Annotated in this window: 54 protein-coding genes, 1 tRNA gene and 1 pseudogene (1 of these 56 only partly in view); 21 read left to right on the forward strand and 35 right to left on the reverse strand. The window is 45.6% G+C overall.

Annotation, left to right across the window (positions count from 1 at the left end; genetic code table 11):
* The 6 genes from OS145_RS13365 to OS145_RS01475 all read right to left on the reverse strand — a co-directional run.
* Positions 1 to 1,369 (reverse strand): hypothetical protein (locus tag OS145_RS13365; RefSeq protein ID WP_006954198.1); only part of this gene is annotated, 1,369 nt, incomplete at its 3' end.
* 361 nt (positions 1,370 to 1,730) lie between these two features.
* On the reverse strand, positions 1,731 to 2,582 hold the full coding sequence (locus OS145_RS01460) for a tellurite resistance TerB family protein (RefSeq protein ID WP_006954200.1): 852 nt from the start codon (positions 2,580 to 2,582) through the stop codon (positions 1,731 to 1,733).
* 118 nt (positions 2,583 to 2,700) lie between these two features.
* Entirely contained in the window at positions 2,701 to 3,366 is a 666-nt protein-coding gene (locus OS145_RS01465) for a hypothetical protein (RefSeq protein ID WP_006954202.1), read from the reverse strand.
* Between the two features lie 38 nt (positions 3,367 to 3,404).
* Complete coding sequence (locus OS145_RS01470; RefSeq protein WP_006954204.1) at positions 3,405 to 3,797, reverse strand: hypothetical protein; 393 nt, start codon at positions 3,795 to 3,797, stop codon at positions 3,405 to 3,407.
* Between the two features lie 3 nt (positions 3,798 to 3,800).
* Positions 3,801 to 3,926, reverse strand: coding sequence for a hypothetical protein (locus OS145_RS13630; RefSeq protein ID WP_006954206.1), 126 nt, complete (start codon positions 3,924 to 3,926; stop codon positions 3,801 to 3,803).
* Positions 3,927 to 3,941: 15 nt separating this feature from the next.
* Positions 3,942 to 5,144, reverse strand: coding sequence for an AAA family ATPase (locus tag OS145_RS01475; protein ID WP_006954208.1), 1,203 nt, complete (start codon positions 5,142 to 5,144; stop codon positions 3,942 to 3,944).
* Between the two features lie 204 nt (positions 5,145 to 5,348).
* On the opposite strand from OS145_RS01475, the gene OS145_RS12920 reads away from it, so the two are divergent.
* Positions 5,349 to 5,825 (forward strand): hypothetical protein, encoded by a 477-nt coding sequence (locus OS145_RS12920; protein ID WP_006954210.1) that lies wholly within the window; start codon positions 5,349 to 5,351, stop codon positions 5,823 to 5,825.
* 64 nt (positions 5,826 to 5,889) lie between these two features.
* Here OS145_RS12920 and OS145_RS01485 read toward each other — a convergent pair whose 3' ends face one another.
* The gene (locus OS145_RS01485; protein WP_006954211.1) at positions 5,890 to 6,321 is read right to left on the reverse strand and encodes a hypothetical protein; all 432 of its coding nucleotides are present in this window, start codon (positions 6,319 to 6,321) and stop codon (positions 5,890 to 5,892) included.
* Positions 6,322 to 6,414: 93 nt separating this feature from the next.
* Positions 6,415 to 6,858, reverse strand: coding sequence for a HEPN domain-containing protein (locus tag OS145_RS01490; protein ID WP_006954212.1), 444 nt, complete (start codon positions 6,856 to 6,858; stop codon positions 6,415 to 6,417).
* A gap of 457 nt (positions 6,859 to 7,315) precedes the next feature.
* Here OS145_RS01490 and OS145_RS01495 point away from each other — a divergent pair, with 457 nt between their 5' ends.
* Positions 7,316 to 8,287 (forward strand): IS30 family transposase, encoded by a 972-nt coding sequence (locus OS145_RS01495; RefSeq protein ID WP_006954213.1) that lies wholly within the window; start codon positions 7,316 to 7,318, stop codon positions 8,285 to 8,287.
* Here OS145_RS01495 and OS145_RS01500 read toward each other — a convergent pair.
* From OS145_RS01500 to OS145_RS01520, 3 genes and pseudogenes are all read right to left on the reverse strand, one after another.
* Positions 8,262 to 9,092: a hypothetical protein gene (locus tag OS145_RS01500; RefSeq protein ID WP_006954214.1), complete on the reverse strand. Its 831-nt coding sequence runs from the start codon at positions 9,090 to 9,092 to the stop codon at positions 8,262 to 8,264. The two genes, OS145_RS01495 and OS145_RS01500, sit on opposite strands and share 26 nt — an antisense overlap.
* Positions 9,093 to 9,881: 789 nt before the next feature.
* Positions 9,882 to 11,034: pseudogene (locus OS145_RS01505) on the reverse strand (IS3 family transposase).
* Between the two features lie 530 nt (positions 11,035 to 11,564).
* A complete protein-coding gene (locus OS145_RS01520) occupies positions 11,565 to 12,350 on the reverse strand; it encodes a hypothetical protein (protein WP_006954217.1) in 786 nt (261 codons plus the stop codon).
* A 321-nt stretch (positions 12,351 to 12,671) separates the two neighbouring features.
* Between OS145_RS01520 and OS145_RS12925 the strand changes: the two genes are divergently transcribed.
* Positions 12,672 to 13,124 carry an antitoxin Xre/MbcA/ParS toxin-binding domain-containing protein gene (locus OS145_RS12925; protein ID WP_006954219.1) on the forward strand — a complete coding sequence of 151 codons (453 nt, stop codon included), beginning with the start codon at positions 12,672 to 12,674 and terminating at the stop codon, positions 13,122 to 13,124.
* A 73-nt stretch (positions 13,125 to 13,197) separates the two neighbouring features.
* On the opposite strand, the gene OS145_RS13370 is transcribed toward OS145_RS12925, so the two are convergent.
* Positions 13,198 to 13,344, reverse strand: a complete 147-nt coding sequence (locus tag OS145_RS13370; protein ID WP_006954220.1) for a hypothetical protein — start codon at positions 13,342 to 13,344, stop codon at positions 13,198 to 13,200.
* Between the two features lie 115 nt (positions 13,345 to 13,459).
* The gene (locus OS145_RS01530) at positions 13,460 to 14,476 is read right to left on the reverse strand and encodes a hypothetical protein (protein ID WP_006954221.1); all 1,017 of its coding nucleotides are present in this window, start codon (positions 14,474 to 14,476) and stop codon (positions 13,460 to 13,462) included.
* A 537-nt stretch (positions 14,477 to 15,013) separates the two neighbouring features.
* On the opposite strand from OS145_RS01530, the gene OS145_RS01535 reads away from it, so the two are divergent.
* The 6 genes from OS145_RS01535 (at position 15,014) to OS145_RS01560 (ending at position 24,596) form a co-directional block, all read left to right on the forward strand.
* Positions 15,014 to 15,895 carry a BrxR family transcriptional regulator gene (locus tag OS145_RS01535; protein WP_040487627.1) on the forward strand — a complete coding sequence of 294 codons (882 nt, stop codon included), beginning with the start codon at positions 15,014 to 15,016 and terminating at the stop codon, positions 15,893 to 15,895.
* A 27-nt stretch (positions 15,896 to 15,922) separates the two neighbouring features.
* Positions 15,923 to 17,638, forward strand: coding sequence for a class I SAM-dependent DNA methyltransferase (locus OS145_RS01540; protein WP_006954223.1), 1,716 nt, complete (start codon positions 15,923 to 15,925; stop codon positions 17,636 to 17,638).
* Entirely contained in the window at positions 17,628 to 19,619 is a 1,992-nt protein-coding gene (locus tag OS145_RS12930; RefSeq protein ID WP_006954224.1) for a restriction endonuclease subunit S, read from the forward strand. The genes OS145_RS01540 and OS145_RS12930 overlap by 11 nt, the downstream gene beginning before the upstream one ends.
* 22 nt (positions 19,620 to 19,641) lie before the next feature.
* Positions 19,642 to 20,217: a DUF6933 domain-containing protein gene (locus tag OS145_RS01550; RefSeq protein WP_006954225.1), complete on the forward strand. Its 576-nt coding sequence runs from the start codon at positions 19,642 to 19,644 to the stop codon at positions 20,215 to 20,217.
* Positions 20,218 to 20,397: 180 nt separating this feature from the next.
* Complete coding sequence (locus OS145_RS01555) at positions 20,398 to 21,297, forward strand: Abi family protein (protein WP_207328195.1); 900 nt, start codon at positions 20,398 to 20,400, stop codon at positions 21,295 to 21,297.
* Positions 21,298 to 21,425: 128 nt separating this feature from the next.
* On the forward strand, positions 21,426 to 24,596 hold the full coding sequence (locus OS145_RS01560; RefSeq protein WP_006954227.1) for a type I restriction endonuclease subunit R: 3,171 nt from the start codon (positions 21,426 to 21,428) through the stop codon (positions 24,594 to 24,596).
* Between the two features lie 21 nt (positions 24,597 to 24,617).
* On the opposite strand, the gene OS145_RS12935 is transcribed toward OS145_RS01560, so the two are convergent.
* On the reverse strand, positions 24,618 to 25,403 hold the full coding sequence (locus OS145_RS12935; RefSeq protein WP_006954228.1) for an HNH endonuclease: 786 nt from the start codon (positions 25,401 to 25,403) through the stop codon (positions 24,618 to 24,620).
* 301 nt (positions 25,404 to 25,704) lie between these two features.
* Between OS145_RS12935 and OS145_RS01570 the strand changes: the two genes are divergently transcribed.
* From OS145_RS01570 to OS145_RS01595, 5 genes are all read left to right on the forward strand, one after another.
* A complete protein-coding gene (locus OS145_RS01570; protein WP_006954229.1) occupies positions 25,705 to 26,973 on the forward strand; it encodes a tyrosine-type recombinase/integrase in 1,269 nt (422 codons plus the stop codon).
* Positions 26,970 to 27,350: a LytR/AlgR family response regulator transcription factor gene (locus tag OS145_RS12940; RefSeq protein ID WP_006954230.1), complete on the forward strand. Its 381-nt coding sequence runs from the start codon at positions 26,970 to 26,972 to the stop codon at positions 27,348 to 27,350. The genes OS145_RS01570 and OS145_RS12940 overlap by 4 nt, the downstream gene beginning before the upstream one ends.
* A 135-nt stretch (positions 27,351 to 27,485) precedes the next feature.
* A complete protein-coding gene (locus OS145_RS01580) occupies positions 27,486 to 28,148 on the forward strand; it encodes a hypothetical protein (RefSeq protein ID WP_006954231.1) in 663 nt (220 codons plus the stop codon).
* On the forward strand, positions 28,145 to 29,326 hold the full coding sequence (locus OS145_RS01585; protein WP_006954232.1) for a hypothetical protein: 1,182 nt from the start codon (positions 28,145 to 28,147) through the stop codon (positions 29,324 to 29,326). Before OS145_RS01580 ends, OS145_RS01585 begins: the two co-directional genes overlap by 4 nt.
* 551 nt (positions 29,327 to 29,877) lie before the next feature.
* Complete coding sequence (locus OS145_RS01595) at positions 29,878 to 30,102, forward strand: hypothetical protein (protein WP_006954234.1); 225 nt, start codon at positions 29,878 to 29,880, stop codon at positions 30,100 to 30,102.
* Positions 30,103 to 30,285: 183 nt separating this feature from the next.
* Here the strand turns inward: OS145_RS01595 and OS145_RS01600 are convergent.
* The 7 genes from OS145_RS01600 to OS145_RS01630 all read right to left on the reverse strand — a co-directional run bounded on the left by OS145_RS01600 (position 30,286) and on the right by OS145_RS01630 (position 37,561).
* Positions 30,286 to 30,361: transfer RNA gene (locus OS145_RS01600), tRNA-Ile, on the reverse strand.
* A 51-nt stretch (positions 30,362 to 30,412) separates the two neighbouring features.
* Positions 30,413 to 31,813 carry a sensor histidine kinase gene (locus OS145_RS01605; RefSeq protein WP_006954235.1) on the reverse strand — a complete coding sequence of 467 codons (1,401 nt, stop codon included), beginning with the start codon at positions 31,811 to 31,813 and terminating at the stop codon, positions 30,413 to 30,415.
* Positions 31,814 to 31,880: 67 nt separating this feature from the next.
* A complete protein-coding gene (locus tag OS145_RS01610; protein WP_006954236.1) occupies positions 31,881 to 32,657 on the reverse strand; it encodes an amidohydrolase family protein in 777 nt (258 codons plus the stop codon).
* A gap of 58 nt (positions 32,658 to 32,715) precedes the next feature.
* The gene (rpoD, locus tag OS145_RS01615) at positions 32,716 to 34,551 is read right to left on the reverse strand and encodes an RNA polymerase sigma factor RpoD (RefSeq protein ID WP_006954237.1); all 1,836 of its coding nucleotides are present in this window, start codon (positions 34,549 to 34,551) and stop codon (positions 32,716 to 32,718) included.
* Positions 34,552 to 34,653: 102 nt separating this feature from the next.
* On the reverse strand, positions 34,654 to 36,399 hold the full coding sequence (gene dnaG / locus OS145_RS01620) for a DNA primase (protein WP_006954238.1): 1,746 nt from the start codon (positions 36,397 to 36,399) through the stop codon (positions 34,654 to 34,656).
* Between the two features lie 140 nt (positions 36,400 to 36,539).
* Positions 36,540 to 36,755 (reverse strand): 30S ribosomal protein S21, encoded by a 216-nt coding sequence (gene rpsU / locus OS145_RS01625; protein ID WP_006954239.1) that lies wholly within the window; start codon positions 36,753 to 36,755, stop codon positions 36,540 to 36,542.
* A gap of 86 nt (positions 36,756 to 36,841) precedes the next feature.
* Positions 36,842 to 37,561 carry a hypothetical protein gene (locus OS145_RS01630; RefSeq protein WP_006954240.1) on the reverse strand — a complete coding sequence of 240 codons (720 nt, stop codon included), beginning with the start codon at positions 37,559 to 37,561 and terminating at the stop codon, positions 36,842 to 36,844.
* A gap of 203 nt (positions 37,562 to 37,764) precedes the next feature.
* Here OS145_RS01630 and OS145_RS01635 point away from each other — a divergent pair, with 203 nt between their 5' ends.
* Complete coding sequence (locus OS145_RS01635; RefSeq protein WP_006954241.1) at positions 37,765 to 39,183, forward strand: serine/threonine-protein kinase; 1,419 nt, start codon at positions 37,765 to 37,767, stop codon at positions 39,181 to 39,183.
* On the opposite strand, the gene tgt is transcribed toward OS145_RS01635, so the two are convergent.
* From tgt to metK, 13 genes are all read right to left on the reverse strand, one after another.
* The gene (gene tgt / locus OS145_RS01640; protein ID WP_006954242.1) at positions 39,159 to 40,274 is read right to left on the reverse strand and encodes a tRNA guanosine(34) transglycosylase Tgt; all 1,116 of its coding nucleotides are present in this window, start codon (positions 40,272 to 40,274) and stop codon (positions 39,159 to 39,161) included. The two genes, OS145_RS01635 and tgt, sit on opposite strands and share 25 nt — an antisense overlap.
* 20 nt (positions 40,275 to 40,294) lie before the next feature.
* On the reverse strand, positions 40,295 to 41,344 hold the full coding sequence (gene queA / locus OS145_RS01645) for a tRNA preQ1(34) S-adenosylmethionine ribosyltransferase-isomerase QueA (protein ID WP_006954243.1): 1,050 nt from the start codon (positions 41,342 to 41,344) through the stop codon (positions 40,295 to 40,297).
* A gap of 99 nt (positions 41,345 to 41,443) precedes the next feature.
* Positions 41,444 to 42,340 carry a hypothetical protein gene (locus tag OS145_RS01650; protein WP_040487576.1) on the reverse strand — a complete coding sequence of 299 codons (897 nt, stop codon included), beginning with the start codon at positions 42,338 to 42,340 and terminating at the stop codon, positions 41,444 to 41,446.
* Positions 42,337 to 42,963: a hypothetical protein gene (locus OS145_RS01655; RefSeq protein WP_006954245.1), complete on the reverse strand. Its 627-nt coding sequence runs from the start codon at positions 42,961 to 42,963 to the stop codon at positions 42,337 to 42,339. The genes OS145_RS01650 and OS145_RS01655 overlap by 4 nt, the downstream gene beginning before the upstream one ends.
* On the reverse strand, positions 42,956 to 43,507 hold the full coding sequence (locus tag OS145_RS01660; RefSeq protein ID WP_006954246.1) for an RNA polymerase sigma factor: 552 nt from the start codon (positions 43,505 to 43,507) through the stop codon (positions 42,956 to 42,958). The genes OS145_RS01655 and OS145_RS01660 overlap by 8 nt, the downstream gene beginning before the upstream one ends.
* 117 nt (positions 43,508 to 43,624) lie before the next feature.
* Positions 43,625 to 44,893, reverse strand: a complete 1,269-nt coding sequence (locus OS145_RS01665) for an inorganic phosphate transporter (RefSeq protein ID WP_006954247.1) — start codon at positions 44,891 to 44,893, stop codon at positions 43,625 to 43,627.
* Between the two features lie 13 nt (positions 44,894 to 44,906).
* Entirely contained in the window at positions 44,907 to 45,587 is a 681-nt protein-coding gene (locus OS145_RS01670; protein WP_006954248.1) for a TIGR00153 family protein, read from the reverse strand.
* A 290-nt stretch (positions 45,588 to 45,877) separates the two neighbouring features.
* Positions 45,878 to 46,690 (reverse strand): DUF481 domain-containing protein, encoded by an 813-nt coding sequence (locus tag OS145_RS01675; protein ID WP_242603638.1) that lies wholly within the window; start codon positions 46,688 to 46,690, stop codon positions 45,878 to 45,880.
* Positions 46,691 to 46,725: 35 nt separating this feature from the next.
* Positions 46,726 to 47,790 (reverse strand): class II fructose-bisphosphate aldolase, encoded by a 1,065-nt coding sequence (fba, locus tag OS145_RS01680; protein WP_006954250.1) that lies wholly within the window; start codon positions 47,788 to 47,790, stop codon positions 46,726 to 46,728.
* 28 nt (positions 47,791 to 47,818) lie between these two features.
* Positions 47,819 to 49,000, reverse strand: a complete 1,182-nt coding sequence (locus OS145_RS01685) for a phosphoglycerate kinase (protein ID WP_006954251.1) — start codon at positions 48,998 to 49,000, stop codon at positions 47,819 to 47,821.
* A gap of 32 nt (positions 49,001 to 49,032) precedes the next feature.
* Complete coding sequence (epd, locus tag OS145_RS01690) at positions 49,033 to 50,043, reverse strand: erythrose-4-phosphate dehydrogenase (protein WP_006954252.1); 1,011 nt, start codon at positions 50,041 to 50,043, stop codon at positions 49,033 to 49,035.
* Between the two features lie 12 nt (positions 50,044 to 50,055).
* Positions 50,056 to 52,041 carry a transketolase gene (gene tkt, locus OS145_RS01695; protein WP_006954253.1) on the reverse strand — a complete coding sequence of 662 codons (1,986 nt, stop codon included), beginning with the start codon at positions 52,039 to 52,041 and terminating at the stop codon, positions 50,056 to 50,058.
* A gap of 113 nt (positions 52,042 to 52,154) precedes the next feature.
* On the reverse strand, positions 52,155 to 53,300 hold the full coding sequence (metK, locus tag OS145_RS01700) for a methionine adenosyltransferase (RefSeq protein WP_006954254.1): 1,146 nt from the start codon (positions 53,298 to 53,300) through the stop codon (positions 52,155 to 52,157).
* A gap of 128 nt (positions 53,301 to 53,428) precedes the next feature.
* Here metK and OS145_RS01705 point away from each other — a divergent pair, with 128 nt between their 5' ends.
* The 6 genes from OS145_RS01705 (at position 53,429) to OS145_RS01730 (ending at position 57,509) form a co-directional block, all read left to right on the forward strand.
* Positions 53,429 to 54,178, forward strand: a complete 750-nt coding sequence (locus tag OS145_RS01705; protein ID WP_006954255.1) for a 16S rRNA (uracil(1498)-N(3))-methyltransferase — start codon at positions 53,429 to 53,431, stop codon at positions 54,176 to 54,178.
* 11 nt (positions 54,179 to 54,189) lie between these two features.
* Positions 54,190 to 55,140, forward strand: a complete 951-nt coding sequence (gene gshB, locus OS145_RS01710) for a glutathione synthase (RefSeq protein WP_006954256.1) — start codon at positions 54,190 to 54,192, stop codon at positions 55,138 to 55,140.
* Between the two features lie 51 nt (positions 55,141 to 55,191).
* A complete protein-coding gene (locus OS145_RS01715) occupies positions 55,192 to 55,749 on the forward strand; it encodes a YqgE/AlgH family protein (RefSeq protein ID WP_006954257.1) in 558 nt (185 codons plus the stop codon).
* Positions 55,746 to 56,153, forward strand: coding sequence for a Holliday junction resolvase RuvX (ruvX, locus tag OS145_RS01720; protein WP_006954258.1), 408 nt, complete (start codon positions 55,746 to 55,748; stop codon positions 56,151 to 56,153). The genes OS145_RS01715 and ruvX overlap by 4 nt, the downstream gene beginning before the upstream one ends.
* A gap of 67 nt (positions 56,154 to 56,220) precedes the next feature.
* The gene (locus OS145_RS01725) at positions 56,221 to 56,511 is read left to right on the forward strand and encodes a hypothetical protein (protein WP_006954259.1); all 291 of its coding nucleotides are present in this window, start codon (positions 56,221 to 56,223) and stop codon (positions 56,509 to 56,511) included.
* Complete coding sequence (locus OS145_RS01730; RefSeq protein ID WP_006954260.1) at positions 56,511 to 57,509, forward strand: hypothetical protein; 999 nt, start codon at positions 56,511 to 56,513, stop codon at positions 57,507 to 57,509. The genes OS145_RS01725 and OS145_RS01730 overlap by 1 nt, the downstream gene beginning before the upstream one ends.
* Before the next feature lies 1 nt (position 57,510).
* On the opposite strand, the gene OS145_RS01735 is transcribed toward OS145_RS01730, so the two are convergent.
* Positions 57,511 to 57,671, reverse strand: the final stretch of a protein-coding gene (locus OS145_RS01735) for a PhoH family protein (RefSeq protein ID WP_006954261.1). It continues 1,243 nt past the right edge of the window; 161 of the gene's 1,404 nt are visible here — the last part of the coding sequence; its start codon lies off the right edge, out of view — the gene reads right to left on this strand; its stop codon occupies positions 57,511 to 57,513.

Below are 57,671 nucleotides of genomic sequence, written 5' to 3' on the forward strand. Positions count from 1 at the left end.
TCACAACAGGCACGCCAAATATGGCTTCTATTCTTCCCTGAAGAGACATCCCATCAACGCGATGTTTAGAAGCCTTGTCGAGCAACTTGTTCCAGCGCATGTAATTATCCTTATAGAGCTTTATTGATTGATCCGATGAAGCGCCCGAACCATTCCAAGCTCTACTGTTTTCTAAAGCCACACCTACCGAGGCCATACTGACGGCAACAGTTCCTTCTAATACATTTTCAGGAATTACAATACCGAGACCAGCAGAGCCAATCGAAAGCATTGCCGGTAAGCAAGAGCGTCCCATATCAAGTAAGTTATCACGCCATGAACCTTGCCGAGCGTTGATTGCTGAAAACGTATCTCCAAACAAGCTACTGTGAATATCTTCGAACTCCTCAGCACTCCATTCATGTACAAATCGCTTACCGCTATTGTGGTCGCGTGCCTGCGCTCGAATCACCGTTTCATCTCTTACTTTAAAGAGTAAATCCAATAGCTGAGTAGGTGTAGTGACCTTCTTCTGCATTAACAAAGCGTAAGCATAAGGAAAACTTTGTAACGCCTCTGACTCTGTTTGAGAGATGGTCTGTAGTTGATTAATCGTAGAATTCTGTTGTAACTGACGACCCAAATAGCGCCACAAAAGAGCGCTCTGTTGCGACTTAAGATCTTCGATTGCAGGGGCTGCCACGTAAACCGCGCGATGCTGTGCCGCCAATTCGTTAACAAAATTAACGCGAAAGCGATCGATCAAACCAGAGATCAACTTCCCCTCACCCTCTGCTTGGGATGCGGCTTGAGAAAATGCCTTATTAAAGTCATCAACGCTCGGTTGGTCAATGGCGGCGACATCAGCGATACTAACCAACAAGCCAGCTACACACTTCGACCCCCGAAAGTCGTTTCGTTCTAACGTTTCCTTTGCCAAACGCTTACGTTCAGTAAAGTTAAGAGCCAATCCCTCAAGCAAACATTGCTTAAAGAGCTCCGCATCATTTTTATCAACTGCCTTTTGTTGTACCCATTTTGACGGACTTTCAAGCCACTCCTTAATCAATAACGAGGATTGAGCAATAGCTTCCTGACAGCAATTGAGCCATTGGTCAGTAACAACTAACGAAGTTTCACGCAGAAGCGAGTGATACAAATTGTTGTGATTTTTTAAAATGGCCTTGTCTTCATCTTGAATTGAGCCATCAAACCACACCTCCGACGACATCGCCAAAGATTCAATCACATTGAGCAGTTGCATGACTTGCTGTCGATTTAACTGCTTTGGACGTGAGTCTGCCCCTAACATCAAACTCATCGATAGATTCAGTTGGCGCGCATTCAACAACGAGCCACCCGTATAGTTCTGAATAGATAACGTCTTCATAATTAACGTTTTTGCTCTTTAAACCCTGTCCAACTAACACTTTATCAATTACTAGTTTGATAGCAAGTTATACCGATTGAAAAGCACAGCCAAGGCGGCGGTTAATTATGTTTAAGGAGCCAAATGCTTCAAAATGTGGTGTCCCCTCGCAGATTTGAACTGCGGACCAACCGATTATGAGTCCTGTATTGGTGGTTTTTCTAACATTCAGCTTCGGTTAAAAAACTAGTTTTTTCAGTTTCTTACGTGTTTCATCGATGTTTTTGATCCGACGCCGGTTTTAACGGTTTTGATCTTAACTTCCGTTGTAACTACCGCTGCAACTGAGTTGCTGGTATACACTATTCACTAATATCATAAGTCAAATCACGGAAACAAACTTTCTACATGTGTGAATCGCCAATACTACAACCTTACTCCCGCCAGAAACCGTGCAAATACCCTTAGGGTGCCCCTGCAAATCGACAGAAACCAGCTTTTTGCTCACTTCCACCTTTCTATCCCCATGCCAATACTGACAACATGCACAGTTTACGTTTCCCTTGCGCATAACCCTTTGCTTAGCTCTAATTGCGGTTTGTGTTGGTTTTTTCGATGTCGCCGAGTTTCTTGCCGGCTGTCTGTTATTACCCTGTGATGGCATAACACTCTCTTTTATTAATAAGCCAGCTATTGATATACCCAGCGCAGCAGTAGCCGCAACCCCCTTGCCTACGGTCTTCAAAACCCCTCCCGCAACTTCAAACTTGCGTTTACGAGCGGCATTACTAGTCGCAATATTTAACTTCTCTGCAAGTTCATCAAATTTTGGAATTGTAATAGTTAAAGATTGAGCAACGTCATATATTAAAGAGTACTCTGCCTTGTCGAGCGTTCCATCAGCTGAAGCGATGTGTATTAAACACTTCAATAATTTTACTTTCTCTTCACTTGTTTCAAAAACACTGACCAAATTCATCACTTCTGACAGTTTGACCGCTTTCTGTGCTACATCTCTCGTACCTTTTCTATAGCTATCAACCTCCGCTCGAGTAGTAACTAGCCCAGAACGATCAACGGCAGGAACGATAGCGGACTTCTCAGTGTCATCTATGCTGCCATCAACCTTAGCCAGAAAGTAATTTAATGCCGCAAGCACATAGCTCATAACTTCTTTACGAGAACGGATTTCGGGATGTCTGTTTGCCAAACCTTTGGCTGATTTAATATCCATATAATTTCCAAAAGAGTTATCTAAAAAATATGAGTCTGGTGAGCTCTTAATTACTCATTTCTAGCTCACTGTTGACGGTTAAAGGTTAAGTAATCTTATTTAACTTTGCTTCAATAAGCTAGCCCACCATCGCCGAGAGAATTTCTTCCTTGTAACTTCTGAAGAAATCACGTTTATAGCTCCGATTCACGTACCCTGGGTGGTAAAACTTATTATCTGAGAATTGTTCTTTATACGGCTTTTTGACGTCGCCAGAGGAGCCATCGAAAATCTCTTTAGCTACTCGATTCAACTCTTTGTTACCTAAAACAGCACTACTAAAACCAAAATATGTTCGGCAATTATTGAAATACTGGTGACAAGCCGGTGAGAACATATGTTCAGAACCACTCTCGATTAATCCAACTGCCTTTCTCAAGTTCTGATTTACAACATTAAAAGTATTAAAAAGTTGAATTACACCATTCAGTTCTCTATCTTCCCCGAGGTACCACCCGCTAAATATCTTTTCCACTTGTCTCATCGTAGAGTCTGAAGAAAACTCATACCAATTGGCTGTCTTAGCGGACGCCCCGTGTCGATAGTAATTAAAGAATTCGCCAACGCTCTGTATAGTCCCGCTTCCCAGTTTAGATATTGGTCTTGAACTACCTGGATTTGCAAGAACTGCGTTGCCAATCAATTTCCAGCTACTACCGAACTGAAGAAGCGTATTCTTGCGGTACGTCAAATCAGCTTCTTCTATATACTCAGCAAAAACTCTCATCTGTTTTTTAGGCTCCATTATAACGTGCCGGTGCAAGTACTTCTGAGTACTTTCCCCTAATGAGCATTCAACATCAACTGCCGTAACCGAACAATTTGCTCTTTAGTTGTATTATCAATGACAGGCTTCGGAAATAGCCCCCGATAAGACTCTCGCCGAGTTTCTCGCCCCGACAACTGAGGGTGCAGCTGGTTTTTGCAGTAAGTTGCCGTAGCACCATTTGGCACTTGCTGCTCAAGAACGCGCAGCAACATCCCTTCTAAGCAAACTGGGGTGGAAATAATTAACTCAATGTTAGCCTTGCGAGCCTTTGCAATGTCAGGTTCTAGAATAGATACATCTTCGTCCAATACCAACACGCGCCGGTCATAGTCTGCATGCCGATGTTTTCTAATAACATTACGAATCATAGTCGCTGGCGAACCACCATCCTCTGCTTCGACAGTCACTCGCTAACCTGTATTTTTACTATATAGATCTTTCAGATGGTTAATAAAGGCTTTGTCCGCAGGTCCCTCGCCTACCGCCAGTAAAGTTGCAAGCTGAGCTTTGCGCTGTTTCTTTCCTCGTCTAGCCACCTCGACCCTCCGTGTCTAAAAGTTAGGAATTGCCTCGAGGGCCCCAGCCATATATTTTGCATACAGGTTGTCATCAGCACGCAAACCAACAACATCATCCAAACGCCAAGCGTCACTTTTTAGTTCTTCTTTTTCCACCAAATAGACCTGGTGTTTCTGCAGCAAGTTTAAGACTTCAGGAGTGTGACAGCTAAATACAATTTGCGCGCTATGTGGATTCGTTTCCTCATACTTGAATAAATCCAGCAAGTGCGGAAGCATATGCGGGTGCAAGTCGTTATCAATTTCGTCAATAACGGCAACACCACCATTTGCAAGTACAGGAAGCAACCGGGCCAACAAAACAAATGCAGACTTGGTACCGCTCGACTCTTCCATAAAGCGAAGCTCAAACTGGCCCTGTTGGCTTTTGTGGATCCCATACGGAATTGCAATCTGCTTCTCTTCTCCGGAATCTCTTTCGAAGACAGTTTCTTGCCGCACTTCAACACTCTGTAACCCAAGGTCTAATTCAGATAGACATTCGGCTAACTGAACTCGAAGCTTGTCGTTTTCAGCTAATTCTTCCGCGGCTTGCAACAAAGCACCATCATCGTAATTATGACGCCCGAACACATTCAGGTTATGATTAATACCGTGTGCAAACTGCACAAACATATCGGCTTCGGGCACATCGTAACTGTATGCCGCGGCCAGCAATGACGCATTTCGACGAATCTCTTTCGCTTTTTTAGGCGAAAATGAGAAGTTTTGTTGCTTATAGCTCACGTCACTCTTGCCAGCTTTGTTTTCTTTAAACTCACGCACGAACAAATAGCTATAGAGATGGCTTGTCTTATGATAAAGCGCCTCCGAAACGACTAGTCTGTCTTTGAGAATCAGCGAGTACTTATACTGCTCACCATCCAAGACAAAACGCAACTCAAAGGTGGTTGGCTGCTCTTCATAAAGCGCATGCGCTCGATAAGGTAGTTTGACATCTGGGTCGGCGTGCAGAAATGATGAGGACAAAAACCAACTCAAAAAAGCCAATGGCTTTATAAACTGCGTTTTTCCTGAGCCATTAGGACCAATAACCGCTAGCGCCTTGTTTAGGCGCTCTCCACTATCCAGCGGGATATCGTAGTTCGAACTAGCCGGCTTTTTCCCCATTTCAAACGAAAGATAAACTTCGTCTGAGAAGCTGTAGAAGTTTGAAAATGCTAAATCAACTATCATAATAAACCGATTTCAACGAAATTTTGTTGATTATTGTTCATAGCTCTAATTTATGCAAGATTAATTGAAGTTCTTCGTGTTATGAGGAATTGTAGTTACTATATGTCTACAACTATCACCGTTTCGCCTCCGTATTTATGCAGTTGTTCTGGTATGCTTCACTAATCCGCCTCAATAAATTCGATAACAACAAAGGATCACGTTATGGATAACATCACTATCTTTATTGTATTACTCCCAGCCCTAGTCTCAGGTGCCGCTTCCGCAATAATCGCATCCCAAAAAGGCCGGGATGGTCTTGGCTGGTTCTTTGTCGGTGTCTTTTTTGTGCCAATAGCTATCCCGTTTGCTCTTGTGGCTAGCCCAATGCGGAGCAATATCGAGTCTTTAAAAACCTGCAACTACTGCAAGGAGCTAGTTAACCATAAGGCAGTGAAATGCCCACATTGCCAATCGGAACTCAAAAGCTATTCAGAAAAGTATTCAGAGCCTGAGAAAGACCAAGCAGAAAAAAGCGAAAATCAAACTTCAGCCAGGGATAAGGTTCTAGCTAAGGCAGAAGAACTTGGCTTTGACGTTGATGCTCCTGAGGGCTCGAGCCGCATAGTATTTAAAAAGAACGGTAAAAAGCATGAGTTCCTAATTCTAAAACGCGCGCAAGATTTCCTGGAGCGTCAATAACAAAGACTAAAAGAGTCATTAAACTGTCGAGTGGCCGGGTAACACCGGCCGCACTTTAACTTACTCATCTGTCTTGGTTATCAATTTTTCTTTCAACTCTCGATACAACCGATAAGATTTGACCTAAGGCAAAAAACACGACGGCACACACCACACCGTTTACCATTGCCCCAATAGAAGCCGCAGGGAAGGGAGCCTCACCTCCGTATCTCGACGTTTCAGGCCAAGCTACAAATGCCACAACGACTCCACATACAAGCGATAACACTGCTAAAACCCATAACACACCAGATAAGAATGGTTCTGACTCATTAGTTTCTACAGTCGCCTTTTTATTTTGCGCCGACTTTATCTCGCCTGACTTCTTTTTAGCTATGTATTCTGCCGACCTTTCGGTTTGATAGCATTGCTTACAATGAATTGTGTCAAACTCATATCTGACATCTAGCCTTTTCTCAATCGGGCAGCCACAAATTTCACATGAATATTTCGCCATAACTTCGTCCTTGATAATTGATTGTCTCTTACATGGTATCGACTATTTTCATTCTGGCCAATTTGCCATCTTACCGCTTCACTAACTTTGAACCTACGTTAAATTCTGCAATTCAAAGTTTGAGTTTATATCCAGTTCTCGCATTACGATTTTGCAGCATATCTCTGCGAGTAATATAAGAAAATTGGAGTTGATATTTAAATCTTGCGTCGTTTCGTGAGCATACCGCCAATCAACGAATGCTTTGTCACAATTTTCTAGTTGCTCTTCAAAGTCTGGCCACTTTTTACCTAGACCATCTCTGATCTCATTCTGAATTTCAGGCGATAGCTTTCGCATTAATTTCAAAAGATGATGGCCCTTGCTTTCAACCCCATTCTTATAAAGAAGCGACTTCATCGATAGTTCAACAGAAAATGCTCCACAGATAACACTCGGTGTTCCTAAAGGAATCATGCCTTTGAGGCTACAGCGTTTCGCAGCAGCATAAAATGACATCGCATTCGACGCAGCAACAAAAGTTTGTTCTTCGGTCATATTAATTACCTAGCGCCCGCTTCAGTTGAGACAAAATAGGAGCGTTTTTGTATTAATATTTGAGTTGTCAAAGATAATCTAATTTTGCCTCCCCCCTTTAGCGGCTTAGGTATCAGACTGAAAGAGTCTGTCAGGCTCTGTTATTTTTGTTTGATTCAATACCATATATCTCTACGCTCACATTCAAATGTTCGTAAATTGCCTTAGCCTTCAGTTTCATGCGCTTATCATTGCAATAAAATCTTTTGCAAATCAAGGCATAGCCGACATGAGTCATATCACTAAAAGAAGCTCTCATACGACGGGCTCTAGACAGGCCTTCATCACGTTGGTAGCCGAATATATTTCCTGAATTCAGATAATAACCGCAACACTCATGTAATGGGATAGGTCGGAAGGAGGTCAGCTACCCACATGTGGTAGTCTTACTTTTCGACCAAAAAAAGTGAGCTCTAACATGAGTTATCGGCAGCTGACCGAGGGACAACGATACCAGATTTCTGCGTTGCTCTCAGAAGAATTTTCACAACGAGAGATTGCAAGAAAGCTGAATATTGCGCCCTCGACCGTCCATCGAGAGTTGCGACGTAACAACAGTTTATGTGGGTCTTATGACCCTCAACTGGCTCAAGAGCGCACGCTAAAACGGCGTTTAAAGCCAAAGCCCAAAAGGGTTTGCGAGAATACGCGAAACGCTGTAGAGCTGATGCTCGTTATGGACTGGAGCCCGGAGCAAATATCGGCTATCTGCACCCGAATAGGCTATCCAGTCAGTCACGAGTGGATTTACAATTATGTATTGGCTGACTTTTATGGCGGAGGTGGTTTATTTACTCACCTTCGCCACCGGTTAAGACGCTATAGAAAACGCCTGCACAAGCAGCGTGGTCGCATTTTAGGCCGCCGCTCGATACACGATCGGCCTGCAATTATTGATGACCGAGAACGCTACGGCGACTGGGAAATTGATACTGTTATCGGCAAGCGCGGAACCGGAGCTATCGTTACGCTTTTAGAGCGTAAAAGCCGATTTTATCTCGTGAAAAAAGTCACAAGTAAACACGCTGATGCCGTTGCTGACGCGACTATAGAAATGCTGCAGCCCTTTAAAGCTCTGGTTCACAGCATTACGGCCGACAACGGTTTAGAATTCGCGGGTCATGAACGAATTGCAAAAGAGCTCGAGACCGACGTTTATTTTGCTGACCCGTATGCTTCTTATCAGCGCGGCGCGAACGAAAATGCGAACGGCTTATTGCGTCAATACGTGCCAAAAGGTACTGATTTGAGCACTGTAACCAACGAGCTGATGGCTAAATATCAGCAACGCCTGAATTTACGTCCCAGGAAAACACTGGGCTTTATTCAGCCAGACATAATTTTTAAAGAGCAATTGCAACACGCTAAGAGCGAGTGTTGCAGTTATTAGTTGAATCTAGGTTTAATAGATTGTATATGCCATTGGCTCTGCTTACGATTTCTGGCAATGTACGCAGTCCATTCGAGTTAAATGATTCAACCCTTATCAGAAAGTCATCTATACTTAAATCATTTGGCCCGTAGTGAGGGCCAACCATAGACCAAATCTTTCGAATCACGCCCGGCCCCGTTATATTATTTAGCTGGAGCGGTCCAATACCTATATCTTCTTGGGCTTGTTCAGTTAATGAGCCAAGCTTCGCTCTTTCATCCAGCTCTCGATAAGCTTCAACAATCTCCCCTTTTAAACTTTCAATTTGTCTTAACCCTTCCTGAGCCTGCTTTTTGAAATAAGAAATTCCGAGAAAGTCTAAATCAGGATTTTTTAATTGCTCCAGAAGAATTTTTTCAGCTTCTTGTATACCTTCAAGGGCAATTTCACTTGGTAATTTACCTCCGCCGCCACCATAAAATAAACTCAAGAAATCAAGATTCGTTTTTCCTACGTTTTCATATCCCTTTCGAGCTTCGTTCAATTCAGTTAGGCGGTCATGTGGACTTTTTTTCGAGACCACAAACTGCTCAATTGTTGTAAAACTAGAATCAACAGGCACGTGCAAATGCCACGCCCCTAACCTTGCGTAAAGATCTAAAAATTGTTCTTTTCGATTAACAGAGATAGATATTTCATCTAAGTTTTCGTCTGAGAATACTGGCAATAAGTTTTCACGCTTAATATCTTCGGCTATTTTGCTCTCACCGCCCCGCACCATCGCGTTCAATATGTTGTGATCAAAATATACAAGGCTTTTCATTCTCTTCAAACTTCTAGTTAATATGGCGAGCGCTTATTGCGGCAGCCAGCGGCGCACTGCGTGTGATTTGTTAAGCTGCGAACACCTCGGCAGCATGACGTTGGGGCGAGGGAGAGGACTCGAACCTCTCTACGTTTCTCCTGGCTGGGATTAAAAATGTCCCACCATGGCCTCGCAGAAACACCACCCCTCAGCATACGCATGATTCTACGAATGAATTTTTCATAAGAACCCCCTTAACAAATTGAAGTGTCGCGAAGACCCAAACTTCCAATCCAAACGAGATACTCACAGTTAGTTCTATACCTCCCCTTTTTACCAAGCCTTTTATCTATTTCCTTAATTGCGACACAGCAGCTTCCGCTTACCAAGTTACTCTGGTAGTATTACTTAATCGCTAGCCTCTCACACTTGGCAATCGGAGCCGCAATGTCATGCTAAGCGATACTCAGTAGCCACCTTCACAGGTGGCTTTTTTGCTTTTAACGCTTGAGTGTCTATAGATGCTTCCTAATGAATGTTTTTAGGATCTCTAACTGCTCGTCAGTGACATCAAATTCCTGGTTCCCGACCTGACCAGATAAGTTACTAGCCTCTCCCAGTCTCTTTATAAAACCTTTCGAAACCACGTAGCTCATACTTTCTGTAATGTAAGGGTATCCGGAGCTGGTGGAGTTAACATCGCCTTCATGCGTTCCCGGGCCGGCATCGAGGCTTTTCCCATCAGCCAGAAAGTAAAGGTGATGATGCTTTAAGAACTTCCATTCGGAACCAGGGCTATCGTGGGTTCTACCCCGTTTCTACGGACGGTTTAAAACGTTTGTAAACTTCCTGTCTTGATTCGCTACTCTACGTCGCATTCTTGGATTATGAAACCGCTCGATGTAAAAAAATATATCGGCACGAGCTTCGTCTCTGGTTCGGTATTTCCGGTGGTTCACGCGCTCGCGTTTGAGCATACCGAAAAAGCCTTCACAAGCCGCATTATCGGCACAATGTCCGACAGCACTCATGCTCCCCAATAAGTCGTTGTTTTTTAAGTACCGTTGATAATCGCCGCTGGTAAATTGCGTTCCACGATCCGAATGCAGTATTGCCTGTGTCGCCTCAGGACGTTGCCAGACTGCCATCTCCACCGCTCGCAGAACCATTTTTCTATCCTGCCGGTGGTGCATTGACCAGCCGACAACGACATGGTTAAACAGATCCAGCACAACACACAGATAAAGTTTTCCTTCGTCCGTTTTCACTTCGGTTATGTCAGTTACCCACTTGGTATTCGGCTCAAGGGCTTTGAAGTCTCGTCCCAGGTGGTTTTTAATACCATCCGGGCGCTGAGATGGTGTTTTGCGACCACGCCCTTTTTTGCGCGGCCAACCTTGTAACCCATGCAATGCCATTAATCGCGCAACGCGATTAAGACTGACCGTTTCCTTTTCTTCTTTAAGATCTTCATGCATGCGCGGCGCACCAATAATACCGCCGCTATCTTCATGGATCTCTTTAATACGCGTCAGCAATCGTTCATTATCAACGGCACGACGCGACGGTTGGCGATTTACCCAGTCATAATAGCCGCTGGCTGAGACTTTCATACAACGGCACATTAAGCGTATCGGAAACTGTTCGCGACAACGTTCGATCGCCTGATATCTCAGGACGACTCTTTTGCGAAGAACGTTGCCGCTTCGCGCAAAAAATCACGCTCCTTTTTTATCCGGGCCAACTCGCGCTTAAGCCGAGCAACCTCTTCGTCGCGTGGCGTGCCTGAGCCTTTGTGAGCACTACCAGGAGCCTCTTCTAACTCGCGTTTCCATCGGGACAGCATATTTGGGTTAACACCAATTTCCAGTGCAACCTGTCGACAACTGACTCCGGGCTGTCGAGTCTGCTCAACGGCTTCTCGTTTAAATTCAGTACTGTATTTTCTTCGTTTGGTCATGAACACTCCTTATGGGCACATTATGCCTCTTTATGGATGTGTCCGTAAAATCTGGGTAGAACCCCGTAAGCTCCGTTACGTTGAAAATATACTAGGTAGCTAGTTTCGCCTTCAGATGTGCCTTTGCTAATATCCCATTTGAGTCCCGGCGCTATCTCAAACGAGCCGACACTGACCATTTTCACCTCAGAATAAGGGTCGTACTTTGATTCAATGGTAGGTTTGGTGGACGTTTGGGCGCAGCCTGTCAGAAAAAGTGTTAACGTGAAACCCAAAAGCGAAAGTAACTTCATAGCTCCTCCATTAGCTTAGCGATTGTGTAAAGCGTTATAAAAATCAATATAGCTGATAACCAAGCCTAACGCATCCTCAAACTCTTACCTGCTTTGAACTAAACTAACAGTTGCCCTTCGGGTTTACTGGACCAAAGCACCTAATTTCACTTACGAGAACCACACCACGAAACAAGCATAAGCCTATAATAGCCAAAAGCAGCATTATTATGTTGCCTTGACACTTCAATAGTCACATTAACCGGTGATTTTTTCTTTCTGTTTTAGCGAAAATTCTTTCATCGCATCCAGCCCTGGAACCTTATCAAATACACTAATTCCGTTGTTTTCAAAGTATTCTATGTAAGGATCGGGTTTGAGGATGACTTCATCACCATTATGCACAATTGTAATAAGAGAGGCGGAAGCTAACTCTTTTAATACCTTCATTCCAACCCGCCATTCCTCGTCGTTGACCCCAAAAGGTTCATCGCTGCCCTTATTGAGCATTTGCAGAGTAGCATTTACCTCAGTGTTATCTCCGACAGAACGAATTGCTTGGTTAGCAAGCTCACTACAGACAAATGTGTAGCGAGCCCAAATGTCATCAAATAGGTCTGGATTGATTTTTACTATCCAAAACTTTTCCATTTTGGCCACATTCACTAGAAGTCCGTTTTGATACATATCCCTTGCAAAATCATGCGTATCCGCAAAACCGAAATAATTAAGTCGCCCCGAAGGGATAAATTCGAATAGTTTGTCTATATCAGCTTTTCCAAGCTCGTTAATGAGCGCTTTTTGTTGGTTGATTTTCTGTTTTTGCTTTTGCTTTTTTGCTCGTTTATTACGCCAAAGTTCAGGAATAGGAGCTAGCCATGATTGATAAGTGGAGGCCGCCAAGAATCCCAAGCCGACAGATAAAGAGAACAGAGCAAACCCATCAAATGGTAGAAAAAGCCACGCAGTTCCGATAACAATGAAAAGAACACCGATTGCTGCAGGGTTTAAAGTGATTTGTTTAATAAGGCTTAGGAAATTCATGGCGTAAAGTTTCTTGCTTACAAAGTGAGCACTTTAAGAGAAAAAACAAACAAGCACAAACAGATGGCGCACACCAGACCATATGTACGGAACTTTGTCTTATAAGTAAGACCCTATTTCTGCCGCATAGTCGCTGTAAATCCAACAGAAAATGCTATTCTAAGTACTTGGTAACCTGGTTGGAGTATTTGATGGGCTACGAGTCATTATTAATTTGGGTGGCGGTGATGCCGGTCGTTATGCTGGGTGTTCACTTGCTTATCACGTTTGTTCAAAGCAAGAAAAAAGGCACTGACTGAGCTTTCGCTCTTAGGTACTCAGATGCACCACGAATACTACATCCCAAAACCTGCACAACAGCCTTTAAAACTAACGTTAAAGGAAAGGCTTGGGTTGCCTGAAGACTACCCTGCGATGGGCGATGCCATAGAACAAGGTTTCAAGTTTGACGTCGTCGCTTCTCTTGCGCACGAAACGGAGCTGTCAGAACCTGAGATATTGAATACGCTTAACCTTCCTGACCGGAATAAAGTACAGAGACGAAAGCACAGACGCTTTACCAGGGTAGAAAGCAATCGTGTTTATGCGTTAGTTGAAGCCATAGAGGCCTCTGAGGCACTTTTTGAGGGCGAGACATGCGCCGCTATTAATTGGCTCAAAAAGCCTTGTGGTGGTCTCAGTAGGCGCGCACCTATAGAGAACCTGAACTCATTCATAGAGCTTCAGCAGGTACTCGACCTAATTTATCGCCTGGAGCGCGGCGTTTTCAACTAGCGACAAGCGTTAAGGTTGCGGACTAACATCATGCCAGCCCGCAATAATGTTTAAGCGGAACAATTAAGACTGACTATTCCTCTTCCTCGGCTTCCCAGCCTCCACCGTACTCGTCGTGATTTGGGTTCAACTGGTTAGCATGGTTGTCCAAACTATCCCAGTAGGCGTCATTGTTTGGGTTCATTGAATCTGAACGGTCATCATTTGATGTTCTGGCCATTTTTTTGTCCTCTAAGTCTTAAGTTAGTTAATTTGCTGAAACAGCAAAGAGGATGTTTTCATGGCAACTCGTCGATGAGGAGGACATCTGAATGGAATTTTAAAATTTCGCTGAATCAGTCAGTGAATTGCTCATAAATTCTGGGGTAAACGGCAAACACTTTTTCAATATCCGTGGGCGTGCCATTGTCATTGAGCATCGCCACTTGCTTTTTCGTCATCACTTCACAGAATATAGCAACCAACTCAACCGGCTGCATGGGGGCTTGTCTTAATTCGGTATCCAGGACGCGGAAATTATTCGCATAGTTTTTTCTGTTTAACCGAGTCTTACCAGCGCGAATTCTTTTTACTGATTTTTCGACAGCAGCTTTCGGGTCATCACCTTCTTTCGAATAAAAAGTGCATTTCGCTTCCGTTATTTTTTCATAAAACGAACCCCAACTGCCTTTAGTGCCAACGCATTTTTGTTTTATCGCTGCTACATATCGCTCATTACTCAATATCAATTTATTGTTTTCGGCAACAGGCAAAAACATTTTCATCATGGCTGGCTCTGGAAAGCGTTTATCAAAACCCTCCGTGGTCACACGAAGAAACTTTTCAAAAAAGGCGAGCCACAAAAGTATTTTTCTGGTTTCGAATTCAGCACTGCTTCCCCAATCGCCACCAATCCATTTTTCGATATGAGGCAAAACGCTACTCGAATCTTTTTGTTGCAGATAAACCGCAACCGCCTTTTTCTCATCGGCTAAAAAGTCATTAAGTTTCTCAAATTGCAGCGCTGGCTGTTTCGATAAAAATATATTCAGAACAATTTCTAAAAGCCACCAGGCACCTGAAGTTTCCTTTTTATCAGGCGTTTCAGAATCAATCCACGTACTTTCAAGTTCCGGCGCATACTTCAAACTCAACGTTTTAAATTTTTCAGGCGTTACCGATTCTCGATTCGAGCTAAGCAATTTAAATAATTGCAGATCAGAAGTAATTGCCGCAGCATTACTTTCGTTTTGCGTTCGCAGAAACTGCATCACCAAATCGCTGAAACTTTCAAACCAACCTGATTCAAACAGAAGTTCACCTGCCATACCCGCCAGTAAGACACCTCTATTGGCAACTGAGTTAATATCCATTTCAACCCTCCTTCGTCACAATCACCCTTGCCTAAGCGCGGCAAAGCAATGCTCACGTTAACGGTATTCTGTACTAAATACCATCTGGTGTACGGCACATTGTGATGGTTCGCAAAACACCTCCGACTTATATGGCCAGCGCAACTTGGCGTACACCAGACTATTAGTACTGCACTTGTTCTCGGTTGTTTGCGTGTTTGCGACTCCCAAAGCGGCACGAGCCTGTCATTGCAAGTCGGTATCAATGACTATGTTTAGTAATAAATACTATCTGTTGTACGGAACCTAGTATGTGGTGGCAAAAAACCTGGTTACCGTAATTTGCCAATGCAACCATCTGTACAACAAAGTGGTGACTGTTCCTGTTTTTGGACACGTTGATGCCAGAGGAGGTGTTCGAAATCCAGCTTCTGTCACCACTCTGTTGTACAAATCCCTGCACTGATACATTTTTAGACTCTACCGCCAACCACTTTACATGCACACCAAAATGAACCACACTAAGCCGAAAATAACGATAAAAAGTGGCCATGGATGATGCTGGAAAAACTCGCCTTCTCGCAAAAACAGCGCTTAGCGTACATTGATTTTTGTTTGCTTTTTAAAGGCTCGATTTACCGCCAGGACTTAATTAAACGATTCGAAGTTGGGTTATCGGCGGGCTCCCGTGACTTTAATCTCTACAAAGAATTAGCACCGCAAAATCTTGAATACGACGTTAAGCAAAAACGTTATTTCCAGACCAGTGAATTCAAACCGCTTTTCGACCATGACGCCAAACGCAGTTTAATTAAATTAGCGAATGATATTTCCGATGGTTTTGACGCCATTGGCGATTTACATTTCCCCGTTGAAGCACCTTCTAGTTTGAACGTTCCGGACATTTCCGTTGTTGCTAAAACAGTGCAAGCCATACTTAATGAACGCGCACTCGAAATTAATTACACATCGCTTAGCAGTGGCTCCGGCAAACGAGAAATAGTACCGCACTCAATTGTTGATAACGGCATGCGCTGGCATGTTCGCGCGTTTGATCGAAAAACCGAAAGTTTTCGCGATTTCGTGTTAACCCGAATCAGTAATGTAAAGCTCATTGGTAATTACGAATTTGGTGAAGACAGCAATTCCGATACCGAATGGCAACGGATGATTTCTTTACAATTGGTTCCTCACCCCAACAACGTTAAATTTCCCAAAGCTATTGAGATGGACTACGACATGAAAAACGGTTTACTGACCATTGATGTTCGCGCTGCCATGGCCGGTTATTTATTGCGCCGTTGGAATGTCGATTGCACCGAAGAGGCCACATTAAATGGTCCCGAATATCAATTGTGGTTGCGTAACCGCACAAGTTTAATGAACACCAGTAATTTAGCGATAGCGCCGGGCTATGAAAACAATTCGCCCGCCCGCTAAAATTCATTTAAAAGGACGCCGTAAAACATGGACAACACCGAGCAAAAATTCTTAAAACAACTCGATGACAAACTCTGGAAAGCCGCCGATAAATTACGAGCTAACTTGGATGCCGCCAACTATAAACACGTCGTGCTGGGGCTTATTTTCTTAAAGTACGTATCGGATGCCTTCGAAGAGCGTCAGGAGCAATTACTCGAGCTTTTCAAAACCGACGACGAAGACAACCTTTACTACCTGCCGCGCGATGACTTTGACAGTAACGAAGAGTACCAGGAAGCCTTAACCGAAGAGCTGGAAGTGCTCGATTATTACCGTGAAGCGAACGTGTTTTGGGTCCCCAAAGCGGCCCGCTGGAGCACATTAAAAGAAAAAGCCGTACTGCCCATTGGTAGCGTTTTATGGAAAGACGATGCCGGTAACGACGTGAAATTGCGCTCTGTGTCCTGGCTTATAGACAATGCCTTAGAAGAAATCGAGAAAAGTAACAGCAAGCTAAAAGGCATTCTTAACCGCATCAGCCAATACCAGTTAGAAAACGAAAAGCTCATTGGCCTCATTAACGCCTTCTCGGACACCTCATTCACAAAGCCTGTGCTTGGTGGAGAGCGGCTTAACTTGCAAAGCAAGGATATTCTCGGTCATGTTTACGAATATTTCCTGGGCCAATTCGCATTGGCTGAAGGCAAGCAAGGCGGTCAGTACTATACGCCGAAAAGCATCGTTACGCTGATTGTAGAAATGCTGCAGCCCTATTCAGGTCGTGTGTATGACCCTGCGATGGGCTCTGGCGGTTTTTTTGTATCCAGCGATAAGTTCATTGAAGAGCACGCCAAAGAGCAGCACTACGACGCCTCCGAGCAGCGAAAGCATATTTCCGTTTACGGCCAGGAGTCTAACCCGACCACTTGGCGTTTAGCGGCTATGAACATGGCCATACGAGGTATCGACTTTAACTTTGGTAAGAAAAACGCCGACAGTTTTTTAAATGATCAACACGCTGATCTTCGCGCCGACTTTGTCATGGCGAACCCGCCGTTCAATATAAAAGACTGGTGGAACGAATCGCTGGCCGATGATGTGCGCTGGAAATATGGCACTCCACCCAAAGGCAACGCCAACTTTGCCTGGGTACAACATATGCTGCATCACCTGGCACCAACCGGCAGCATGGGTATTTTGCTGGCCAATGGCTCAATGAGCTCGAACACCAACAACGAAGGCGAAATTCGTAAGCGGCTCATTGAAGAAGACTTAGTGGAATGCATGGTTGCCCTGCCCGGCCAACTATTTACCAATACCCAAATACCGGCGTGTATCTGGTTTTTAACCAAGGACAAAGCCAACGGCATGGTTCGCAACGAGAAAAAGCGCGACCGCCGCGGCGAATTTTTGTTTATTGACGCACGCGAACTCGGCTACATGAAAGACCGCGTATTACGCGACTTTACCAATGACGACATCGCTAAAGTTGCCGACACTTTTCACATGTGGCAGCAAGGTGAAAGCTACGAAGACATCGCCGGTTTCTGCAAATCCGTTAACTTAGACGAGATTAAAAAGCATGACTTTGTGCTTACTCCAGGCCGCTACGTCGGCGCAAAAGAGCAGGAAGACGACGGCGAACCCTTCAACAAAAAAATGGCACGTCTAACCGCACAATTAAGCGAGCAGTTTGCTGAAAGCGAGCGATTAGAGGCGGAGATTAAGCGTAACCTTGGGGGGCTTGGGTATGAGCTCTAATTGGCCGAAAGTTAGACTTGGCGATTACTGCATAAAAATCGGCAGTGGAGCCACTCCCAAAGGAGGAAAAAAAGTCTATTTAGATGAAGGAGAAATATCCTTAATAAGAAGCCAAAATGTTTATAACGAAGGTTTCTCGTCATCTGGGCTTGTTTATATCACCAATAGTGCAGCCGACAAACTAAGAAATGTTGAAGTACAAGAACGTGATATCCTAATAAACATCACAGGGGATTCCGTTGCCCGTGTTTGTATGGCACCTAGAGAGTATCTACCCGCCAGAGTAAATCAACATGTCGCAATCATTAGAGTTGACCCAACGGAATTTAACCCTAATTTCGTAAGATATTTTTTAAGTACATCAGAGCAACAGAGACTACTTTTAACTATCGCAAGTGCCGGAGCTACCCGAAATGCACTCACGAAATCTCAAATCGAAAATTTGGAAATAATTAAACCCAACTTAGAAAAGCAAGCCGCTATAGCGCAACAACTAAGCTCTCTAGAAGATAAGATAAAAGTTAACAATCAGGTTAACCAAACCCTAGAACAAATTGCCCAAGCCATCTTCAAAAGCTGGTTTGTCGATTTCGAGCCCGTTAAAGCCAAAATAAACGCACTAGCAGCCGGCGGCAGCCAAGAAGATGCCCTACTCGCCGCCATGCAAGCCATATCCGGCAAAGACAAAGCACAGTTAACCCAGCTCCAAACCGACAGCCCGGAGCACTACAACCAACTCCGCACCACCGCCGAACTCTTCCCCTCCGCCATGCAAGACAGCGAACTCGGTGAGATCCCGGAGGGGTGGTTTTTAGAGCCATTCTCTAACATCGCAAGATTAGACACTACATCAGTCAAGCCAGCAAAAGAGCCGGAAAAAATTTGGGAACACTACAGTATTCCCGCATTTGACGACGGTATGAGCCCTGCATTTGATTTAGGTGTAGATATTAAAAGTAACAAGTATCGAGTTTTTCCTGCATCGATTTTAGTATCAAAGTTAAACCCCCATTTTCCTCGAACTTGGTTACCTGATGTTTTTGATTCGAACGCAGCAATTTGCTCAACAGAGTTCATGCAGTTTGTACCAATAAAGCCCAATCAAAGGGCATTTGTAGCGGGAGTTGTTAAATCTGAAAGCTTCCAAAATGGAATTATGATGCGTGTTACAGGATCGACGGGCAGTAGACAGAGAGCCCAGCCCAAACAAGTGGCAGAAATGGAAGTATTACTTCCAAGTGAAGAACTACGAAATATTTATTCAGTTCTCATAGCCCCTCAACTTGAATCTCAAGCATCAAACATTAGAGAAGCTCTTAATCTAGCCGATGTGCGTGACACCCTACTCCCCAAGTTGCTGTCAGGCGAACTGCAAGTCAATTCGACTGACCGAGTCCATACAAAATTACCTAATGACAAGGATGAGCATGATTTAAATGCACTGATTAGTGAAATAGAGAACGAACTCCCACCAAAGTCTCATTTTGTAGTGCATGAATCATCCCGCAAGCAACGACACAAACTCGGGATGATTGGTTACTCCACAACGATAACCGGAGATTTAGGTCAAGGCGGTGCGGAATACTTTAAGCTGCCAGCATTTTTAAGTGAGCTTCGTAGTAACAAAATTTTGCAGGGGGTCTTTTCCACGGTCGTTGATAGCGCTACCGGAGTGCCTTTTCTTATGGTTGGCATTACAACGGTTTTGAATAAGTTTTTAGGCGAAAAAATTAAGCTTGACCAAAGAACCGCTATAGTCTTGCTCTCTTTCCCAGAAAACCGTACCTGCAAAATTTCTCAACTTTTATGTGAGTCAAAAAAATTAATCTTGAATGCAGGTTTGCCTCCTTTAGACGAGGACAGTCTGTCCGGCATTTTAAAACAGTTGAAAGGACTTGGGTTAGTTACACCTCGAGACCATGCTTTTACGGAATGGACACTCGTCGAAAAGTTTGAACATAAAGGTGCTCGCCGCCCTTAATTAGTAAGAGCAGATTGATTACATGATAAAACTCCACGCCACCCGCAAACTTTTCGACAAACTAACGCTTACCAGCAAGGGTACACTACCGGTTACTCCAATGAGCAAGTGGCTGTATGAAAAGCCCACTCTTGATATTAATCCTTTGAGCGGATGGCATGGTCACCTGGTTACGCTGCAACGCAGAAACTGCGTATTAATGGCGCATGACAGCACACGCTTTCCGCTGGTGTTGCCGGCGCTGACTAAGCCGGACTTCGCTGAGCTGAACGACCGCTTTGTCGATACCTTTATGAATACCCTGCTTAAATGCGGCGCTAATGAGGTTCACTTTGAAACTGCGGATAAATACCTGCGCCCATTACAAATCGATAGTGACTGTAGCCGATCCGTTCAGGGCACGCTAAACCGCATGAAAGACGAGTTTGAACATCAACTTTATTACGACCGACTGAATATAGCCGACATGACCGGCTATAACGCCGGTGCCTGGCTCGCCGACACGCCACGCTCAGTAAAAGGTCAAAAGACGGTGCTATGGCCAAAAGATGCTATGCTGACTCTGCTGGAGCGATTGGCTAAGTCCCCCCGCAGATAATCAGGACATTCGGTAATTATGCACACTCGCAATCAACCATCCGGAAATTCCGGATGGTTAGTAAAAGCGCGTTGAAGCAGTCATTGGATATAATGAACTCAAGAGATAATTAATATGCCTCGGCAACAAAAACCCTGGATATCATTAGGTCAGCAGTTAGAATTGCTAACCGACCGTGGTATGACAATTGATGAACCTGAAATAGCAAGAAGTTACTTGGAAAAGCTGGGTTACTACCGGCTAAGTGGATATTGGTACCCCTTTCGCAAAATATCAACGCACTTCAACCAAGAATTGGATATACCTATCCGTTATGATGAGTTTATTAATGGCTCGCACTTTCGGGATATTGTTGATTTATATATTTTCGATAAGCGACTCCGGCTTCATGCGCTAGATGCCTTAGAACGAATAGAAATGGCAGTACGAGTCGGCATTGCTCACTTACTAGGCGAAATAGACTGTTATGCGCATGAGAACCCAAAATGCTTGCATGGCCGCTTTAGTAAACAGGCTAAAAAGAAAGGGCCTGCAAAAGGTAAAACGGAGCACCAAGTCTGGTTAGAAAAGTACGAAAGAGCCATATGGCGAGCTAGACGAGAGCCATTTATTGAACACTACAAAAAGAACTATGAAGGAATACCAATTTGGGTTGCTATTGAAGTGTGGGACTTCGGCATGATGTCGATGCTTTACTCAGGCATGAAGGTACAGCATCAAGATAAAATAGCTGAGAAGTATGGTGCTCCCAGTGGCCATGATTTTAGTAAATGGTTAAGAAGTTTAAACTTTATACGTAATGTTTGCGCTCACCACAGTAGGCTTTGGAACATCAACGTTCTCGAGCGAGCTCCCGTTCCTCATTACGAACATTGGCAAAAGATAAATAACTCACGCCCATTCTTCTACTTTTGCCTTATGCAAAAATTACTCGCAGTAATAAGTCCTAATTCGACATGGAATAAGCGATTTGACACTATTGTTGAAAGCTTCCCCGAACCGGAAAATAACGCAATAAAAATTAGCGAGTTTGGGGTGGTTGATAACTGGGAGTCTTGGCCAGTGTGGGGCCTGAAATGAGAGCCGACGCGTACACAACAAAGTTGCGAAGAGGCGCCGGGCGTATTACGGGTTAGTATAAACAAGATGTTTTACCTGTCAATTACTTTAAGGTAATTTAGGCAAAGTACAATTAAAGGACTAATGGAATGACCGAAGACCAGTTAGAACAACAATGCCTGGAATGGTTTGCCGAGGATGGCTGGGAAATTGCCCATGGTCCCGACATTGCCCATGACGGCCCCTACCCGGAACGGGTCGATTATAAGCAAATTCTGTTGTTCGCTGATCTTGAAGCCGCTTTATGCCGCATTAACCCGCACCTACCCGAAAGTGCCATCGAGCAAGTTGTTGCAGTTGTCCGCAAGCCCGACAGTCTAGACTGTGTTGTTAACAACCGTGAGTTTCATCGCTTGCTTATTGACGGCGTACCGGTTGAATACAAGAAGCAGGATAAAGTCATTCATGACCGCGCGTTTTTAATGGATTTTGGCGATATCGACGCCAACCGCTTTCGTGCAATTAACCAATTTACTATTGAAGGCTCTAAACAACTGCGTCGGCCGGACATTATCTGTTTTATTAATGGCTTACCGGTCGCTGTTATCGAGCTTAAAAGCCCGAGCGCCGAAAACGTCAGTATTTGGGACGCTTTTAACCAGATACAAACCTATAAAGACGAGATCCCAGACTTATTTGCCTACAACGAAGCCTTGGTTATCAGTGATGGCTACAATGCCAGAGTCGGCTCGTTAACCGCTAATCAAGAGCGCTTTATGCCCTGGCGCACCGTCAACCACGAAGACGACAAACCTTTGCTGGAATGGCGAATGGAAACCATGGTTCGCGGCTTTTTTAAGCGCGAACTGTTGCTAGATTACATCCGCTATTTTGTTATTTTCGAAAATGACGCCGACAACCTCATTAAGAAAATAGCAGGCTACCACCAGTTTCATGCTGTGCGCGAAGCGGTTCGTGCCACCGTTGTTGCAGCAGAGCAGCAAAATCTGGATGAAGTTGCAGAGAAGCGCGCAACCTACGCGGATGAAGTAGTTCCCGGCAGTAAAAAAGCCGGTGTTGTCTGGCACACACAAGGCTCAGGCAAAAGCATTTCTATGTGTTGTTACGCCGGAAAACTACTTCAACAACCGCAAATGAATAACCCCACTCTTATTGTCGTTACCGACCGCAATGACTTAGACGGTCAGTTGTTTGCAACGTTCAGCGCCGCTAAAGATTTGCTCAAACAAGAGCCGGTGCAGGCAGATAATCGGGACAAACTTCGACAGTTGTTAGCCGAGCGTGAGTCCGGTGGGATTATTTTCACCACGGTACAAAAGTTCGCGTTACTGGAAGATGAAAACGGCCATCCTATTTTAAATGACCGCCACAACATTGTTGTGATTTCGGACGAGGCACATCGCAGCCAATACGGTTTAAAAGCTACGTTGAAGAAGGACGGAAAATATAAGTTTGGCTACGCAAAGCACATGCGTGACGCGTTGCCCAACGCCTCGTTCATTGGCTTTACCGGCACACCCATTGCCAGTGAAGATAAAGACACCCGCGCCGTTTTCGGTAGCTATGTGTCTATTTATGACATTCAGGACGCGGTGGACGATGGCGCTACGGTCCCCATTTATTACGAATCACGCCTTGCCAAGTTGGACATCAACCAGGATGTTATCGAAGAGCTTTCTAATCAGGTCGATGAGGTGGTTGAAGACGAAGAAGATGTTGGCGCTCGAGAGAAAACCAAAAGCGAATGGAGTCGTCTTGAAAAACTGGTAGGCTCTGGCCCTCGTTTAGCGCAAGTCGCAGAAGACCTGATTAACCACTACGAAACCCGCGCAAAAAGCATTGAAGGTAAAGCCATGATTGTGGCGATGAGCCGCGATATTTGTGCGCATCTGTACAATGAAATTGTGAAATTACGCCCTGACTGGCACGACCCGGATCCTGAGAAAGGCGCGATTAAAATCGTCATGACCGGCTCTGCGTCAGACAAGCCGTTGTTGCAGCCACACATCTACAATAAGCAAACCAAGAAGCGACTGGAAAAGCGCTTTAAAGACATCAACGATCCGCTAAAACTGGTTATTGTACGAGATATGTGGCTGACCGGATTCGATGCGCCTTGTTGCCATACAATGTATGTCGATAAGCCAATGAAAGGGCACAACCTGATGCAGGCCATTGCCCGGGTAAACCGCGTGTTTAAGAACAAACCCGGTGGCCTGGTTGTTGATTACATCGGTATTGCTAACGAGCTGAAACAAGCGCTTAAAACCTACACCGATTCGCAAGGTAAAGGGCAACCCACACACAGCGCCGAGGAAGCTTTTGCACTGCTACTGGAAAAGCTGGATGTCATTCATGGCATGTTTGCCAAAGGTCCGAACGCGGACGGTTTTGATTACACCAATTATAACGGTAAGAGCTACGAAGACGACCCAAACCAATTGCTGCTGGCAACGGCAAACTATGTACTCAGTCTGGAAGATGGCAAAAAACGCTTTCTGGACACGGTGCTGGCCATGAACAAGGCATTTTCATTGTGTAGCACACTGGACGAAGCGCAGAAATATCAAAAAGAAGTGGCGTTTTTAACGTCGGTAAAAACCGCCATTACTAAGTTCACCAGTGTCGATAAAAAACTCACGCAAGAAGAGAAGAACTCAGCGTTGAAACAAATTTTAGACAATGCCGTTCGCGCGGAAGGTGTGTCTGATGTCTTTGCGTTGTGCGGACTGGATAAGCCTAACATCGGTCTATTGTCTGACGAGTTTCTGGAAGATGTGCGCCAGATGCCCTACAAGAACTTTGCTGTTGAGTTACTAGAAAAGCTGCTGAAAGACGACATCAAAGCCAAGACACGTAACAACGTGGTACAAGAGAAAAAGTACGCTGAGCGCCTGCAAGAGACATTGCGAAAGTACAACAACCGAGGCATTGAAACAGCTCAGGTCATCGAAGAGCTAATCGCCATGGCCAAGCAATTTCAGGAAGAGCTGGCTCGTGATGAAGCCTTGGGTCTTAACCCTGATGAAATTGCCTTCTACGACGCCCTCGCCGAAAACGAAAGTGCCGTGCGCGAACTTGGCGACGACACACTGAAGAAGATTGCCGTCGAAATTACGGACAAACTACGAAAATCCACCACTGTAGACTGGCAAGTCAGGGAAAGTGTTCGGGCAAAACTTCGAATTCTGGTACGCAGAACCTTGCGCCGATACAAGTACCCACCCGACCGCGCACCAGCCGCAGTGGAGCTGATTTTAAAGCAGGCAGAAGTGCTGTCTAGTAGTTGGACTATTTGAGTTCAAGACTTAGTGAGAGCCCTAGCCTACAAAAACATTAGCTCTGTGCCACGATAGGTACTTTAAATGCTTTTCTTCTATACGCTTTAATCGCATAGTCTCATTAATGCCAAGGGCCCCTAATTGCGATTCAACAGTTTTTCCGTGGAGGACTCCACCATCGTTAGAAAAAGTTATCAATCCCTTGTCAAATAGGGCATCAAGAGTAGGATTTAAAAGTAGGCCATTATAAAGGTCTAATCTCTCAGTATCATTCGATTCACTCCAAGGCTTAATATGTGAGGCTTTTAATATTCCGGTCAAAGAAATATCACTTACTGAACAGGTCTGTTGCCAGTATTTTAGTAATTTCTCCCTAAAGACACCTTGTCCCCTTCTGGCTTGATATAAAGCTTCAATCTCCGTCTCGTGTGAAGCGTTTGCTTCACTTCCAACTGGTAGGCTGTTGGCTTGAAGCGAAGATATAATCCACCGTAACATCTCGTGATCCACTACATCTAACGCAAGCCCATAGTGCTGAAATTTTCCATTCTTATTAACTGCTTTGGGAAACTCCACTAAATTCGAGTTGTTCCAATTACTATTAAAGTTCACTTTATCTCTGACCAGTGGAAGCACACTGCCCTGGAGAGCAGGATGTAAAACCAATGGCATCTTATACATTGGCTTTCCCCGCTGTGATGCGGTTTTAACGTAGACCGGGTGAGTAAGATCATGACGAGTAAATTTTTGAGCTCGAACATTATCTTTGGCTAATGTGAATCCGAGCTGCACTAAACCTTTTGCGATAGAAATAGAATCGAGCATACTCAACTTTAATAAAACCTAAAATTTCTATAAAAAACAATATCTTTAGTTTGATTATGTTACTAGCTAGTTTCAACTATGCGGAATAAAAATTTTTCCCTTTATGACTTTAGAGAAGTAAATTCATTCCCTGAATACCTAGAGTCTAGAAAAGACAAAAACGCCTTAATCAACTGCCGTTGAAAAAAGAAAAATCGGCAATTTTCCACCGACTTGGTCCATTTTGATCCGAAGTTCTTGTCCACCCCTTGCAAAGTTTTATATATCTCGCTCCGTGTTCGGTTTATCGCGGTTAGAGTAAATGAAGTACGCTCAATTCACAGTTAAGCACCTCAAAGGACTGGAGCCTCGCTCAAAGAAGTATGAGGAGTGGGAAACATCGTCGCAACGTAACACCGGGCGACTGGGGGTTGTTGTCTACCCCTCCGGAACCAAAACGTTTGTATTTCGCTACTATGTTAATAGCAAGCGCAGCTATATCACGCTTGGTACATTCCCTGACCTTTCACTAACAAAGGCTCGTGAAAAGGCTAACCTGCTATCTCAGTCGGTAGCAAACGGGGTTGATCCTAAAACCTTGGGACCAACAGCCATTTCGGCAAAAGTGCAAAGTGTCACTACCGGGAGTTTTGGTGAATTAATTGAATACTATGTAAGCGACATGCGACGCAAAGGACGACGCACAGCGGATGAAGTAAAAGCGGATCTTGAGCGCAATGCCCTGCCAATTATTCCTGCTGGCCAGCCTGCGAACCAGGTATCGTCAGAGCAAATAAAGCGAGTATTAGCGGTAATGATACGCCGTGGCGCTGTCGCTCACTCCAACCGAGTTAGAGCTTATCTACATGCCGCATTTTCTGCGGGTTTGAAGCACGACAACAACCCTGCAGATCAGAGTTCATCGTTTTTATTTCGTTTAGAGAAGAACCCCGTGGCAGTAATTCCTACCCAACGCCATGCGGAAATACCCAGAGACAGGCTATTAGCCGAAAGTGAGCTCGAAAAAATTTTCGAGGCGCTTAACGACTCGCAGAAAAACGGTGTCAGTGCAGACTTCAGACTGCTAATCAAGGTTCACCTTTATTCCGGGGGGCAGCGTCCTTTTGAGATTATGAACTCTAAGTGGAGTGACATCGATTTTGAAACTGGCGATTGGTTAATGCATGGTGATATTACGAAAAATGGCAGGGACCACATTATTCCACTTACTCCGCAACTAACAAATTACTTAGAGCAGCTCAAAAGCTTTGCTGGGATCAGTGATTTGGTTATGCCGAAACGAAATATTTTTACCGAAGCAGCACCTTCCAGCAGCTTGGCGCACGCTTACAAAAAAATTCAGAAGCGTTACGGCATTGCAGACTTCCAGCCTCGCGATCTTCGGCGTACCGCAAAAACATTAATGCTACGCCACAAAATGGGAACCGAAAATCACCTTAACCGGCTCCACAACCACGCTTTTTCGGACGTATCCAACCGGCACTATAACCGCTACGACTACCGCGACGAAAAGCTCGAGATCTTAGAGCGTTGGTCAAAGCTCCTTGACGAGTTGGGAGGTGCCCGATGAGCGGGATCATTGCAGTAACACAACCTGGAAAAATCAAGTTTCTAAGACTTGGCGATATTACTCACATTACTGCCTGCGGTAACTATGTCGAGTTTCATCTTGTTACTGGCAAGCGCTTTTTAAGCAGAATGACATTAAGCGGAGTTGAGCAGGCAAATCTCAGTTCTTTTATTCGAATTTCCCGTCGCACTATCGTCAATGTGGTGTTTATAGATTACGCGCATAGTGAACTTGGTCGGTTTAACAATATCGTTCTCATCAACGGTGCAGAGCTTCGTACTTCAAAAGCATACCTGCCTAATTTGCTCAGTATTTGCGAGATACGAAGTGCGAAAAACACTCGACCTGAGGTGCGTAAACATGTTTACGGAGAATAAATTTAATTATTTTGGTCGTTTTGATCCGACATCGGATCAATACGGATCAAGTCGGTTACTCAGACTATTGACTCTCAAGATCCTCACTGATCAAATTTACAGTGTTTTGTTATTACACGGTAAAGAGAGAGAAACATGCCAGTTATTAACTTTGAGATTAAAAACCGCCGACTTATTTCAGCGTTATTGGTTAAGTCGCGCATTATTCAATATATGTTTAACGACAAGTCAATTAATGCAGTTGCGTTCGCACAAGGCTGGTGGCAGGCACAGCTTGCACAGCAAAGCGAAGTGCGTTCCACGCTGGAATTTCCCTCAATGGCTATTGATTTGTACAAACATTTTAAGCGTAGCTATGAATTCGATACAGCCAAGTACGAGCTGTCAGAAGCTGGCATTTTCCACCGCTTACGTTACCCGAGATCTTTCCCGGGTACCATCACACCAGAAATTTACGAGGAATTTTGTATGAAACCACGACTTGAAGAAGCTTACGTTTTTAAACGCCACCAAATTGTTCTGAGCGATGATGAACAAGTGATGGCAGATAAGATTGCCCGCTGTTTGTGTAAAACATACATGGAGTTAGACAGTGACGATGCAGTGATGCTGGTCGGGGACGGGCATGAGAAGAACAACCGCGAAGCAATAAAAACCTGGGTACGTAAAGCGTTATTTTTCTATGGCCTCCCATTCAACTCGTCTTCAACTGAATTTCTTCAAAAAAAGTTAGATGAAGTTTGGGTTACTTGGGAGAACCCACTTTGGTCATTTGAAAATAAGGAGTTCGCACAATGAACCTGCACAAATTTTTAGCATCTACTGATAACGACCTTGACGTCAACGACTTGAGTTTTCTGAACAATATTGGGAATTCTAGTCGCTACTCGGCGCTTTTTCATAAGGCAATCGAACTACGGCAGGTGCACCAAAATGAGCTAGCGAAGCGAAAAAATAAGGCTGTAACCAAGTACTCGTTTGATATCTTACCTTTTTCGACCAAGGCCGGTAAAGCGTTGTTCACACTGCTCGTTAGAGAAATTATTGCTGCGCGTGATCCCGAAAGAGACGTTAAAAACTTTAAAGTCGTTTTCGCTGATGATGTTATTGATGCTGACCGAGAAGTCTTTAAAAACTACTTCAGGCAGTATGATCGTTACCCGATCGTTGTGGTTTTTCTAACCACTGTTGTTACTACGACAATTCGGCATTTGCGCAATATTAAAAACATCACCGACATTATTCCGGCATACACTCGCAAGTTGGCTCTCGCCATGTCAGAGGTGCAAGTATATCCTCTCGAGGAACCCTCTTTTGTCAGCTTAGAGCGCGTTGAGAGTGGGGTGCGAGAAGATGGTAGCGCTAAAATACGATTCAATGTTACCTCCGAATTCTCGGATGGCAGCGTTATCGTAAATCGCTACGTTCATAGAAACGTAAAAAGCCCATTTCCGAAGAAATTTTCGGTACGAACCTTAACGGCCGAGCGTTACCAAGAGTTTGGCGTAGTCTACGTATATCGCGTGATGTTTGAATCGTCGAGCGGTCCACGGTTTGTCTATAAAACAGGCAAAACGAAGGTCGCATTAAATTGTCGAGATCAAGAATCAGTGAACAATGCACTGAAACGCGCGGCTCGCAAACGAGCATTAAGCTACAGCCATAACGTCATTCACAGAGCGAGCAGTGTCGATCTGGTCTTCTATTATATATGTTCATCGGAAGATGCTGCGTTTCGACTAGAGCAGCGGATCCTGAGCCGTACTGTTGCTTTGGGTATCGAACACTATTCAGAGTACGAGCAGTTTATACATACCAAGCGTCGCCTTCGCGAATACCGAGTGCCCGAGGGCAATGCGCGCTTTGATTTTTTTACCTACATTCGAGATGCGGAGCATGAGTCTGAAGTAGAACAATTCGAAGATTTAACATCCAGTCCACTTCGCTTAATCTCGTCACCATCGGCAAGCGCCTAATTTTTCTATAGCTATGTCACAAAGTTTTTGTGACATAGCTCCCCGTATTTCTCCTAGCAGCACAAACTAAGGCTAACCAGCTGATACTTAAAATACTTCGCTAAGAATTTTGTTGATAACAAACGAATCCGGTCAAAAATTAATGAAGTGTGCTGAACAGACATGCCGAATTCGAGGGGTCTGTTCAAAATCTCATGCTTTTTTGCAGCGATAATTGTTCCCGAACGATACCGGTTCAAACCTTAATTTTTTAAATTATTCAGAGGTTATCTAAAATGAAGAAAACTAACGAGATTCTAGAGCACCCAGTCCTTGCTCACACGTTACTAACTACCGTTTTGATCAGCAAAAAACAAATCGTCACCACATTTAATGTTCCGAGCTCCACATGGTACGACTGGTACCGAACGGGCTTCGCCCCAGCCCCAGTATTGCAACGAGACGGGTGTCACCGCAAATGGCGACTGATTGATGTGATCAATTTTTTTGCGTCATTACACAATTCAGATAACAAGCGCAAAGGTTACGGTAACTGCAAATAGGAGATAGCAATGTATAAAGCATTCTTAACGATTGAGGATCTTTGCGGCCTGTTTAACCGTGAAGAACGTGTTATTCGCAAATGGATAGCTGCAAACGCTTTTCCTAAGGGAGTGAAAGTCCCTATGACAGAAGGAGAGTTTTGGCATGTCGATACGATAAACAATTATTTAAGATTTCCTGTGTATCGCCATCCTACTCTGGCAGAACATCGCCCCAAGAGGAAATTAGCTTGATAATAAAACTTACGAAAAGCCATCCGCCGGGGTGGCTTTTTGCTATTACGGCTCTTAAATAATTTTTGATCTTAAATAACGGGGCTGATCACTCGTCAGAACTAACTACCGCTCTAACTACCGCTTTTTGAAATGACACCATCCTTTTCACGACTTAAATATTCGCTAAGTCTTTGAAAAATATGGTGGCCCCTCGCAGATTTGAACTGCGGACCAACCGATTATGAGTCGGGTGCTCTAACCACTGAGCTAAGGGGCCATTTTAGAAGTGAGTCGCTTAGAAAGCGGCGCAAATTATACGAACTTTTTGCTAGCTTGTCATCGGTATCTTTAAGATAAATCGAGAGATTTCGCCGTTTGATTGAAATTCGACCGACCCTTTTAAGCTGCTGACAAGGTCCTTCACCAAACGTAAGCCATCTCCGTAACGTTCAGGCTTTACATCATCAAACCTAAATAAGTTCTGCTCGACATCTCGGCGTACACTCGGATTTTCGTCGACAACTTCCAAAACTACGTTGTCGTCCTGTTTGCATACACGGATAAATATCTCGCCCGCCTGCGGACCAAATTTTAATGAATGTAAAATAATGATATCGAGCGTAAAGCGAAGCAGTAGCGGGTTCGTTATCACATGCACATCGTCATCACATACCGCTGCAATTGTTTGGCGGTCGTTCGCATGACGTTGTTGATGAAAGTCTGCCAATGCTCGTGTCCAACGATTCATCGCTACTTCCGCAACGGGTCCCTGCTTTTTGTGACGAACATCAATTTGTGCTAACGCTTGGCAAAGATATTCGGCAGCATCGAGTTCTCGCTGCAATTTCTCGAACTGGTGAGTCGACGTATCCGAAACCACCGTTGTAACATCCCGCTGCAGTTGTTCAATACGTCCGCGCAGTTCCTCAGCAAAGGCGAGTGCTGCGCGTCCGATAATCGACAACTCATTAATCTGTCCGAGTTTCGCTTCTAACGAGTTAATCGCACGCTCTGCATTGTGTCGTTTTTGCCGTGCCTGATACAACAATAGTAAAAATGGCTGCACGTCGTTAATGGCTGATGTGGTCGGCACGGGCGCAGCTTCGTCATGAAGTTGTTCTGTAAGCTTCTCTCGCTCGGTCAGCCAGCCTCTCTCAAAGTTACGGTTACGTACCAGCATCATGGTGCCAATCACAGCAAGTAAGCCGAAAATGCCGAATAGCACACCGACTAAACTTGCAGGGACCAATGACGTCCGCTTCATTAACCAAGCAGCTAAACCCCGGTGAGTGGTGACCGGGCAGGAGACGGTAATCACCGCAGCATCCACCGACTGTCTGACAGACGTAAGTATGTTGGATTCATCGACGGCTTGCCGTGACAAGGCACTGAGCAGTGCCATTTCGGACTGAGGCACGTCGGTTTTAATACTTGACCCTACATAGGTAGGAAAGGCATAGCCAAAGAATTCGCTGGCGACATCCCAATACCCCCCCTCGACTCCCTGAAGTTTACTCGTTTCGCGGTACATAACCTGCTGCAACAAGTCGGGGTTAGTGACCTGATAGTGAGGCTCTGCGTTGGTGGGGTAGAGTTGGGTGATTTCTGTACGCACTTGCTCACAACTCGACGCAAGTCCTTCAGTTGAACGACTGATCAGCTGTGATGGCGAATACCAAAATGTGAGACCAATACCGAAAATAGCGATGGCGATGATTGTCATCGCCATCCAACGGTTCTGGTTACTTATTGAGGAGAGCGAATACACGCGCCACCTTATCTAGAAATTAAACACCTTAGGGTAGTTTATAAAACTCTTTGGCGTTTTGGTAGAACACTTTATCCGCGGCATCAGAGTCATCAAGTGCTTCAACAATGGTGTCAATATCACTCGGCTCAAACCCGCGATTACTACGCGTACCCGGTAAGTCTGTGCCAAACATTAGACAATCAGGGTTCGTCTTATAGAGCGTCTTAATTGCTTCTGTAATATTCACTTCGGTACGCCCAAAGCCGCTTGCTTTGATATTCACACCGCCCTCAGCTAATCGGCGCACTTGAGAAAGGCCTGACTTAGCCATACCCAAGTGGTCCACGCTCAGTTTAGGCAACTTCAACAATGTAGGCACCATATCGTCAAGTTCACGACTATCGACATAAATTTCCAAGTGCCACCCTGCTAAATCCCAGATACGACGCCCGAATTCGACAATCCCTTCGATATCTCTATGTACACCACGCTTTAAGTTAACGCGGACACCACGGATACGATGCTCATTAAGTTGCTGAATTTTCTCATCACTGACACTACCCGGTAACTGAGTAACGCCGACATAATTATCCCCCAGGTTTCCAAGCGCTGCTTTCAAATAGCGTTGCTCGAAGCCCTGAAAGGAACCTGAAACAATGACGCCACCTTCGATAGGCATTCCTGTCACAAGGCGGTTGTAGTCGTCAATGTAAAAAGGCTTTGGGATGTGACCTTGGTTTTCTATCAACGGAAACGCTTCATCATAGATATGAAGATGCGAGTCTATAATCCGTTTTGGCCAATGTTCACGATTAATTCCCATACTGCCTCCTTTCTTAGTAACAGAATCACTCAAGTAGAGCTTGAGCAATTACATACGGTTACTCATCCAAAAACGATTTAAGTTGCTCTGAACGGCTTGGATGACGCAATTTGCGCAGTGCTTTTGCTTCAATCTGACGGATACGTTCACGCGTTACATCAAACTGTTTACCCACTTCTTCGAGCGTGTGGTCAGTATTCATATCAATACCAAAACGCATACGCAACACTTTCGCTTCACGAGCAGTCAATCCGCCGAGTACGTCGCGCACAGAGTTACGCAAGCTCTCTGAGGTAGCCGAATCAATCGGTAAATCCAGAGTGTTGTCCTCGATAAAGTCACCTAAATGCGAGTCTTCATCATCACCGATTGGGGTTTCCATCGAGATCGGCTCTTTTGCAATCTTGAGGACCTTACGGATTTTATCTTCCGGCATCGCCATCCGCTCAGCCAATTCTTCTGGCAGCGGCTCACGGCCCATTTCTTGTAGCATTTGACGCGAAATACGATTGAGTTTATTAATGGTCTCAATCATGTGCACCGGAATACGAATTGTACGTGCTTGGTCAGCGATCGAGCGCGTGATCGCCTGACGTATCCACCATGTCGCATACGTCGAGAACTTATAACCACGGCGATATTCAAATTTATCGACCGCTTTCATCAAGCCGATATTACCTTCTTGAATCAAATCAAGGAACTGCAGACCACGATTGGTATATTTCTTAGCGATTGAAATAACCAAACGAAGGTTCGCCTCCACCATTTCCTTCTTGGCTCGGCGCGCTTTTGCCTCACCAATCGACATCCGGCGGTTAATATCCTTAACCTTGGCAATAGTAAGGCCTGTTTCTTTTTCTATTTCATTTAACTTCGTCACACAGCGTTCGATTTCAACGCGTGCTTCTTGTAATGTGGTTGCATAGTCAACGCCCGCAGAAATCTGCTCATCAACCCATGCTAAACTATTTTCGTTACCCGCAAACGCTTTCATGAATGCACGCTTAGGCATACCGGCTTGTTCAACCGCCGCTTTCATGACCAAGCGCTCTTGAACCCGCACACGCTGCATCATGGCACGCATGTCTTGAACAAGACGGTCAAACTGCTTAGGAACTAAGCGGAACTGCTTAAACAGATCGCTAAGCTTGTCAATTTCAACGCGTGCGTCTGGATGTTCACGACCAAACTGAGTTATCGCTTGGCGAGTTGCCTCGTATTGCTCGCGCAGTTCGGTGAATTTCTGACGAGCAAACTCTGGGTCAATGCCGCTATCATTTTCTTCCTCGTCATCATCATCTTCGTCATCGTCGTCCTCATCCTCAAGCTCATCTTCAGAGAGCTCAGAACCAACGTGAGTTGCACTTACGGGCGCTTCATCAACCTCATCAGGGTCAATAAAGCCTACAATGATTTCGGTCAGGCGTAACTCTTCGGCCTCATAAGAGTCCCATTGCTCTAGCAAGAAATTAATTGCTTCGGGGTACTCCGCAACAGAACACTGAACTTGGTTGATACCGTCTTCGATACGCTTAGCGATATCGATCTCGCCCTCACGCGTTAACAGCTCAACAGTACCCATTTCACGCATGTACATGCGAACAGGGTCGGTGGTACGGCCTATTTCACCATCCACAGTAGCAAGTGCTTGTGCAGCTTCTTCAGCTGCGTCCTCGTCCGCCGCACTTTCGGACATCATCAAATCATCTGCATCAGGCGCACTTTCAAAGACACGGATACCCATGTCATTTATCATGCGAATGATGTCTTCTATTTGATCGGAATCAACGATTTCCTGCGGTAAGTGGTCGTTCACTTCCGCAAACGTAAGAAAACCTTGCTCTTTGCCTTTCGCAATGAGAACTTTTAACTGTGATTGCCGATTCTGCTGCATACAGAGATTCCACCTGTCACTTTCTACGAGAGTACCCAAAATGACCTAAAACTATAGCATAATGGCTAATTTTAAGCTACCAAAACGCTGATTATAGCCTAGTCAGTTACGTGTTCTTAAATGCTTAACCAGCATTAAATATTCTTGCTTTTCCGCTTTATTCAAGGGCGTTTGTTGCCCCTTTTTGAGCAGTTCGTCGGCTCTTTGTTCCACATATTGGTCAATTAAATAAACAAAGATATCCTTAAACTCCTGCTCCATATTGTGTTCATCAAGTCCATGTTGCCACACGGCAAGTTTTTCTAGTGCTTTTTGATACGGCGTATCGCGCCAATACTCTAGCACCTGGGCTGTCGTCATATCACGCTCATTACACTGTTGATGAAGCGCGATAAATAAATCCATACCTGGCAACTTAAGTTCGCCTAACTCTGCTTTAACGGGCACCTCTTTCGCCAACTGCGGATACTGCACGATAAGAGCAACGGCACGGCGCAACGGCGTCATTTTTACCGCATCTGGTTTTGCCTTGCGTTGCTGTGGCGTGTCAACATAGCGTTCCAGTTGCGACGTTTCCCTTCTTAAGAGCTGTGCCAGTTTTTGCATTAGCGACTCACGATAAAAGTCACTGGCAATCCGCTCGATACGCGGTTTCGCCTCACTTAATAAAGCTGAGCGTCCAGACTCTGTATTTACATCAACGTCTTCCGACAAATGCTCGAAAAAGTAATCGACAAAGGATTTAGCCTGATTTAAGTAACGCTCAAACCCTTCTTTACCACTACTTTGAACCACCGAGTCAGGATCTTCACCCTCAGGTAGAAATAGGAAGCTTAAGTCGATACCATCTTTTAGCAACGGCAGTGCATTTTCTAACGCCCGCCACGCCGCATCTCTTCCGGCTCGATCACCGTCATAACAACACACCACTCTATTAGATGTACGGAATAAACGCTGTAATTGTTCAGTAGTCGTTGCTGTCCCGAGAGAAGCGACCGCGTAGTCGATGCCGGCTTGCGCTAACGCGACAACATCCATGTAACCCTCAACAATACAAATTTGCTCGGGTCGGCGTAGACGCTGCTGCATATTCCAAAAGCCATATAGCTCTTGGCCCTTATGAAACAAGCGTGTTTCGGGTGAGTTCAAGTATTTAGGACCGTCACTATCAATCACACGTCCACCAAAGCCAACGACACGGCCTCGACGATCGTGGATAGGAAACATCACGCGATCACGAAAGAAATCGAACTTTCGACCCTGGTCATTAACATTGACCAACTTCAAATCGATGAGCTGTTGACGCGCACGTGGCTCAACGCCCATGGTGGTCAACAAACTATCCCAGGCATCGGGGGCATAACCGATTTGAAACCGTTTGACAATGTCACCCGATAAGCCGCGTTGCTTTAAATAAGTAATTACTTTTTCTGAGTTCGCGTGATGCTTGAGCTGATGCTGAAAAAATCGCGTACATTGCGCCATCAATTCAGTGTCATTTTTTAGCTGTGCCTGCTGTTGGTGTTGTTTTTGTGGATCGTGACCCTCTTCACGAGGCACCTGCACACCTAAACTTGAGGCCAACTCTTCGACGGCATCGGGAAAGTTTAGGCCATCAAACTCCATAATGAAATCGATTGCATTACCGTGTGCACCGCACCCAAAACAGTGGTAAAACTGCTTATCGGCACTGACCGTAAACGAAGGCGTTTTTTCATTATGGAATGGACAACAGGCCTGATGGTTTTTCCCTGCTTTTTTTAAAGGTACACGGCTATCCACTACTTCGACGATATCAGCTCGCTCAAGTAGGTCGTGGATGAAGCTTTTCGGAATGAGTCCTGCCATGCCCTCAACTTATCTTTTATCTTCGTCTACAAACACGAAAGCCGCGTCGCTTAGGACACGGCTTCCAACACGTAACTTAACGAATTAAGTCTAAGTGCAAGCTGCGAAAAGTGAATATCGCTGTCTGCTACTCGTGTATCTTAGTACAAACGAGTGCGACGCGCGTTCTCGCGAGCCAATTTCTTGGCGTGACGCTTAACTGCTGCAGCTTTTTTGCGCTTACGTTCTGCTGTAGGTTTTTCATAATGTTCGCGACGACGAACTTCAGACAGAACACCTGCTTTTTCACAAGAGCGCTTAAAGCGACGCAGTGCTACGTCAAACGGCTCGTTTTCTTTCACTTTAACGACTGGCATTAAAACATCACCTCGGAAAAAATTATCTATGTTGTTTAAAAAATAACCGCAAGGGTTTAATTGGTGGTGAATTGTACCGAGTGAAACTAGACTTGTAAAGTGTTATTCGAATATGAATCATTGGATTGATCATTATTGATCAAACGATCGATCGCATTTTGATGGCTCACTAAATGGTATAAAACCTCCTCACACTCCGCCACGCTCAATTCGCACTTTATTCCAACGTGCCATACATTCGGTCGGTGCTCTTGAAGTAAACGGAGTCGACCGCTTAACGACCAACGCTGCTGATCGTCCTGACCAATATGCAGTTTTACATCGCGATCACAGAGATCGCTCATCATGCTAGGCAATTGCTGAGTAGTTTCGAAGCCCACACCTCCGCGCCCAATATCAACAATGCTTCCATTAATATAGGGAAAATGGTTCGCAACCTGCAGTTGCGCAGGGTAATCAAGACCCACTCGCGGGGACTGGCGTAAAGAACGAGCAATACCTTGCTCAGGATAACTCATAAACAACAGTTTTTCCGGGAAATGAGTCGCGTGTATTAAGCTGACATGCGCTGCGATCATTTCGCCCTCATCTGAAATCAACTTAAGGCGTAAATTCTCGCTTTCCTTAATGGCGGGTAGCACTTTCTCCCAACGTGCTTGGTAACCCAGTCCTAAAATCAGGTACTGAGGGTATTGTTGACCTAACAACGTGACAGAGAAAACAAAAGGTTCACCGGCAAACGTACCACTTAACTCAACCTTTTGATTAAAAGTTGGTACAATTTTATGACTGATCTTATCTAGCATTTTTATAGTTAATTTTTATTGTTATGAGATCAGCATAGCGTAAAGTTGACAATTGTTAAGCTAAACACACATAAATTTTTTATGACGTCAATTAACGCCAAACTACCATAACATACGTCAAGTCAACGTCTCTGATTGCCCGGCTGATAACTCTGTCTGTACACTCAAAACAGGTAAAACCTAATAGATTAAGGATTTTTGATTTGGACGAAGCTTCGACCAATACAAAAAATGGCCTACAATTTCCGTACTCAATTCCCGAGCGTTTTCGTTGTCGTGATTTTTTGGGTAGCGGAGGTAGTGGCGTTGTTTTTAAAGCGTGGGACGAGCTACTCCAACGAATGGTTGCCATCAAGTTCATCAAGAATCCAACTTTTCTTTCTCGGCAACGACTTGTCGCAGAAGCCCGAGCCTTAGCCAAGTTGAACCACCCATCGCTATGCGGTGTTTATGATGTGGGCGAACCTTCTGAAGACCACTCTTCTCTTTATATGGTCATGGAGCTGATTGAGGGTCCCCGAGTGACCGAGCTTGCTGGTCAGCTGAGTATTAACGATGCGGTCAAACTGGTATTGCAGTTGGCTGAGGGGGTCAGCCATATGCACAGCGAGGGCCTTGTTCATAACGACATAAACCCCACTAATGTCATTGTTAAATACGACTCGAGTGACGAATCGATTCCGACACTAATTGACCTTAGTATTGCAGGACGCGCATCATCCAACCGTCACAAAGGCTTTGGTGTCAGCCCGCTATTTTCAGCTCCGGAACAACGCGGAAGTGAACCCAATACTAGCGGGCGTTCAAAAGCAGTAGATATTTATGGGTTGGGTGCGCTGCTGTTTTTCCTAGTCACGGGTCAAGCCCCCTCTGACGAACCCCAGCGCCAGCTCAAACAATACGCTGATCGCTGCCCGACTCGCCTGCGCAATATTATACTTAACTGTTTGCACCGCGATCCAAACGAGCGCACCAGCAGCGTACAACTATTAGCACAACAATTAACTGATTACCGATACCGCCGTTTTCCATGGCTGGTGCCGGCATCAGTCACCTTACTCGTATCCTCACTCGTCGCAACGATCGCGATCAGTATCATGCACTATCATTTCGCTGATAGTGCAACGGCTGAGCGCACCGAAGTGGTCGAAGCAGGTAGTCATATTGAACAGGCGCTTGCCCACAGTCACTACGCTCGAGAACTGATCGAGAGCAATCAACTGGAACGGGCAAAGCAACAGTCGTTACTCGCCTTAAACTACTTTAAGAGCTCTTTTAAAGAGCAACAACATAGCACATCGGTTGCTGCTGAGATGACAGAGTTGCTCGTCGCCATTGCACCTTTGCTCAGTCGTTCGGAAATGAATGCCTTATTACTCGAGACCACGACTTACTTAGAGAGTGAAAAGCCCGAGGAACGCACTGCAAAATATCATTTAGCTCTGGCACGACTCTATCATCAGCTTACGCTATTGCAGCAAGACAAACCGAAACAAGCCGAGCAGTGGGAGCGCGAATCATTGCGAGCCGCGGCGCGCGCGCTCGCAATGAAACCTAATTCGCAGGAGATCAGAAGCTTTTTCACCCAACTGGATGCTCAGTCAAGCGAAGGAACCGATTGACCGCGAGCGGCATAAAATGCATTTACATAATCGTCAAACGTTCCTGCATCAAGCGCATCTCGCATGCCTTGCATCACGCGTTGGTAAAAATGCAGGTTATGAATTGTGTTCAGACGCGCACCTAGCATTTCATTGGTACGATCCAAATGATGTAGATAAGCGCGTGAGTAGTTTTTACAGGTATAGCAATCGCACTGCTCATCGAGTGGTGAGGTGTCATTGCGGTGCACCGCATTACGGATTTTAATGACACCCGTTGACACAAACAGATGACCATTACGTGCGTTACGCGTTGGCATCACACAATCAAACATATCAATACCACGGCGCACTGATTCAACCAGATCCTCCGGCTTACCAACGCCCATCAAATAACGAGGCTTATGTTCAGGCATTTTTGGCGCAGTGTGCTCAAGAATACGCATCATATCTTCTTTAGGCTCGCCAACGGAAAGACCACCGACAGCATAACCATCAAAACCGATATCGGTGAGTCCTTCCAACGAGATATCACGCAGTTCTTCGTACATTCCGCCTTGGATAATACCAAATAATGCAGCATCGTTGCCTTCATGCGCAGCTTTTGAACGTTGAGCCCAACGCAAAGACAGCTCCATTGATTTACGCGCCTCTGCTTGAGTCGCTGGATACGGCGTACACTCATCAAAAATCATGACAATATCAGAACCCAACTCACGCTGAACTTGCATGGATTTTTCCGGCGTTAGCAAAATTTTCTCGCCGTTGATAGGCGAACGGAAAGTCACACCCTCTTCATCGATTTTGCGCAGTTCACCTAGACTAAAGACCTGAAAACCACCGGAATCCGTTAAAATCGGCTTATCCCAGTTCATAAAATCGTGGAGGTCACCGTGTTGCTGAATCACTGACGTACCTGGACGGAGCATTAAGTGGAACGTGTTACCCAAACAAATCTGAGCGCCAGTCGCCTCGACCTCTTCCGGTGTCATACCCTTGATGGTGCCCAGCGTACCTACCGGCATAAATGCAGGCGTCTCAACGGTACCGCGCTCAAACACCATACGCCCTCGACGCGCGCGCCCTTGAGTTTTATCTAGTTCAAATTTCATCATTACTACAGTCTCAATTCTTATCGTAAAATTAGCATCGAATCGCCATAACTAAAAAAGCGATATTTTTCATCAATCGCCTGTTGATAGGCGTTCATAATCAATTCTTTACCGGCAAATGCGGATACCAACATAATCAAGGTGGATTCAGGTAGATGAAAGTTTGTTACCAAGCCATCAATGACCTTAAATTCATAACCGGGATAAATAAAGATATCCGTATCATCAAAAAATGGAGCAATAAGTTCGTCAGTAGCCTGCGCCGCCGACTCAAGTGAACGCACCGACGTGGTTCCTACAGCAATTACACGTTTGCCCGCTTGCTTCACCTTTTTAATTTGCTCGCATACCTTCGTATCGACTTTGGCATATTCGCTATGCATAACGTGTTCTTCAATCGAATCGACACGCACAGGTTGGAACGTTCCGGCTCCAACATGCAAAGTTACATAACCGAATTCGACGCCTTTATCCTTAAGCTGCTGCAAAATGGCGTCATCGAAGTGCAGTCCAGCCGTTGGAGCAGCCACTGCACCTGGCTCTCGGTTATAAACGGTTTGATAACGCTCTTTGTCAGATTCTTCGTCCGGACGATCGATATAGGGTGGGAGGGGCATATGGCCATGTGCTTCGAGTAACTCAAGAACGGTCTCCTGATGATTAAACTCAAGCTCAAACAACGCATCATGGCGTGCCAACATCGTTGCTTTTACCGCTCCTTCGAGTAAAAACTCGGCACCTGGCTTAGGTGCGCGATTGGCTCTTACATGCGCTAAAACCCGACTGTCATCTAACATGCGCTCAACAAGCACTTCAACTTTGCCACCCGATGTCTTCTCTCCCAATAAACGGGCAGGGATGACGCGAGTGTCGTTGAATACGAGTAAATCACCCGCTTCCAGTTGATCCACAATATCCGTGAATTGACCGTGTTCAATACGGTTTTGTTGAGCTAAAACTCGCAACATACGACTTGCTGTACGTTGTTGCTGAGGATATCGAGCAATAAGTTCGTCGGGTAAGTCAAAGCTAAAGTCGCTGACTTTTAAACCCTCTGACGCATATGACATGTTCCGTAAAATCCGCTGTTTCTATCAAGTGCGCGAATTTTACTCGAAACAGGGCAGCCTGTCACGGCTGCCGCATAGGAGAATAGAACACAGAGCCGACTAAAATTTATATTTCTGTGCCTGTTCTAGTAAATCAGCAGGCTCACTTTCACATGCATTGATCGCTGATTTTTCAAAAACATAAATATTGTCTAAACGCTTTTTGTCACTAACAGACGCATCACGAATGACCAAACTCACCTGTTCGCTGTCTGGTAGAGACTTCAGTGTAATACCGTAATCACATAAAACGCGAGTGAAAACCTGCTCGATAGCTTCAATACTTTTCTCTTGCGTGAGCAGTCTCTCTTTTTGCACCTTTTCTTGCTTTGCTTTTAGCGTTTTTTTCATTTCGTTCAGCTCGATATCAAGCTGCTTTTGTTGAGCTTTGAGCTCAGCTAAGCGCGCCTCAAGTTCCTCCTTGTGCGTCTTCATCTCAGCTTTTGACGCTTTATCCTGCACGTCACGCTGAAACTCAATGTCTCGAAGCTCTCGATTCAAGTCGCGCACTTCCCAAGCAAGTTCTCGCTTTTGTTCAACGAGCTCAAACCACTCATCTGAATATTCGCCACTAAACTGACTTAATACGCGGTGTGCCGTGCGTAGACCTTCTTCAACGACCCGATCCAGCTGGAGATCCTTAGCAAAACCACTCATCTCCGGCATTTCCGGCGGCATAGGTGGTTCTGGTACGTCCGGGGCTACAATACGCCATGGCATGCGTGCTGAACGAACAAAAAACACCACACCCTGGCCTCTAAGATAAGTGAACTCGACATCGTCCAGTCGTGAACTCTCTCTGCCGTCTTGTTGCTTAGCCGCCGTCGTCAAAATATCTTTGAAAATTTCAATTTGATTCTTCAGTCCTTGATGATCAGCTTCTTGTGCAATGCTCGCGGTCGCAGGCAACATCAGTGCACTGGCGATACTGAGCGATAATAACCAACGTTTCATCATTGATTCTCCTCTTTTAATAGAATCGGTTGCTGCGCAACTTGGCGCAATTGCGCGGTATAAAAATTTAAATCCTCACTGCGCGTTTCATTCATGTACTCAACTAATTGACTCATATCGTCTTTTCGCTCGGCACGATTCGTTGCCATTATATAAGTTGCGAGCTGGGCGGTTGACGTTGATAATTGCTCTCTAAAATTAGCTCGCAGCGCCTTTTCCTGCTTAGCTAATGCAATATTCTGTTGCTGTTCAAATACACTGAGCTTTTGCTCCACCACAGCAGCTACGCGTTCATCAAACTGTGCCGTTAATTGCTGTTTAACCACAAGCACAGACACCATCGCAAGTGCAGCACAGGAGAACGCAAACGCGGCAAAGCTCCACGGGTTCGCCCAGCGGTTTACTCTTGGCTGTGGACCTGTTCCCTGGCGATTCCAATCAGGCACGCGTTCACCTTGGTAGCCGTCGGCTTGCTGTTGCATCCAGCGTATCGACTGCATGCGTTTATGTAATTCGGGTGCATGAGCAGCTAACTGCTCCGCTAGCTCTAGTTCAGCCGACTTTGATAGGTGCCCATCTAGCCATTGCTCGAACTGTAATTCGTAATTCGATTCGTAGTTAGCCATTAATTACCTCCAGCTCACGCTTTAACTTCTCGACTCCGCTATACAGCCGTGACTTAATCGTATTTTCTGACTCTTGCAACTGCGTTGCGATAGCGCGTGTCGTAAGATGTTGAAAAAACTTCAATTCAACTACCATGCGTTGCGCTAATGGCAGCGCTCTAATCGCTTTGACCAACGCAGCTTCTTGTTGTTGGTCACTCAGCTCCGGTTCTGGCTGACCAAAAGTAGACTCGTCTATCAGATCCGTTTGTAGTTCATTGTCTAGCACATCAATGTGCCTACGGCGGTAGAACTCAACGCATCGACGATGAGCAATGGTCATTAACCACGGCTTAAATTTATCATCTTGATTCCAGTCTTTAAGACTTCGAAAAACGCTACTAAAGGTGTCTTGAAGTAAATCAAATGCGTCATCGGGACTCGGCAACATGCGTACGCCGTAGTGATAGACCAGCTTCTCGTATCGCTTTACCAAGTCGACCCACGCGGATTGATTACCTTTGAGCGCTTGACTGACGAGCTTTTTATCGCTTTTTTTAAACACTCGTGCTTCCATTGCTTTTGGTTTAGTAATTAAGTCGATAGTGGCTGGAAAAAAGTTTTAATGAAAGCAAAAAAAAAGCTCGCGGCTAAGCGAGCTTCTTCTCAGGAACACGAGGAGTTAAGCGGCAAAGATGCCTTTTAACATGTAGAAGAACATGATGGACATAATCGCTCCGGCGGGTAAAGTCACCACCCAAGAAACCACGATGTTACGTACAACACCTAGGTTCAACGCAGCGATACCACGCGCCATACCTACACCCAACACGGCACCGACGAGGGTTTGGGTCGTCGAAATTGGTAAGCCTGTGCCTGATGCCAGCACGACCGTCGAAGCCGCCGCCAATTCTGCAGCAAAACCGCGACTTGGCGTGAGGTGTGTAATGCCTTTACCGATGGTCGCAATTACACGTTTACCCAGCATCGCAAGACCTGCAACAATACCGAATGCACCAAGTGGCAAGATCCACCATGCAAGCTGTGCTTTGCTCGCAATTTCACCACCACTTGAGACAACACTTACAACCGCTGCAAGAGGTCCAATGGCGTTAGCAACATCGTTTGAACCATGAGCAAATGCCATCGCACAGGCTGTTACGACCATAAGCACCGCAAACACTTTCTCCACATTGGTGTAGTGCATATCTTTATCGGCCGACTCTTTAAATTTCAGGCGTCCAATCGCAACTTTACCAATGAAGAAGACTACGATCGCTATACCAATCGCCCATGCAAAACCTTCAGCCGTACCCATACCGAGTCCAACGTGCTTAAGACCCTTTTTGATGGTTACCAGTGATAAGACAAACCCAGCTAAAGCCATGTAAAAAGGTACATATCGTTTAGCGCGCTTGAGGGGATCCTCTTGGTCAAAAATAAGCTTCTGCGCACTCATAAAGATCAAATACGCAATAAAGCCGGATATCGCGGGTGTAATAACCCAACTACCGACAATCCCTCCAACTTTACCCCAAGAAACAGCATCAACACTGACGCCAACGGCAGCAAAACCAACGATAGCACCAACGATTGAGTGGGTTGTCGATACTGGCCAGCCAAGAAACGAGGCAATTAGGAGCCAAACACCGGCGGCTAATAGCGCCGAGATCATACCGAACACAAGGAGCTCGGGCTGGTCGACAAAGTAAGCTGAGTCAATAATACCTTTACGTATCGTTGAGGTTACTTCGCCACCGGCTAGGTAGGCACCTGCGAACTCGAAAATCATCGCGATGAGGATAGCTTGTTTTATCGTAAGCGCTTTAGAACCGACTGAAGTTCCCATTGCGTTTGCAACGTCATTAGCGCCCACACCCCATGCCATGAAAAAACCGAACACGCCGGCCATGACAATCAGAATTAAGCCGTAAGAACTGATAATATCCATTGATAGCTCCCGTTTAGACTCGCGCTAACATCAATTCGAAGCGTGCGCCTACACGTTCAGACAGGTCGGCTAAATCACCTACCCAATCGAGAATACGATACAAAAACATTGCATCGAGCGGGTTCATGTCGTTTTCAACTTGACGGAATTGCTGACGTAACTTGACCTGCAACTCATCAGTATCCGCTTCAATTTCGTCGAGCTCTTTAATGAAATTATCAACTAAAGTACGCTCACGTCCGCGGAAACCAGTTTCCAAAAGGTCATCGAATTCACCAATGGTGTCACGTGCTTTTGCAACTGCATCAATACACCGGTTTAGATAGCTGTTAAAGCCCTCAACCAAATGTGCAGGAATTTGTAATTGGCGCCCTGTGATAAGGCCAGAGATATCTTTCGCTTTGTTAGCGATACGATCTTGCTGAGAGACTAACTCTAGTAGGTCAGTCCGCTCAACGGGCATGAAAAGTCCGCCGGGGAGGTTCAAACGGATATCACGTTTTAGCTTATCCGCCGCTTGTTCAAGCGTTACAATACGTTTACGCTGTTCTTCAGCAGCGTCCCAGTCGCCCTTATAAACCGCTTGAAAGAAGTCTTTCAATGACTCCGCACAACGATGTACTTCATCGATATGTTCAATCATCGGTTTAATAGGTGACTTTGCGAATACACCTAAAAACGAATTTACAGACATAACAGGTCCTTGGATTTTAGCCGATGTTAGCTGGCGCGAATAGTAACTAAATCGCCCCCTAAATAAAACCGCTAACAACCGATATAACCTTGATTTAAGCAGACGTTGAATAGAGAACTATTCAATCGCCCGATTATGCTGAGCAACGATACTGTCTACTCACCTAGTCTCCAAAGTAGACTAATTATCGTTATGTGGAAAATATACTACAAAAATATGACACAAATATGACAAAGCCTCTTCCAGTAAAACTGAAAGAGGCTTTTTTTATATTAATCGGCTGAACGAGTTTAGAACGTATAAACAACAGTTACCGCGGTCTCAGTGTCGAGGTTTTCAATGTCTTCATTCGCAACTTCAGAGTTGTGAGTGCCCGATACCGACACTTTTAACGCCAACGATGAGTTGATATTGGAAGAAATTGATACTTCAGCTCGGCTTTTCGTGTTTTCTTCACCAATTTCAGAGGAAACTAATGCATTAAAACGCGAGTTTTCTGAAATATCCCACGTCATACTGCCCGCTAAACGTAAGATTGCTGAACCTTCAGCTTCTAGCGGGTTTCGGTTTTCATCAACCGGCTTCACACGAGAATAACCCGGACCGACTTCATAGTCAGCATACAGATTTTCGCTGTAGCGATAGCGTGCTCCGTAACCGATAGCTAATGTGCTCTGATACTCATAGCCACTGTATACATCCTCTTCATAGGAGCCGAATATGAACAATGATGACTTACTGTTTGGCTCAAACTTATAGTTTGATTGCGCCGATAAAAACAAGCGATCTGCTGTCTCGGTTGTTTCACCTGTGTCTTGGTTTTCTTGTTCTGCCGTGTAGTAATCCAAAACACCTTTATGGCGCCAGTTCCTGATATCCTTTGCGACATTTAGTTTGGCCTTTAAGCTTTCCGTTTCGGTATTACCCGTCGTGAATAACAGACCAAACTCGGCACTTGCTTCCCAAGCCTCTTCCGTTGTCGTATCCATATCCTCGGCATCGTCAAACATAAACGTTTGAGCCTGCACACCAAATGGTAGAAGTATACTTGCTACTAATACTGATAAACGCACATTAACCCCACTTTGCATGCGAGCCGGCACGCCGGCTCGTTCATGAGCATCCGCTCTACTTTACGTTACTTAATGACAGCCTTCAAACTGCCCGCCTCGTACAATTGAAACATTTTTTCCAATGTAATGGGCTTGATTTTGTCTGCTTGACCTTCACAACCAAACGCTAAGTACCGATCTTCACAGATCTTTTGCATCGCGTCGGTAGCCGCTTGCAAATACTTGCGCGGGTCAAAATTACTTGGATTTTCAGCCAAGTGACGACGCACTGCGCCTGTTGAAGCTAAGCGAAGATCCGTATCAATGTTGACCTTACGAACACCGTTTTTGATACCTTCTTTAATTTGCTCAACCGGCACACCATAGGTTTCTGGTATTTCGCCACCAAATTCATTGATGATTTTCAGCCAGTCCTGCGGTACAGAAGATGAACCGTGCATTACAAGGTGCGTATTAGGAATACGACGGTGAATCTCTTTAATACGGTCAATCGATAAGATGTCACCCGTAGGCGGGCGGGTAAACTTATATGCGCCGTGTGACGTTCCACATGCGATAGCTAACGCGTCAACATCGGTCGCAGCAACAAAAGCCGCCGCCTCTTCAGGATCAGTCAACAATTGGTCATGTGACAGTTTACCTTCAGCGCCGACACCATCTTCTTCGCCAGCCTCTCCTGTTTCAAGCGAACCGAGGCAACCCAATTCACCTTCGACTGATACCCCACACGCATGCGCCATCTCAACGGTTTGCTTAGTAACACGTACGTTATAATCGTAATCCGCTGGTGTTTTACCATCGTCAAGCAATGAGCCGTCCATCATGACCGAGCTGAAACCCAACTGAATTGAACGCTGACACACCGCCGGTGACGTACCGTGGTCTTGGTGGACAACCACTGGAATATGAGGCCACTCTTCAACAGCCGATTCTATTAAGTGACGCAAAAAAGGAGCACCGGCATACTTCCGAGCCCCTGCTGAGGCTTGCACAATGACCGGGCTATTGGTTTTATCAGCTGCCTGCATGATCGCGCGCATTTGTTCTAGGTTGTTTACGTTAAAAGCAGGAACGCCGTATCCATTCTCTGCTGCGTGATCAAGTACTTGTCTTAGTGACACAATGGCCATGTAATTCTCCTTAGTTTTCGGCGTGCATTTATGCGTCTTGTGCGCGCTGTTCTAAAATTTCTACCGCGGGTAACTTTTTGCCTTCTAAAAATTCAAGAAATGCGCCACCACCCGTTGATATATAACTTATCTTATCAGCGATATTAAACTGATCAATCGCAGCGAGCGTATCTCCGCCGCCAGCAATTGAAAAAGCCTCACTGCTGGCTATTGCATTCGCCATTGATTCGGTGCCTTTACTAAATGCCTCAAATTCAAAGACCCCAACCGGACCGTTCCATACGATAGTACCAGCTGCTTTCAGTTTCTCTGCCAGCATTTCTGATGTTTTAGGCCCAACATCAAATACCATATCTGAATCCTTGATCGATTCAACGGCTTTGGTCTCTGCTACTGTATCGGCGCTGAACGCCTGTCCCGTCACAACATCAACAGGCAACGGAATTTCTGCATTCTTTGCTTTGGCAGCCGCCATCAGACGTTGCGCCTCAGGCACTAAGTCTTTCTCGTACAAAGACTTTCCGACATTGTGCCCTTGGGCTGCGATAAAGGTGTTTGCAATACCGCCACCGACGATGAGTTGATCGACAACCGTCGAAAGCGATTCCAACACAGTAAGCTTTGTCGAAACCTTAGAACCGCCAACAATCGCGACCAACGGGCGTTTAGGGTTATCAAGTGCTTTACCGAGCGCATCAAGCTCTGCGGCAAGCAGCGGTCCGGCGCACGCCACAGGCGCATATTTTGCGACGCCATGTGTTGAGGCCTGGGCACGGTGTGCTGTACCGAAGGCATCCATTACAAACACATCACATAAGTTTGCCAATTGCTGAGCTAAAGCATCATCATTCTTTTTCTCGCCCTTGTTGAACCGCACATTCTCAAATACCACCACTTGCCCCTGCGCGACATCGATGCCATCAAGGTATTCCTTCGCTAAAGAAACCGGTTGCTCGAGTGCGTCGTTCAAGTAATCTGCTACAGGTGCCATCGAATATTGTTCTTCATACTCGCCCTCTGTCGGACGCCCGAGGTGCGACATCACCATCACTTTAGCACCCTTTTCGAGTGCCAATTTAATCGTGGGTAGTGCTGCTCTTAAGCGCGCATCCGAGGTGATCTTTCCATCTTTTACCGGAACATTTAAATCTTCCCGTATCAATACGCGCTTGTTTTGTAAGTCCAAATCAGTCATCGCTATGACAGACATTGAATCCCCTTACTCAGTTGAGTTTTATATAATTATTGCTGTGTCATTAATTCAGTCGTTTCTAACAAACGGTTAGCGAAACCCCATTCGTTATCGCACCAACATAAAAGTTTTACCAATCGACGATGACTCACACGCGTCTGAGTTCCATCAACAATGCACGAGTGCGGGTCATGGTTAAAATCAATCGACACCAAAGGCTCTTCAGTATAGTCGAGTATTGCTCGTAACCCTTTGGAAGCTGCATTTTTTATCAATCGGTTAACTTGTTCACCATCGACATCGGTTTGTAGCGTGACGCTTAAATCCATCGCTGTCACATTTGTAGTTGGAACACGTACCGCGATCGCCTCAAAGCGACCGTGTAAATGAGGTAATATGCGTTCAATCCCGCGTGCTAGCTTTGTATCGACAGGGATAATTGACCGTCCCGCCGCTCGTGTGCGCCTTAAATCAGGATGATAAGCATCGATGACTTGCTGATCATGCATTGCCGAGTGGATCGTAGTGACCGCACCTGATTCAATGCCAAAAGCGTCGTCGAGTAATTTGATCACCGGTACAATGCAGTTCGTTGTACAAGAGCCATTCGATACGATGCGATGCTCAGGCAATAATACATCTTGGTTGACCCCAAAAATGATAGTCGCATCCATATCAGGCGTGCCGGGTTGCGAGAACAACACCCGGCTCACACCCGCGTTTAAGTAGCGCTCTCCGTCTGCATGGCTGCCAAACACACCCGTACAGTCAACAACGATATCGACGCCACGCGCTTGCCAGTCAACGCGCTCAATTTCGGTTTCGTGGCTCAACTTAATCGTATCGCCGGCAACGGTAAGATCGTCATCAGACAAAGTGACTGGAAATTGAAATCGACCGTGAGACGAATCGTACTTCAACAAGTGCGCCATCGACTCCGATGGCGCGGGCTCGTTCACCAAGACAATACTAAAGCGTTGCTGCCAGCCGCGCTCATAGAACGAGCGTAGAAAACTACGCCCGATCCTGCCGAAACCGTTTATTGCGATTCTCTTCGTCAATTCAAACCTCGTTTAGCTCGCCGCGCGAACAACCGCTTCCACGGTAATATCAAAGTGCTCAAAAAGTGCTTTAGCCGGAGCTGACTCACCAAACGAGTTCATACCAATCACAGTGCCGTCTAAGCCAACGTATTTACGCCAATAATCAGCAATACCGGCTTCAACTGCAACGCGCTTACGCACAGCTGAAGGTAATACGTGCTCGCGGTATTCGGCGTCCTGGTCATCAAATACATCCGTGGATGGCATCGAAACAACACGGACATTCATACCTTTTGCAGCCAATTGCTCACGTGCTGCAACCGCTAAGTCGACCTCGGAACCCGTCGCAATCAAAATAGAGTCTGGTGTGCCATCACAATCTTTCAGGATATAACCACCGCGGCTAATGTTATTAAGTTGCTCGGCATCGCGTGTTTGCTGCTGCATCCCCTGACGGCTAAACACCAACGCTGTTGGTTTATCGTTGCTTTGCAACGCACTGCGCCAAGCGACCGCGGTTTCGACTGCATCGCACGGGCGCCAGCAATTGAGGTTAGGTGTTAAGCGTAGGTTAGCCAATTGCTCAACAGGCTGGTGAGTCGGCCCGTCTTCACCTAAACCAATTGAGTCGTGGGTGTAAACGAAAATCGAGGGCTGCTTCATTAAGGCGGCCATACGCACTGCGTTGCGCGCATATTCCATAAACATTAAGAAGGTTGCACCGTAAGGCTTGAAGCCACCATGCAGCGTCACTCCATTCATTATCGCCGACATCGCAAACTCACGCACACCATAGAACACATAGTTTCCGCTCGCGTCGTCAGCTGTTACGCCTTTAGCACCCTGCCATAAGGTTAGATTAGACCCTGCTAAGTCAGCCGAACCACCCAGCAGTTCAGGTAGTTTCGGACCCACCTCATTCAATACATTTAACGACGCTTTGCGTGTTGCGAGGTTTTCAGGGTTAGCTTGCAATTGCTCAATGTAAGCCTGTAACTCGCTTTCAAAGTCGCCAGGCAACTCACCCGCTAAGCGACGTTTAAGCTCTGCTGCAAGTTCTGGGTAAGCCTGTTCATAAGCGGTCCAATGCTTATTCCACGAGGCCTCAATCGCATCACCCTTGTCTTTAGCGTCCCACGCTTGGTAAACATCCTGAGGCACTTCAAAGCGATCATACGACCAATTCAATTGCTTGCGCGCGAGTGCAATTTCGTCATCACCTAATGGCGCACCGTGGCAACTCTCTTGTCCTTGCTTATTAGGCGAGCCAAAACCAATTACGGTTTTACAAATAATCAATGTAGGGCGCTGCGTTTCGCTGCGTGCGCTTTCAATCGCCTGTTTAATGGCATCGGCATCATGTCCATCAACATCACGAATCACATGCCAGTTATATGATTCAAAGCGTTGTGCAGTATCGTCTGTAAACCAGCCTTCGACTTCACCATCAATCGAGATACCGTTATCGTCGTAAAATGCGATGAGCTTGCCTAAGCCAAGTGTACCTGCCAATGAGCAAGCCTCATGAGAAATGCCTTCCATCAAGCAACCATCGCCCAAAAAGGTATAGGTGAAGTGGTCAACTACATTATGTTCATCACGGTTAAACTGTGCCGCCAGAGTTTTTTCCGCTAACGCCATGCCGACAGCATTTGCGATGCCTTGACCTAAAGGCCCTGTCGTAGTCTCGATACCCGGCGTATAACCATACTCTGGATGGCCAGGGGTTTTCGAATGTAACTGACGGAATTGCTTAATGTCGTCAATGCTAAGGTCGTAACCTGTTAAATGAAGCAACGAGTAGATGAGCATCGAGCCATGACCGTTTGACAGCACAAAGCGGTCGCGGTCGGCCCAACTGGGGCTATTTGGGTTGTGCTTTAAATAATCTCGCCATAATACTTCAGCGATATCGGCCATGCCCATTGGCGCCCCAGGGTGACCTGAGTTGGCTTGTTGGACGGCATCCATACTTAGAGCACGGATAGCGTTGGCGAGATGACGACGTTCAGACATGAAAAACCCCCGATTGGTGACACGCAATTAGATGAACCATAGTTGGTGCGCGTATTGTCCACAATTCGGGGGCTTCAAGCAAATTTATGGGCGAAAAATTCAACACCCGTAAACTAGATATCCTGCTTTAATGCATCGGCTTTATCAGTTTTTTCCCATGGAAATTCCTCTCGCCCAAAGTGCCCGTAGGTCGACGTAGCACGATAAATAGGCCGTTCCAGATCAAGCATCTGAATTAAACCGTAAGGACGCAAGTCAAAATGACGGCGTACTAGCGCTATCAACTTCTCTTCACTGTGTTGCGAAGTACCAAAGGTATCAATACTGATTGATGTTGGCTCAGCAACGCCAATTGCATATGACACCTGAATTTCGCAGCGTTCCGCCAAGCCTGCGGCAACGAGGTTTTTCGCCACGTAACGTGCCGCGTATGCGGCGCTGCGGTCAACCTTCGATGGATCTTTGCCCGAGAACGCGCCGCCACCGTGACGCGCCATGCCACCGTAGGTATCCACAATAATTTTGCGCCCCGTCAAACCGCAGTCACCCATCGGGCCGCCAATCACGAATCGACCGGTTGGGTTAATGTGGAACTTAGTATCACGGCTAACCCATTGTTCGGGTAGCACTGGCTTAATGATCTCTTCCATCACGGCTTCACGCAATGTGGCTTGGTCAATATCTTCACGGTGTTGGGTCGAAAGCACTACAGTATCAATTGCCACCGGTTTACCATTCTCGTAAACAAACGTCAGCTGGCTTTTGGCATCAGGACGTAACCAATCGAGCGTGCCATTTTTACGCATCTCTGACTGACGCTGAACAATGCGGTGCGCATAGGTAATGGGGGCTGGCATTAATACCGAGGTTTCATTAGATGCATAGCCAAACATCAAACCCTGGTCACCGGCGCCTTGCGCTTCAGGCGATTCACGATCTACGCCTTGATTAATATCTTGGCTCTGCTTACCAATCGCGTTTAGTACCGCGCAAGAGTTGGCATCAAAACCCATGTCCGAATGTGTGTAACCGACATCACGGATGGCTTGACGGGTTAAATCTTCAATATCGACCCAAGCTGAAGTGGATATTTCCCCGCCCACTAATACCATGCCAGTTTTGACATAGGTTTCACACGCCACACGGGCGCGGATATCTTTTGCTAAAATTGCATCCAGTACGGCATCAGAAATCTGGTCCGCAATTTTATCAGGATGGCCCTCTGAAACCGATTCAGAAGTAAATAGGTGACGTGACATATGCCTACCATTCCTTTATTTTGATTAAAATAACTAGTACTGACGGCGTAATTTAACCGATCAATAAAAAAATTTCTACTTCTAGACGTCCAAAAGTCTGTTTATAGATAAGGATTCAATTAAGTCGTATGAGAGTTCCACGCATTTTTCATCCCGAGCCACTCACGGTCAACAGCACCGTATCGCTCAGTGATGACGCCTTTCAACACACCATCAAAGTGCTTCGCATGCAAGAAGGTCAGGCGCTTGAGTTGTTTTGTAACGATGATTTTAATTACGCAGCGGTACTCACTTCAGTCGCCAAGAAAAGCGCGCAAGTTGAAATTACTGGTGCCCAACTCAACAGCACCGAGTCTCCTTTATTCGTTCACCTAGGTCAGGTCGTTTCACGCGGAGACAGGATGGATTTCGCCCTACAGAAATCAGTGGAACTCGGTGTTAATGCCATCACTCCGCTGTTCAGCGAGCGCTGCGGTGTAAAATTAAACGGTGATCGACTTGAGAAGAAACAACAACAATGGCAGAAAATTGTCATTTCTGCTTGTGAGCAGTCGGGTCGCAGTCATGTCCCTATCGTACTTCCTGCAATATTAGTCGATGACTTTGTAAAGACGCCGTTTGACGGTTTGCGGTTAACCTTAGATCCCTATGCGCGCGTGCCGCTCAATCAGATTGAGGGCGCTAACTTGGCCCAGCGCATTCAGTTAATGATTGGTCCAGAGGGTGGTTTCACGGATATTGAAGTTGAACACGCTCGCCACCATCACTTTAAACCGATTCGTTTAGGACCACGTATTCTGCGAACAGAAACCGCTGCGATGACAGCTTTAGCAGCCATCCAGTATGAATTTGGTGATCTCAACGCCAGCAACGAATAAGGAAAATACCCATGAAGTTAGCCATGATTATGGATCCCATTGCGCAGGTAAAAACGGAAAAAGATACCAGTTTCCGACTGTTGCTCGAAGCACAGGCGCGCGGTTACCAAAGTTATTATATTGAAATGGCCGATCTACTTATTGATTCAGGTCGCCCCTATGCGATGGCACGTAAGGTCACCGTCAAAGATCAAAAGACAGACTTTTATCAGTTAGGTGATGTTGAGAAGCTACCGCTCGGTGACTTTGATGTAATCATGATGCGCAAAGACCCGCCGTTTGATAGTCAGTTCCTCTATGCAACGCACATATTTGATTTGGCGCAAGCTGAAGGTGCGCTGGTAGTGAATAACCCGCAAAGCTTGCGAGATTGTAATGAAAAGCTTTATACCAGTTGGTTTCCTGAATTTATTACCGATAGTTTGGTGTCCGCCAATGCTGAGCAACTTAAGGCGTTTCATAAGAAGCACGGTACCGTCATACTTAAACCGCTAGACGGGATGGGTGGCGCATCGATATTTAAAGTTAACGAAGACGGTGCAAATTTAGGTGTCATCATCGAAACACTCACCGAAAAAGGTCAGCGTTATGCCATGGCACAAAAATATCTGCCAGAGATTAAAGACGGCGATAAGCGGATTCTAATTATTAATGGCGAACCGGTACCTTACGCATTGGCACGAATTCCTTCTGCTGGTGAGACACGCGGCAACCTTGCGGCTGGCGGCAGTGGGCGTCCGCAACCATTGAGCGAAAGTGACGAACGCATTGCGCGTGCTATCGGTCCCACACTTAAACAAAAAGGTTTATATCTTGTTGGTCTCGATGTCATTGGTGAACGTATTACAGAAATCAATGTGACGAGTCCAACTTGTATGCGAGAGATCGAAAACGCCTATGACATCAATATAGCAGCGCAACTCTTCGCAGCTATTGAGCACGATCTGCAGCAGCGTCGTTGAAATTGCTGAATAAACCCCGATATAAGTCTTATCGTGAGTGAGGAGTGCTTTATGGAAAGCTTACAAAATCATTTTTTAATTGCTACACCCAGTATGAATGATCCGCTATTTCGTCGTAGCGTGACTTATATCTGCGAACACAACGAAGACGGTGCGATGGGACTGATCATTAATCAACCTGCAGAGCTAACGGTTAACTCGTTGCTCGACAAACTTGAAATTGTTTATCCGGACAGTGCGGACAGCCTTAAAGGTCCAGTCTATCAAGGCGGACCTGTGGGTCAGGAGCGAGGCTTTGTGATTCACCCGCCACAACAAAACTGGCGTAGCAGTCTCAAGTTGAGTGATGAGATTATGGTCACCACTTCGCGTGACATTTTAGAGGCCTTGGGTTCCTCCGCGGCGCCGTTACAGTTTCTGCTAACGCTCGGATATGCGGGTTGGGAAGCTGGCCAGCTAGAGCAAGAGCTGGCTGAAAATTCGTGGTTAGCTATCCCTGCGGATCCTGAGATATTGTTTAACACACCGACTAATCAACGTTGGGAAAAAGCCACCGAGCAACTCGGTTTTGATATTTGGAAGCTCGGACCGGATGTAGGTCACGCATGACAGTTGTCGGGTTTGATTTTGGCACCAAAAGTATTGGCGTTGCAGTGGGTCAGTCGATAACGGGCACCGCCTCTATTTTAAAAGCACTCAAAGCTCAGGACGGTATTCCAAACTGGAGTACTGTCGAACAACTGCTCAAAGAGTGGCAGCCTGAACGTGTCGTCGTTGGCCTACCACTTAATATGGATGGCACGGAGCAACCGCTCACGCAACGCGCGAAAAAGTTTGGCAATCGTATTCACGGTCGTTTTAATGTCCCCGTTGTCTTTCAAGACGAACGTTTAACGTCCACCGCCGCTCGAGAAGCGTTGTTTGAACGCGATGGCTATCGCGGCTTGGAAAAAGGCAAAGTCGACAGTGCTGCGGCATTGCTCATTGTTGAAGATTATCTTCGTGCATTGTAGTCATGTTGCCAAATCAGGATAATTCGTTATAGTGATGATTAAAAAGTAGAATGCTTGGGAGAAGGCTGTGCTAGGCAACGAAGAACCATTTTCTGTCACCGGTAACACCATTTTATTGCGCAACGAAAATAAAAAGTTGCTACTGGTAACTGGTGACCGTTATAAAAACATTTTAGTTTCGCGCACAGGCGTGGAGATGAGCGACTGGAACGCTGAACGCCGTCCTGGCGTGCGCGTCGTTTCACTTCATGAACTATTCAAACGCGACAAAACGTATTTCTTTATTAGAGCGGGCGGCGTTGAGTATCAAGTCGACTTAAAGTTTGAAGAAAGTCCAATTACCGAAATGAAGTTCTAATGAAAAAGCTATCTGATGAGAGAACATACCTGTCCGCTTGGGGTGCAGTCATTGTTCTCTCAACAGTTCTGCTTGTTAGCAGTGTCCCCAAAGCTTTTGCTCAACAAACAGCTTTCGAGAAAACATCCCGTGACGGCGATATTTTACTTTCCTACCAATGGAATCTTCCCAACGGGAAGCTCACGCAGCTTAGTTTCAGTGTTAATCAGCGCGACTTCTTAAAGCCGTTTGCAACATTTCGGAGTTACGACCGAAAGCGCGCACTTCGTGAGCTTAATTATCAAGTTAATCAGTATATACAGCGCCAACGTTGGTATGGTGTTGAAGCGACGCTGTCCCCCCGACAAGAGAAATTAACCTTATCAATACGCAAAGCACGAACGGAACCGTTACAACAACGTTACCAACAGCAACTGAGAAAGGTACAACAATTTTTTAATCAGCAATGGCAAGACTATTTATCGGCAAATTACTATCGCAAATTGTCGCTTCCATTGGGGGAAACGGGCATCGTTCCAGATGCAGTTACTATTGCCGAGAAAACTCAATCACTTCTCAGAACGCTGGTTGTCGCTATCGGGAACGAACTTAAAGATAACAGTCGACGCAGCTACACCAACTACGTTGGCCATTTTGTTCAGTCGATTCCTTATGACAGTCTCAGTAGCAAGCTATCAAGTCGTGGAGATGGCTTCACGCCACCTAATTACCTTCTTCTCAACAATCGAGGTGACTGTGACAGTAAAGTCAGCCTCACGCTAGCCTTACTAAAAGAGATTATTCCTGAAGCAAGAATGATCATTGTTTATTTCCCAAAACATGCGATTTTTGGCATTCAAATGGCAAAGCAAGCAAACGATATAACCTTGATGCACAACGGAACTGAATTCGTTCTCATGGATGTCGCAGGGCCCGCCGTTTTACCAGCGGGCCAACTCTCCAGTGATGTGCAGTTTCTTGTCAACACTGGGCAGTATACGGTTATCAAAGGCAACTAAGCTATAGATGCTCCTCTGCATACTCTGCCAGACTACTTCTTACCACACCGTTTAGATTAATGGTCGCACTGCCTGGATAATCTTTAAAACGCTCTACGATAAAGGTGAGTCCTGAGGTGACAGCAGTTAAGTAATAACTATCAATCTGCGCCAAGTTGCCCG

The sequence above is a fragment of the Idiomarina baltica OS145 genome (assembly GCF_000152885.1).
GTDB lineage: Bacteria > Pseudomonadota > Gammaproteobacteria > Enterobacterales > Alteromonadaceae > Idiomarina > Idiomarina baltica.

Excerpts from the sequence above, each read along its gene's own strand:
- dnaG (WP_006954238.1), bottom strand. The coding sequence starts at position 36,399 with ATGGCAGGACTCATTCCGAAAAGCTTCATCCACGACCTACTTGAGCGA.
- OS145_RS12930 (WP_006954224.1), top strand. The coding sequence starts at position 17,628 with ATGAGCTCTAATTGGCCGAAAGTTAGACTTGGCGATTACTGCATAAAA.
- OS145_RS01605 (WP_006954235.1), bottom strand. The coding sequence starts at position 31,813 with ATGGCGATGACAATCATCGCCATCGCTATTTTCGGTATTGGTCTCACA.
- OS145_RS01630 (WP_006954240.1), bottom strand. The coding sequence starts at position 37,561 with ATGCTAGATAAGATCAGTCATAAAATTGTACCAACTTTTAATCAAAAG.
- tgt (WP_006954242.1), bottom strand. The coding sequence starts at position 40,274 with ATGAAATTTGAACTAGATAAAACTCAAGGGCGCGCGCGTCGAGGGCGT.
- OS145_RS01535 (WP_040487627.1), top strand. The coding sequence starts at position 15,014 with ATGCTGGAAAAACTCGCCTTCTCGCAAAAACAGCGCTTAGCGTACATT.
- OS145_RS13370 (WP_006954220.1), bottom strand. The coding sequence starts at position 13,344 with ATGGCCAGAACATCAAATGATGACCGTTCAGATTCAATGAACCCAAAC.
- OS145_RS01550 (WP_006954225.1), top strand. The coding sequence starts at position 19,642 with ATGATAAAACTCCACGCCACCCGCAAACTTTTCGACAAACTAACGCTT.
- OS145_RS12920 (WP_006954210.1), top strand. The coding sequence starts at position 5,349 with ATGGATAACATCACTATCTTTATTGTATTACTCCCAGCCCTAGTCTCA.
- OS145_RS01495 (WP_006954213.1), top strand. The coding sequence starts at position 7,316 with ATGAGTTATCGGCAGCTGACCGAGGGACAACGATACCAGATTTCTGCG.
- OS145_RS01485 (WP_006954211.1), bottom strand. The coding sequence starts at position 6,321 with ATGGCGAAATATTCATGTGAAATTTGTGGCTGCCCGATTGAGAAAAGG.
- OS145_RS01585 (WP_006954232.1), top strand. The coding sequence starts at position 28,145 with ATGAACCTGCACAAATTTTTAGCATCTACTGATAACGACCTTGACGTC.
- OS145_RS01465 (WP_006954202.1), bottom strand. The coding sequence starts at position 3,366 with ATGGAGCCTAAAAAACAGATGAGAGTTTTTGCTGAGTATATAGAAGAA.
- OS145_RS01730 (WP_006954260.1), top strand. The coding sequence starts at position 56,511 with ATGAAAAAGCTATCTGATGAGAGAACATACCTGTCCGCTTGGGGTGCA.
- OS145_RS01475 (WP_006954208.1), bottom strand. The coding sequence starts at position 5,144 with ATGATAGTTGATTTAGCATTTTCAAACTTCTACAGCTTCTCAGACGAA.
- OS145_RS01655 (WP_006954245.1), bottom strand. The coding sequence starts at position 42,963 with ATGGCTAACTACGAATCGAATTACGAATTACAGTTCGAGCAATGGCTA.
- OS145_RS01650 (WP_040487576.1), bottom strand. The coding sequence starts at position 42,340 with ATGATGAAACGTTGGTTATTATCGCTCAGTATCGCCAGTGCACTGATG.
- OS145_RS01670 (WP_006954248.1), bottom strand. The coding sequence starts at position 45,587 with ATGTCTGTAAATTCGTTTTTAGGTGTATTCGCAAAGTCACCTATTAAA.
- OS145_RS01460 (WP_006954200.1), bottom strand. The coding sequence starts at position 2,582 with ATGGATATTAAATCAGCCAAAGGTTTGGCAAACAGACATCCCGAAATC.
- OS145_RS01490 (WP_006954212.1), bottom strand. The coding sequence starts at position 6,858 with ATGACCGAAGAACAAACTTTTGTTGCTGCGTCGAATGCGATGTCATTT.
- OS145_RS01595 (WP_006954234.1), top strand. The coding sequence starts at position 29,878 with ATGTATAAAGCATTCTTAACGATTGAGGATCTTTGCGGCCTGTTTAAC.
- OS145_RS01685 (WP_006954251.1), bottom strand. The coding sequence starts at position 49,000 with ATGTCTGTCATAGCGATGACTGATTTGGACTTACAAAACAAGCGCGTA.
- gshB (WP_006954256.1), top strand. The coding sequence starts at position 54,190 with ATGAAGTTAGCCATGATTATGGATCCCATTGCGCAGGTAAAAACGGAA.
- OS145_RS01610 (WP_006954236.1), bottom strand. The coding sequence starts at position 32,657 with ATGGGAATTAATCGTGAACATTGGCCAAAACGGATTATAGACTCGCAT.
- OS145_RS01540 (WP_006954223.1), top strand. The coding sequence starts at position 15,923 with ATGGACAACACCGAGCAAAAATTCTTAAAACAACTCGATGACAAACTC.
- OS145_RS01530 (WP_006954221.1), bottom strand. The coding sequence starts at position 14,476 with ATGGATATTAACTCAGTTGCCAATAGAGGTGTCTTACTGGCGGGTATG.
- OS145_RS12940 (WP_006954230.1), top strand. The coding sequence starts at position 26,970 with ATGAGCGGGATCATTGCAGTAACACAACCTGGAAAAATCAAGTTTCTA.
- OS145_RS01520 (WP_006954217.1), bottom strand. The coding sequence starts at position 12,350 with ATGAATTTCCTAAGCCTTATTAAACAAATCACTTTAAACCCTGCAGCA.
- OS145_RS12935 (WP_006954228.1), bottom strand. The coding sequence starts at position 25,403 with ATGCTCGATTCTATTTCTATCGCAAAAGGTTTAGTGCAGCTCGGATTC.
- OS145_RS01560 (WP_006954227.1), top strand. The coding sequence starts at position 21,426 with ATGACCGAAGACCAGTTAGAACAACAATGCCTGGAATGGTTTGCCGAG.
- metK (WP_006954254.1), bottom strand. The coding sequence starts at position 53,300 with ATGTCACGTCACCTATTTACTTCTGAATCGGTTTCAGAGGGCCATCCT.
- rpsU (WP_006954239.1), bottom strand. The coding sequence starts at position 36,755 with ATGCCAGTCGTTAAAGTGAAAGAAAACGAGCCGTTTGACGTAGCACTG.
- OS145_RS01705 (WP_006954255.1), top strand. The coding sequence starts at position 53,429 with ATGAGAGTTCCACGCATTTTTCATCCCGAGCCACTCACGGTCAACAGC.
- rpoD (WP_006954237.1), bottom strand. The coding sequence starts at position 34,551 with ATGCAGCAGAATCGGCAATCACAGTTAAAAGTTCTCATTGCGAAAGGC.
- queA (WP_006954243.1), bottom strand. The coding sequence starts at position 41,344 with ATGTCATATGCGTCAGAGGGTTTAAAAGTCAGCGACTTTAGCTTTGAC.
- OS145_RS01570 (WP_006954229.1), top strand. The coding sequence starts at position 25,705 with ATGAAGTACGCTCAATTCACAGTTAAGCACCTCAAAGGACTGGAGCCT.
- OS145_RS01580 (WP_006954231.1), top strand. The coding sequence starts at position 27,486 with ATGCCAGTTATTAACTTTGAGATTAAAAACCGCCGACTTATTTCAGCG.
- OS145_RS01715 (WP_006954257.1), top strand. The coding sequence starts at position 55,192 with ATGGAAAGCTTACAAAATCATTTTTTAATTGCTACACCCAGTATGAAT.
- OS145_RS01500 (WP_006954214.1), bottom strand. The coding sequence starts at position 9,092 with ATGAAAAGCCTTGTATATTTTGATCACAACATATTGAACGCGATGGTG.
- ruvX (WP_006954258.1), top strand. The coding sequence starts at position 55,746 with ATGACAGTTGTCGGGTTTGATTTTGGCACCAAAAGTATTGGCGTTGCA.
- tkt (WP_006954253.1), bottom strand. The coding sequence starts at position 52,041 with ATGTCTGAACGTCGTCATCTCGCCAACGCTATCCGTGCTCTAAGTATG.
- OS145_RS01555 (WP_207328195.1), top strand. The coding sequence starts at position 20,398 with ATGACAATTGATGAACCTGAAATAGCAAGAAGTTACTTGGAAAAGCTG.
- fba (WP_006954250.1), bottom strand. The coding sequence starts at position 47,790 with ATGGCCATTGTGTCACTAAGACAAGTACTTGATCACGCAGCAGAGAAT.
- OS145_RS01665 (WP_006954247.1), bottom strand. The coding sequence starts at position 44,893 with ATGGATATTATCAGTTCTTACGGCTTAATTCTGATTGTCATGGCCGGC.
- OS145_RS12925 (WP_006954219.1), top strand. The coding sequence starts at position 12,672 with ATGCACCACGAATACTACATCCCAAAACCTGCACAACAGCCTTTAAAA.